General features: G+C 38.3%; 51 protein-coding genes and 1 pseudogene (1 of these 52 running past the window's edge). 29 read left to right on the top strand and 23 right to left on the bottom strand.

Going from position 1 to position 57,671, the window contains the following annotated elements:
* From FJR05_RS08520 to FJR05_RS08510, 3 genes are all read left to right on the top strand, one after another.
* A protein-coding gene (locus tag FJR05_RS08520) for a CCA tRNA nucleotidyltransferase (protein ID WP_168643705.1) crosses the window boundary here: on the top strand, positions 1-131 show its end. It extends 1,141 nt beyond the left edge of the window; 131 of the gene's 1,272 nt are visible here — the last part of the coding sequence; the start codon falls outside the window, past its left edge; its stop codon occupies positions 129-131.
* 47 nt (positions 132-178) lie between these two features.
* Complete coding sequence (locus FJR05_RS08515) at positions 179-976, top strand: Tab2/Atab2 family RNA-binding protein (RefSeq protein WP_168643697.1); 798 nt, start codon at positions 179-181, stop codon at positions 974-976.
* A 241-nt stretch (positions 977-1,217) separates the two neighbouring features.
* Positions 1,218-1,979 (top strand): metallophosphoesterase family protein, encoded by a 762-nt coding sequence (locus tag FJR05_RS08510; RefSeq protein ID WP_168643696.1) that lies wholly within the window; start codon positions 1,218-1,220, stop codon positions 1,977-1,979.
* On the opposite strand, the gene FJR05_RS08505 is transcribed toward FJR05_RS08510, so the two are convergent.
* Positions 1,980-2,843 carry a M48 family metallopeptidase gene (locus FJR05_RS08505; protein WP_168643694.1) on the bottom strand — a complete coding sequence of 288 codons (864 nt, stop codon included), beginning with the start codon at positions 2,841-2,843 and terminating at the stop codon, positions 1,980-1,982. It lies immediately after the preceding gene.
* 286 nt (positions 2,844-3,129) lie between these two features.
* On the opposite strand from FJR05_RS08505, the gene FJR05_RS08500 reads away from it, so the two are divergent.
* Together FJR05_RS08500 and FJR05_RS08495 are read left to right on the top strand one after the other, a co-directional pair.
* A complete protein-coding gene (locus FJR05_RS08500) occupies positions 3,130-3,663 on the top strand; it encodes a DUF4330 domain-containing protein (RefSeq protein ID WP_168643692.1) in 534 nt (177 codons plus the stop codon).
* A gap of 92 nt (positions 3,664-3,755) precedes the next feature.
* A complete protein-coding gene (locus FJR05_RS08495) occupies positions 3,756-4,511 on the top strand; it encodes an ABC transporter ATP-binding protein (RefSeq protein WP_168643691.1) in 756 nt (251 codons plus the stop codon).
* Between the two features lie 10 nt (positions 4,512-4,521).
* Here FJR05_RS08495 and FJR05_RS08490 read toward each other — a convergent pair whose 3' ends face one another.
* Positions 4,522-5,199 (bottom strand): glycoside hydrolase family protein, encoded by a 678-nt coding sequence (locus tag FJR05_RS08490; protein WP_168643704.1) that lies wholly within the window; start codon positions 5,197-5,199, stop codon positions 4,522-4,524.
* Between the two features lie 329 nt (positions 5,200-5,528).
* Between FJR05_RS08490 and FJR05_RS08485 the strand changes: the two genes are divergently transcribed.
* Together FJR05_RS08485 and FJR05_RS08480 are read left to right on the top strand one after the other, a co-directional pair.
* Positions 5,529-6,146, top strand: a complete 618-nt coding sequence (locus FJR05_RS08485) for a DUF1997 domain-containing protein (protein WP_168643690.1) — start codon at positions 5,529-5,531, stop codon at positions 6,144-6,146.
* Between the two features lie 181 nt (positions 6,147-6,327).
* Positions 6,328-7,185, top strand: coding sequence for a Uma2 family endonuclease (locus FJR05_RS08480; RefSeq protein ID WP_168643689.1), 858 nt, complete (start codon positions 6,328-6,330; stop codon positions 7,183-7,185).
* A 185-nt stretch (positions 7,186-7,370) separates the two neighbouring features.
* Here the strand turns inward: FJR05_RS08480 and FJR05_RS08475 are convergent, their stop codons facing one another.
* Entirely contained in the window at positions 7,371-7,841 is a 471-nt protein-coding gene (locus tag FJR05_RS08475) for a DUF4079 domain-containing protein (protein ID WP_168643688.1), read from the bottom strand.
* 135 nt (positions 7,842-7,976) lie between these two features.
* On the opposite strand from FJR05_RS08475, the gene FJR05_RS08470 reads away from it, so the two are divergent.
* On the top strand, positions 7,977-9,260 hold the full coding sequence (locus FJR05_RS08470; protein WP_168643687.1) for an ankyrin repeat domain-containing protein: 1,284 nt from the start codon (positions 7,977-7,979) through the stop codon (positions 9,258-9,260).
* A 64-nt stretch (positions 9,261-9,324) separates the two neighbouring features.
* On the opposite strand, the gene queD is transcribed toward FJR05_RS08470, so the two are convergent.
* The gene (gene queD, locus FJR05_RS08465) at positions 9,325-9,756 is read right to left on the bottom strand and encodes a 6-carboxytetrahydropterin synthase QueD (protein ID WP_168643686.1); all 432 of its coding nucleotides are present in this window, start codon (positions 9,754-9,756) and stop codon (positions 9,325-9,327) included.
* Positions 9,753-10,379 carry a 7-carboxy-7-deazaguanine synthase QueE gene (locus FJR05_RS08460; protein ID WP_168643685.1) on the bottom strand — a complete coding sequence of 209 codons (627 nt, stop codon included), beginning with the start codon at positions 10,377-10,379 and terminating at the stop codon, positions 9,753-9,755. Before FJR05_RS08460 ends, queD begins: the two co-directional genes overlap by 4 nt.
* A gap of 668 nt (positions 10,380-11,047) precedes the next feature.
* On the opposite strand from FJR05_RS08460, the gene FJR05_RS08455 reads away from it, so the two are divergent.
* The 3 genes from FJR05_RS08455 to FJR05_RS08445 all read left to right on the top strand — a co-directional run bounded on the left by FJR05_RS08455 (position 11,048) and on the right by FJR05_RS08445 (position 14,411).
* On the top strand, positions 11,048-11,407 hold the full coding sequence (locus FJR05_RS08455) for a VOC family protein (RefSeq protein WP_168643684.1): 360 nt from the start codon (positions 11,048-11,050) through the stop codon (positions 11,405-11,407).
* A gap of 60 nt (positions 11,408-11,467) precedes the next feature.
* Positions 11,468-13,054, top strand: coding sequence for a lysine--tRNA ligase (gene lysS, locus FJR05_RS08450; protein ID WP_168643683.1), 1,587 nt, complete (start codon positions 11,468-11,470; stop codon positions 13,052-13,054).
* 394 nt (positions 13,055-13,448) lie between these two features.
* A complete protein-coding gene (locus FJR05_RS08445; RefSeq protein ID WP_174783630.1) occupies positions 13,449-14,411 on the top strand; it encodes an amino acid ABC transporter substrate-binding protein in 963 nt (320 codons plus the stop codon).
* A gap of 126 nt (positions 14,412-14,537) precedes the next feature.
* Here FJR05_RS08445 and FJR05_RS08440 read toward each other — a convergent pair whose 3' ends face one another.
* Together FJR05_RS08440 and xseB are read right to left on the bottom strand one after the other, a co-directional pair.
* Complete coding sequence (locus FJR05_RS08440) at positions 14,538-14,684, bottom strand: hypothetical protein (protein WP_168643682.1); 147 nt, start codon at positions 14,682-14,684, stop codon at positions 14,538-14,540.
* Between the two features lie 18 nt (positions 14,685-14,702).
* Entirely contained in the window at positions 14,703-14,948 is a 246-nt protein-coding gene (gene xseB / locus FJR05_RS08435; protein ID WP_168643681.1) for an exodeoxyribonuclease VII small subunit, read from the bottom strand.
* Between the two features lie 22 nt (positions 14,949-14,970).
* On the opposite strand from xseB, the gene FJR05_RS08430 reads away from it, so the two are divergent.
* Positions 14,971-15,990, top strand: a complete 1,020-nt coding sequence (locus FJR05_RS08430) for a VOC family protein (protein ID WP_168643680.1) — start codon at positions 14,971-14,973, stop codon at positions 15,988-15,990.
* A 123-nt stretch (positions 15,991-16,113) separates the two neighbouring features.
* Here FJR05_RS08430 and FJR05_RS08425 read toward each other — a convergent pair whose 3' ends face one another.
* A complete protein-coding gene (locus FJR05_RS08425) occupies positions 16,114-17,073 on the bottom strand; it encodes a M48 family metallopeptidase (protein WP_168643679.1) in 960 nt (319 codons plus the stop codon).
* 102 nt (positions 17,074-17,175) lie between these two features.
* Here FJR05_RS08425 and FJR05_RS08420 point away from each other — a divergent pair, with 102 nt between their 5' ends.
* The 8 genes from FJR05_RS08420 (at position 17,176) to FJR05_RS27610 (ending at position 34,180) form a co-directional block, all read left to right on the top strand.
* On the top strand, positions 17,176-18,720 hold the full coding sequence (locus FJR05_RS08420) for an ATP-dependent DNA helicase (RefSeq protein WP_168643678.1): 1,545 nt from the start codon (positions 17,176-17,178) through the stop codon (positions 18,718-18,720).
* 67 nt (positions 18,721-18,787) lie between these two features.
* A complete protein-coding gene (locus tag FJR05_RS08415; protein WP_053540404.1) occupies positions 18,788-19,006 on the top strand; it encodes a DUF2839 domain-containing protein in 219 nt (72 codons plus the stop codon).
* Between the two features lie 138 nt (positions 19,007-19,144).
* A complete protein-coding gene (locus FJR05_RS08410) occupies positions 19,145-19,891 on the top strand; it encodes a creatininase family protein (protein ID WP_168643677.1) in 747 nt (248 codons plus the stop codon).
* Positions 19,892-20,005: 114 nt separating this feature from the next.
* The gene (locus FJR05_RS08405) at positions 20,006-21,121 is read left to right on the top strand and encodes a DUF262 domain-containing protein (RefSeq protein ID WP_168643676.1); all 1,116 of its coding nucleotides are present in this window, start codon (positions 20,006-20,008) and stop codon (positions 21,119-21,121) included.
* A gap of 2 nt (positions 21,122-21,123) precedes the next feature.
* The gene (locus FJR05_RS08400) at positions 21,124-22,464 is read left to right on the top strand and encodes a DUF3696 domain-containing protein (protein WP_168643675.1); all 1,341 of its coding nucleotides are present in this window, start codon (positions 21,124-21,126) and stop codon (positions 22,462-22,464) included.
* Between the two features lie 3 nt (positions 22,465-22,467).
* A complete protein-coding gene (locus tag FJR05_RS26890) occupies positions 22,468-23,322 on the top strand; it encodes a hypothetical protein (RefSeq protein WP_217385553.1) in 855 nt (284 codons plus the stop codon).
* A gap of 459 nt (positions 23,323-23,781) precedes the next feature.
* Complete coding sequence (locus FJR05_RS27225; RefSeq protein WP_254446858.1) at positions 23,782-33,879, top strand: phytase; 10,098 nt, start codon at positions 23,782-23,784, stop codon at positions 33,877-33,879.
* 166 nt (positions 33,880-34,045) lie between these two features.
* Complete coding sequence (locus FJR05_RS27610; RefSeq protein WP_256376182.1) at positions 34,046-34,180, top strand: hypothetical protein; 135 nt, start codon at positions 34,046-34,048, stop codon at positions 34,178-34,180.
* Between the two features lie 2 nt (positions 34,181-34,182).
* On the opposite strand, the pseudogene FJR05_RS08370 reads toward FJR05_RS27610, so the two are convergent.
* Positions 34,183-34,281, bottom strand: a pseudogene (locus tag FJR05_RS08370) (DUF4351 domain-containing protein); the annotation flags it as partial.
* A gap of 38 nt (positions 34,282-34,319) precedes the next feature.
* Here FJR05_RS08370 and FJR05_RS08365 point away from each other — a divergent pair.
* Positions 34,320-34,553, top strand: coding sequence for a hypothetical protein (locus tag FJR05_RS08365; protein WP_168643674.1), 234 nt, complete (start codon positions 34,320-34,322; stop codon positions 34,551-34,553).
* Here FJR05_RS08365 and FJR05_RS08360 read toward each other — a convergent pair.
* Positions 34,541-34,804, bottom strand: a complete 264-nt coding sequence (locus FJR05_RS08360; protein ID WP_168643673.1) for a Txe/YoeB family addiction module toxin — start codon at positions 34,802-34,804, stop codon at positions 34,541-34,543. The two genes, FJR05_RS08365 and FJR05_RS08360, sit on opposite strands and share 13 nt — an antisense overlap.
* On the bottom strand, positions 34,797-35,051 hold the full coding sequence (locus FJR05_RS08355; RefSeq protein ID WP_039201895.1) for a type II toxin-antitoxin system Phd/YefM family antitoxin: 255 nt from the start codon (positions 35,049-35,051) through the stop codon (positions 34,797-34,799). The genes FJR05_RS08360 and FJR05_RS08355 overlap by 8 nt, the downstream gene beginning before the upstream one ends.
* A gap of 163 nt (positions 35,052-35,214) precedes the next feature.
* Between FJR05_RS08355 and FJR05_RS08350 the strand changes: the two genes are divergently transcribed.
* Both FJR05_RS08350 and FJR05_RS08345 read left to right on the top strand, forming a co-directional pair.
* Positions 35,215-35,454 carry a DUF433 domain-containing protein gene (locus FJR05_RS08350; protein WP_168643672.1) on the top strand — a complete coding sequence of 80 codons (240 nt, stop codon included), beginning with the start codon at positions 35,215-35,217 and terminating at the stop codon, positions 35,452-35,454.
* Entirely contained in the window at positions 35,438-35,623 is a 186-nt protein-coding gene (locus FJR05_RS08345) for a DUF5615 family PIN-like protein (protein WP_168643671.1), read from the top strand. The genes FJR05_RS08350 and FJR05_RS08345 overlap by 17 nt, the downstream gene beginning before the upstream one ends.
* Here the strand turns inward: FJR05_RS08345 and FJR05_RS08340 are convergent.
* The 4 genes from FJR05_RS08340 to FJR05_RS08325 all read right to left on the bottom strand — a co-directional run bounded on the left by FJR05_RS08340 (position 35,595) and on the right by FJR05_RS08325 (position 36,623).
* Entirely contained in the window at positions 35,595-35,810 is a 216-nt protein-coding gene (locus FJR05_RS08340) for a hypothetical protein (protein ID WP_168643670.1), read from the bottom strand. The two genes, FJR05_RS08345 and FJR05_RS08340, sit on opposite strands and share 29 nt — an antisense overlap.
* 88 nt (positions 35,811-35,898) lie before the next feature.
* Positions 35,899-36,066, bottom strand: a complete 168-nt coding sequence (locus tag FJR05_RS08335) for a hypothetical protein (RefSeq protein ID WP_168643669.1) — start codon at positions 36,064-36,066, stop codon at positions 35,899-35,901.
* Positions 36,067-36,216: 150 nt separating this feature from the next.
* Positions 36,217-36,423 (bottom strand): type II toxin-antitoxin system HicA family toxin, encoded by a 207-nt coding sequence (locus FJR05_RS08330; protein ID WP_168643668.1) that lies wholly within the window; start codon positions 36,421-36,423, stop codon positions 36,217-36,219.
* On the bottom strand, positions 36,420-36,623 hold the full coding sequence (locus FJR05_RS08325) for a type II toxin-antitoxin system HicB family antitoxin (RefSeq protein WP_039201898.1): 204 nt from the start codon (positions 36,621-36,623) through the stop codon (positions 36,420-36,422). The genes FJR05_RS08330 and FJR05_RS08325 overlap by 4 nt, the downstream gene beginning before the upstream one ends.
* Before the next feature lie 246 nt (positions 36,624-36,869).
* On the opposite strand from FJR05_RS08325, the gene FJR05_RS27920 reads away from it, so the two are divergent.
* From FJR05_RS27920 to FJR05_RS08320, 3 genes are all read left to right on the top strand, one after another.
* Positions 36,870-36,968, top strand: coding sequence for a hypothetical protein (locus FJR05_RS27920; RefSeq protein WP_371416863.1), 99 nt, complete (start codon positions 36,870-36,872; stop codon positions 36,966-36,968).
* A 103-nt stretch (positions 36,969-37,071) separates the two neighbouring features.
* Positions 37,072-37,173, top strand: a complete 102-nt coding sequence (locus FJR05_RS27915) for a hypothetical protein (protein ID WP_371416861.1) — start codon at positions 37,072-37,074, stop codon at positions 37,171-37,173.
* Positions 37,170-37,370 (top strand): hypothetical protein, encoded by a 201-nt coding sequence (locus tag FJR05_RS08320; RefSeq protein WP_254446835.1) that lies wholly within the window; start codon positions 37,170-37,172, stop codon positions 37,368-37,370. Before FJR05_RS27915 ends, FJR05_RS08320 begins: the two co-directional genes overlap by 4 nt.
* A 106-nt stretch (positions 37,371-37,476) precedes the next feature.
* On the opposite strand, the gene FJR05_RS26880 is transcribed toward FJR05_RS08320, so the two are convergent.
* From FJR05_RS26880 to FJR05_RS08275, 3 genes are all read right to left on the bottom strand, one after another.
* On the bottom strand, positions 37,477-47,373 hold the full coding sequence (locus tag FJR05_RS26880; RefSeq protein WP_217385551.1) for an Ig-like domain-containing protein: 9,897 nt from the start codon (positions 47,371-47,373) through the stop codon (positions 37,477-37,479).
* 363 nt (positions 47,374-47,736) lie between these two features.
* Positions 47,737-48,921, bottom strand: coding sequence for a murein transglycosylase A (locus FJR05_RS08280; RefSeq protein ID WP_254446833.1), 1,185 nt, complete (start codon positions 48,919-48,921; stop codon positions 47,737-47,739).
* 40 nt (positions 48,922-48,961) lie between these two features.
* Positions 48,962-50,275: a proton extrusion protein PcxA gene (locus FJR05_RS08275; protein WP_168643666.1), complete on the bottom strand. Its 1,314-nt coding sequence runs from the start codon at positions 50,273-50,275 to the stop codon at positions 48,962-48,964.
* A gap of 58 nt (positions 50,276-50,333) precedes the next feature.
* Here FJR05_RS08275 and FJR05_RS08270 point away from each other — a divergent pair, with 58 nt between their 5' ends.
* On the top strand, positions 50,334-52,502 hold the full coding sequence (locus FJR05_RS08270) for a recombinase family protein (RefSeq protein ID WP_168643665.1): 2,169 nt from the start codon (positions 50,334-50,336) through the stop codon (positions 52,500-52,502).
* Positions 52,503-52,895: 393 nt separating this feature from the next.
* On the opposite strand, the gene FJR05_RS08265 is transcribed toward FJR05_RS08270, so the two are convergent.
* Positions 52,896-53,291: a hypothetical protein gene (locus tag FJR05_RS08265; RefSeq protein ID WP_168643664.1), complete on the bottom strand. Its 396-nt coding sequence runs from the start codon at positions 53,289-53,291 to the stop codon at positions 52,896-52,898.
* A 382-nt stretch (positions 53,292-53,673) separates the two neighbouring features.
* Between FJR05_RS08265 and FJR05_RS08260 the strand changes: the two genes are divergently transcribed.
* Complete coding sequence (locus FJR05_RS08260; protein ID WP_168643663.1) at positions 53,674-53,994, top strand: hypothetical protein; 321 nt, start codon at positions 53,674-53,676, stop codon at positions 53,992-53,994.
* A 59-nt stretch (positions 53,995-54,053) separates the two neighbouring features.
* Here the strand turns inward: FJR05_RS08260 and FJR05_RS08255 are convergent, their stop codons facing one another.
* Complete coding sequence (locus tag FJR05_RS08255; protein ID WP_027401012.1) at positions 54,054-54,350, bottom strand: DUF2103 domain-containing protein; 297 nt, start codon at positions 54,348-54,350, stop codon at positions 54,054-54,056.
* 5 nt (positions 54,351-54,355) lie between these two features.
* Entirely contained in the window at positions 54,356-54,679 is a 324-nt protein-coding gene (clpS, locus tag FJR05_RS08250; RefSeq protein ID WP_027401013.1) for an ATP-dependent Clp protease adapter ClpS, read from the bottom strand.
* A gap of 218 nt (positions 54,680-54,897) precedes the next feature.
* On the opposite strand from clpS, the gene FJR05_RS08245 reads away from it, so the two are divergent.
* Positions 54,898-55,335 (top strand): DUF29 domain-containing protein, encoded by a 438-nt coding sequence (locus tag FJR05_RS08245; protein ID WP_168643662.1) that lies wholly within the window; start codon positions 54,898-54,900, stop codon positions 55,333-55,335.
* A gap of 95 nt (positions 55,336-55,430) precedes the next feature.
* On the opposite strand, the gene FJR05_RS08240 is transcribed toward FJR05_RS08245, so the two are convergent.
* Together FJR05_RS08240 and FJR05_RS08235 are read right to left on the bottom strand one after the other, a co-directional pair.
* On the bottom strand, positions 55,431-57,455 hold the full coding sequence (locus tag FJR05_RS08240; protein WP_168643661.1) for an FAD-dependent oxidoreductase: 2,025 nt from the start codon (positions 57,453-57,455) through the stop codon (positions 55,431-55,433).
* Positions 57,456-57,547: 92 nt separating this feature from the next.
* Positions 57,548-57,671: transposase (locus FJR05_RS08235; RefSeq protein WP_168642427.1), on the bottom strand; the 124-nt coding region annotated here is incomplete at its 5' end.

Below are 57,671 nucleotides of genomic sequence, written 5' to 3'. Positions count from 1 at the left end.
GGGCGTTAAACATTCCAGCTTCACCATTTGTAGGTGAGTTATTAATGGAGGTTGGTGTTGCTCAAGCTGAGGGGAAAATTTCTACAGTAGAAGCAGCGATAGAATTTGCCAGAAATCTAGTCAAACACTAAATTGGGTATATTCATTTTTAAGTTGTTTAATTTTTATGGAGTCGGAAATGAGTCTGATTTGGCAGGCTGATTTTTATCGTAGTCCGCTACAAAATGTTGAAGGGCAGGTCTTATGGGAGTTATTAGTTTGTGACGAAACTCGCAGTTTTGAGTTTACAGCAAGTTGTCTCCAATCCCAGGCTAATTCTACTTGGCTTGTCCAACAATTACAATTAGCGGGTAAGGACAAGTTACCAGATTTAATTCAAGTATTTCGTCCTCAGTCTTTAAGTTTAATGACAATTGCGGCAAATAATTTAGGGATTCGGGTTGAAGCTACTCGGAGAACTTTGGCTCTAAAACAGTGGTTAGCAGCTAAGAAATATTCTATAACTGTGGATAAACTACCTCCATTACCATTACCGGAAAATCTATGGGGGGAAGAATGGCGGTTTGCGACGATTCCATCGGGTGATATTGTGGATGAGTTTATAGAAAGGCCAATCCCTTTTTTGCAAATACCAGAATTTCTCAAACCGATTAATCTGGGTTTGGCTTCAACAGTACCTATACCTGGGGTGGTGATTTACGGTGGAAGAAAATCTATGCGGTTGGCCCAATGGTTAAAGGAAAGTCAGCCTGTTTCATTAAACTACATCGCTGGTGCGCCTGATGGGTTAGTATTAGAAGCTGGTTTAGTGGATAGGTGGGTGTTGGTGACTTTTACTGATGAGGAGGTTACTGCTGCGGGTAAATTGTATCAAAAGAGAAAACAACTAAGTAGGGGATTGCATTTTTTGTTGGTGCAACCAGATGATTCGGGAATGACTTATAGTGGTTTATGGTTATTGCAAGATGAAGATTAAAAACTGATGCTTGTTATATTTTGTTACCGAGGACAAGCCTACTTAAACATGAAAATTCATGTATGATCAGAGTCTTGGGTGTTAGTAATTATTTATATGGGAACTTGGCAAGTTAACCAAATGTCTACATAATTATTAAAGAAATCATAACTTAGTCAAGTTTTCTTGACCTTTTAAACGAAAATTAGATCAATCAAAGTTTAGTCGAGATATTCAGCTAATTCATGTAAGCTAGAAGCAAATGAGCGAAATTAGTCAGCGCAGGGTTGTTATTGGTGATGTGCATGGACATTATGAATGTTTGATGTTGCTGTTGGAGAAAATAGCCCCTACATCAGAGGATCAAGTATATTTTTTGGGAGATTTAATTGATCGTGGTCCCAAAAGTGCCGAAGTTGTGGAATTTGTTAAAGAAAATGATTACCCTTGTTTGCTAGGTAATCATGAGCAGATGTTATTAAATATCATGACTGGTAAGAATGGTGCGTCCACAAATATGCAAACGTGGTTATATAGTGGAGGACAGGCTACTATTGCTAGTTACCAGTCTGCAACAATTCCTAAACAACATCTAGATTGGTTTGAGAGTTTGCCCACATATTTAGATTTGGGAGATTTTTGGTTAACTCATGCAGGTGTTGATCCAAAAAAGACTGTGCAAGAACAGACGGCGGAAGAACTATGCTGGATTAGGGATGAGTTCCATCGGATAGAGCAACCCTATTTTGCCGATAAGTTGATTATAGTTGGTCATACTATAACTTTTACTTTACCTGGGGTAGCTCCTGGTAATTTGGCGCAGGGGCAGGGATGGTTAGATATTGATACTGGTGCTTATCATCCCCGTAGTGGTTGGTTAACGGGGCTGGATATTACGAATAAGTTGGTTTATCAGGCTAATGTGTTCAGTAGGTCGGTGCGGACTGTGGCTTGGGAAGAGGTGATTACAGTTGTTCAGCCACAAGAGTTCGCAGGTAGCCGCCGTTATAGAAAACGAGAGTAATTATGGCAAAAATGCTCTCATTTTGCTTTGATACAAGGGATTATCTAAGCCATAATTTTGACGGCTTGGTTGATTTTTAATCTGATTTTGAAGAGAGATTACGCGATCGCTTGCCCCTGGATGTGTACTTAAAAATGTAGGTACAGAGCTACTTCTTTGTAGTTTTTTCATGAAAGAAACCATTGCTGACTGAGCATAACCAGTGCGAGTGATGTTTGCTAATCCTCTTTTATCAGCATCAAATTCGTCTTGGCGACTGCGGGGAAGATTTAGGGCGAGTTGCACACCAATTCCTACGGCTTTACTTCTATCTAAACCTGATACTGAAGCTACACCACTGGCTATAGCTTGTTGTCGCATTTGTTTAATTAAATGTTTGCCTTCGATATGTCCCATTTCATGAGCTAATACACTGGCAAATTCGGCTTCATTGTCTGCTGTTTTTAACAAGCCTGTATTTACATAAATAAAACCACCGGCGGTTGCAAAAGCATTAACGGCAGGATCTTCGACTACTTGAAAAGTATAAGGAATATTTGGACGAGTGCTATTAGCTGCTAAACGTCTACCGATTTGTTCAACATAACTGTTTAGTTGTGAATTACGAGAAATTCTGACTTCTTGCTGTATTTCTTGATTTATTTGCTGACCCAGATCAACTTCCTGGCGATCGGATATATTAGATAGGTTTAATATTTGGGTCACTTGTGGGACTATACGGATCAGATCTCTAAAACCTATAGCTTTACTTAATAATGGTGTACCTAAGCAAATCATTACAGCAACGCTTACAGAAATGAACGGATACAAACAGCGACGCTGCCACAAACGATAATTTGTCCAAATTCCATGCGAGTTAATCATAATTCAGTTATGTGAGATTGGTGTAAGAACTTAAAATCAGAGGACGAATTTTCAGTTTACTAAGTTGCATTTTCAACTCCAGATAGTGCAAATAGTCATATTCAAATAACTTGCTGCTACTATGACCCTGAAACTCCTGCAATCATGATAAACTGTCGCATAACCACAATGTCTAGTTTCTGTCAATTCTGATTCAGTGATCAAGATTGTGGATCACTTGAAAAAACTTGTCGGTACAATCAATTACTTAGCTAAAAACTTAACTGCAACTTATCCAAACCTGATTATGGCTATTTTAGATTCTAAAGGTCGCTTGTTCGGTAAAATCAACCTATTAGATTTAGGGGCTGCATTAGTAATTTTGCTAGTGATAGTGGGTATCTTTATTTTCCCTGGTACTTCTGGTTCTGTGGCTCAAGTGGGTGCAAAAACAGTACCTATTGAGGTAGACTTATTAGTACGTGGACTCAATGTTCGTAATCCTCAACAGTTAGTTAAAGAAGGATTCACAAAAGGTGGTAAAACTAATGTGATTATCCGTAATCAACCCTATGGTCAAATTGGGATTAAATCGGTTGAGCAGTTAGAGAGAACAGTGACAATTGGTCAACCAGATGGTTCTGTGAAAGAATTACCAGATCCTAGAAAAATTAACTTTAGTACGGATTTTCTTTTAACTTTAGAAGGACAAGCTACAGTCACTAAGGATGGGCCTGTTCTTGGTAATAGCAAAGTGAAAATTGGAATGCCTTTTGAATTAGAAGGTTTTAACTATAATTTCAATGCGTCTGTAATTGATATTCGATTACAGGATAAATAGTATTTTGTTTAAGGGTGAAATTATCCTGATTTCATCCTCAAAATTAGTAAAAACTATCTATTTATAATTTTGTAATCAAGTAGGTAAATACTGTGGGACAGGCTTCGTCTTCTTGGCGACAATTGATTAATCAAGTTTCAGAAATTCAGATCAAGATTCCCAAACATCAAGTTTTCAAACATTTTGCTGAACCTGGGGTTTTGCTGGGATTATTGACAATTATTGTGGCTATGCTGCTTTGGAGTTGGCAATTACTGTTAGCTCTGGTTGTGGGTATTGGGATGATGGTATTTACTTACTCAGTGCAAAAATGGAATTGGCAATTGCGCTGGTTAGAAATACGTAAGTTGATGAGTAGCACTAATAGTAGGTTAGCTTATGCGATCGCTTGTGGTGGTATTGCGACTGTGATAACTTACATGGCTTCGGCAATTTGGGTTGATGCTCCTAGTCATTGGTTGGCTGCTGGTGCTATTGTTCAAGGCATGGGAACGCTATTAACTTTAATTTTGCTGGTGTGGCAAATATTCAGTTTTCAAGGAAATCGAGAGGAAGATTATCTTGATAAATTATTGAACAATTTAACGGCAAAGGATTCTTTAAAACGGTTGCTTTCCATCCGTCAACTCAATAAACTGATTACCCGTCAGCGAGTTGATACAGCAATGCAGGAAGATATTGGGGAATGTTTACAACTATTACTGAGTCAGGAACAAGAAGTAATGATTCGGGAAGCTGCTTTGGATTGTTTGCAAAATTTAAATGGGTTGCAAGTGCTAAAGCCTATTCAGACCAAGGTATTTATGCCTGTATCAGCTAAAGTGAAGAGCAAAGTTCTTGTAGATTGAGCTAATTGTTCTATTTTGTACTTTTAGTTTGGTTATTTTGCTTTAATTCTTCTTTGAGGACTTGCTGGTAAATTTTGGGTAAGGAACTACTAACAGAATTATTTTCTATCCCGTACCCTAAACTTGTCCATGTAGGGGAGAGTTTTCGGAGAACGTCATTTAATTTTTGTTGCTGTAATAGCTTAGGGATATCTACACCCCAAACTTTTGAATCATTTAACCAACGGTAAACTACGACATCTTGATACTCTGCTTCAAAACTATAATTAGTCCAAAGCATAATTTTTGTGGGGTTTGGATGATAACGAGGAGCAATGTGATCCCACGTGGTATTAATAATTTGATATCTACCTGCGGCTGTGGAACAGTTGCCTATATTCGGTCCTGTGATGATGGTGACACATTTTTGAGGATGATGACTGAGATCATTAACTTGTTCACCACCATATAAGAGAGAGTAGGGACGATTACCACTGGCTTCACTGGCGGATATGGTTCGCATTAATGCCCGAACATAAGGATCTCCACCTTTCATGACTAGGGGAGGCTGTTTTCTGGTAAATATAGGTTCGGGGGATAATTGTATATCCCCAAAAATATACCACTGAAACAGGTACACAAAGCCCAAAAGTGAGGCTAGGGGAGCGATAAGTTTTTCTACCCCTTTAAGTTCAAAGTTTTTCAGAATTTAACTCCTTTTAGTTATTTTTTGGGACTAATAAGAAAAAATTAACTTTTTATTTCGGAAGATTGATAAGCTCAGTAATATTGCTATGATGACGGTATTTCAGTATTTAGCTACAATATCAATTATTGGATGACTGTGAATTGGTTACACCTAAATTTACCATTTTTCTCGTTGTTGACTGACTCTACATAATTAGTTCATGCTGTTTATGTAAAGTTAATGACAATTTGTTGAAATTTTCGTGAAAATCAGATTTTGATGCGAAAATACTTCCCTGAAGCGGGAATGATAAATATAGACACACTTTAAAATATAGAAAAAACAAATTTATGGTTACAAACAATAGTAAATATCAATCATGGGAAGTAGCGGATGAGACTGTGTTACAGGAGGCTCATCTAAGTACAACTAAATTTTATGGTAATTATCAAGATGGGATGGAAATGTATGCTCCTGTGGCGCAGGTGGAGGAGTATTTTAATGCTCACTCTTCCTGGTTTGGTCGTTGTGCAGAACCGATGAAGGTGAGCCGACTAGGGGAAAATAGTTATGCTTTGGCGGTTGGTAAATTTGGTGCTTTTGGTTACGATGTAGAACCGAAGATTGGCTTGGAGTTGTTAAAACCTCAAGATAATCAATTCCAAATCCGAACTATTCCTGTACCTGATTATGAGTCACCTGGTTATGAGGTAGATTATAAATCATCAACACGATTGATAGGTAATTTAGATGGGGTGACGCGGGTGGAATGGGAGTTGGATTTGGTTGTCGAGTTGCAGTTTCCTAGATTTATTCAGCGATTACCTTATTCGTTAGTTCAGTCTACAGGCGATCGCATCCTGAATCAAATTGTCCGTCAAGTTTCCCATCGTCTCACACACAAGGTACAAAAAGATTTTCATCAATCTCTGAATATACCTTTTCCGCAAAAGAAACAGAAGAAATAGGGAATAGGTAATAGGTAATAGAAAAATCAATTGTGTAATTAATTAATTTTGTCCTATTACTTAATAACGGTCTCAGGTATTGTTAGCCTTGTTTAGTATACTTCCTGACTTGATGATTGGCGATACCTGCGCTTAGGACTATGTTAAACTAGGAAAAATAAATTAAGGCGATGAAGTTGCTATGGTATTAACAAAACCAATCATTGCACCACCAACTACATCTGAAAACGATCAAATCACACTCCCCGACCATACACAACTGCCAGATTCAGATGGAACTTTTGTGTTAGCGAAGCGTACCGTAGGTCAAAACTTTCAGGAATTACCACAAAGTATAATTCTCACAACTTCTATAGAACCAATTTTACAAAAAATACACCCTGACGGACGATATTGTATTGGACAGGATAGCGGTATTTATTGGCGAATTACAGAACCACCAGTTAGAGGAGCAGAAGCACCGGATTGGTTTTATGTTCCCCATGTTGCCCCTTTATTAGCAGGAGTATATCGCCGTTCTTATGTAATGTGGAAGGAAATTGTTGCTCCATTAATTGCCATTGAATTTGTCTCTGGTGATGGTTCAGAAGAAAGAGACAGAACATCATTATATGATATTGATGAACAAACTGGAGAACCAAAGAAAGCTGGTAAATTCTGGGTATATGAACAGGCAATTAGGATTCCTTTTTATGCTATCTACGAGGTAGAAAAATCATCGGTTGAGGTCTATCATCTTGTAGATGGCAAGTATGAGAAAATGCCAGCTAATGAACGAGGGCATTTTCCAATTTCACCTATGGGAGTGGAGTTGGGGATTCAACAAGATACGGAAATACCCTGGTTACGTTGGTGGACTGGAGATGGTGAGATGTTGTTGACTGGCAATGAACGAGCGGATGAGCAACAGCAAAGAGCAGATGAGCAACAGCGAAGGGCAGATGAGGAACAACAAAGAGCAGACCAGGAGCGCCAGCAAAAAGAAAAATTAGCGGCTTATCTAAAATCTATCGGTGTTAATCCTGATGAAATTCCGTAGAGGATGTTTTAGAAGTCGCTACTACACAAACAAAGTCCACCTACGTGGACTAATGAGAAATAAAAGGTTTCCAACCCACGCAGGTGGGTTTCGTCTGTATAGCCGCGACTTCTAGTCGCCAGGGTTGGTTATATAACAACTAACAACTGGGCGCAGGCCCTGCGCCCCTACTGATAATTGACAATCTAAGCTTTCGTGAGGATTCTTTGGATAATTTCGACACCAGAGAGGGCTTGCCAGATGAAAAGCCCCAAAATAGCAAAATTTAACAATATATGAGTTATCCGCGCCCAATTTGCGCCTTTTTGCATGAAAGGAGACAGAGAAGCGGAAAAAGCTATTAAACCTGTCATCCCTAATCCGGCTAATAGATGGGGTCCGACAAACAACTTACCATTATTAATGTAGGTGACAGCCATACCACCGATTGAACCTGCCACCATTAAAGCTAACATAATAGAACCAATTTGGTGATGTTTGACGGTATAACGCCCTTTAATTAGTTCTTTCTTTTCTTCTCCCTGAGCATTTCTGGTACGCTGTACTTGTAATCCTAAATACGCGGCATACAAGGAAAGTGCTAATAGTACCCACATAGTAACTGGGTGAGCGAAGTTCAACCAGAATCTGATTGTTGGAGTTAGTTCAAAAACCATATTTTTTACTTCCGATTATTAAATCTTCATAAAACTTAGCATACATTGATTTTTCTTACGGAGAAATTTTTCCATCTTGCCAAAGTGTAATCTGGAGTTGGAATCAGTCACATCTACTCAAACAGGATCTAACCAATGATAGAAAATCAAGATACTTCGTTGTTGAAGGCTGTGAAAACTGGGGATATACAGGGAGTATTTACGCTGCTGTCCAATGGTGCTAGGGTGGATGTCAGCGATATGAATGGGACTACAGCATTGATGTTTGCGGCGAATTTAGGTTATACAGAAATTGTGCGATCGCTCTTGGATGCTGGTGCTAACATTAACTTAACCAGAAAAACCTATAATTTAACAGCCTTAATGCTGGCTGCTAGTGCTAATCAAATAGATGTTGTCAAATTGCTAGTCTCTCAAGGAGCAAATGTCAATGCTACCAACGATGATGGTAGTACCGCATTAATGATAGCAGCACTGAAAGGTCATCTTAAGGTTGTGCAAATTTTACTAGCTGCTGGTGCTGACATCAACATTACCGACAAAGATAATGATAGCGCGTTTAAACTAGCCATAAAACACAAACATCCAACAGTTGTTAAAGCTTTATCACATCATAGCAATATTGTCAATAGCCAAAATCCAGAGGGTGATACAGGATTAATCATTGCCGCAGATTTAGGATATTTAGAAATAGTCCAAGCGTTGTTATCATCTGGTGCTGATGTTAACATCAAAAACGTTGATCATGGAACAGCATTATTAGCAGCCACAGCAACGGGAAATACTGCTATTATCACCGCTTTATTAGATGCCGATGCGGAAATTAATCATCAAGATAAAGAAGGTGAAACAGCCTTACATCTTGCCGTTGTCGAAGAATATATAGATGTAGTCAAAATATTAATCCAACGAGGTGCAGATGTGCAAATTAGAAACCATCTGGGAGATACACCCTTACTAATAGCTGCATTCCAGGGATATAGCCACATAGTAGCAGTTTTACTAGCCGCAGGAGCAGATATGGAAAAGAAAAACTTTGGCGAAGTTGCGCTCACCTTAGCAGTATCCCAAGGACATTTCCCAACTGTCAAACTATTACTTGATTATGGAGCAGATATTAATAAATTAGCGGATGATGGTAAAACCGCTTTAGTCAAAGCCATAGCTGCAAACCATCCCGAAATATGCCAATTATTACTAGAAAAAGGGGCAAATGTGAACTTACAAAACCCTGCTGGTGCAACTGCTTTAATGTTAGCTGTAGCAGAAGGTTATAGTCAAGCAGTGGCAATGCTACTACAAGCTGGGGCAGATGCCAATTTAAAAAATCAAGGGGGTTATACAGCCTTAATGATTGCCGAATTTAATAATTATCGTGGTATTTGTAATATGTTAAAACAAGCTGGAGCGCAGGAGTGATAGACGTTGAATTATTTAAATATGAATTATTTTCACGCACAGGTAAGAGTTTTCAAAATTAAATTCAGTGAAGTAAATTTATACTTTCACCAGAATTTAACCAGCCAGATATACGATTTTTAGAATACAAACAAATAGAAGTACAAGTTTCATCAATTCTGACTGCTGTTAACCCTGCTAATCCTGCTTGTTCTAATTTATCATAAATCCAAGCAGCGATCGCCTCACTCGTTGGTGACTCTAAACCCAGAGATTCATTCAAATAATAGTGATCTAAATAATTCTCCAGCAAGGGTTGGAGATATTTTTTAATTTCTGAATAATCCATAACCATACCCTGTTTAGCACCTTCTGTTACTAATCTATCACCAGCTACATAAACAACTCCACGCCAACTATGTCCATGCAGCCGGGAACATTTACCATCATGGTAAGGCAATTTATGTGCTGCTTCAAAGCGGAATTCCTTAGCTAGTAGCCACTGCTGATTAGTCATTGTACCCCGATATACTTGTGTGTTTGTAAAGATAGTCTATAGTCAGGTTTTTGTTGTAATATCTGCAAAATCAGCGGTAGTGATTTCGACGAACTATTCCACTCAGGTTGTAAGTAGACAAGCAAATTAGGGTGAGTAGATAGATATTTTTCATAAAAATCAATTTCTCTCCCAGTTTCTATGATTATTTTAACTTCATTAGCCCGACTCCAAAACTGACTTTGCACTGGGTATTTAGCGTTAAGATGTTCCTTAGGAGATAGAGTAATCCAAGCTGCGGGAGAAACTTCTTGCCAAAAAGAGCCTGATGTTTCAATGCTAACCCACTTACCTGCGACTAACAAAGCTTGTACTAATTCCGGTAAATGCTTATGAATAAATGGTTCTCCACCAGTTATTACCACTCTGGGAGACTTTATTTCCGCTAAAAGTTCAGCAATAGGACGTTCTGTTCGGGGTAAATTTGCTTTTGGGTCAGCATAACCCGTATCACACCAAGGACAAGCAACAGGACAACCAGATAAGCGAATAAAGTCTACTAAGCAACCAGTCCAGTATCCTTCTCCCTGAACTGTACTTTGAAAAGTTTCATGAATTGGTAGCTTGATATCTAAAAACGACATTTTTTAAATCCATAACCTCTCTGACTACCAGCTTGCCATAGAAAAAGTAAAAATCTGTAGGACTTACGTAAGAGTTGTAGGGTGCGTCAGACTGCGTAAATCCTGCAAATAAACAGATTTTTGATATCTGACGTGGTTGGTGAGCTTGTCGAACCACACCTTACCAATGTGCCAATTGCGTAAGTCCTGCTCTTTTTATTGTATGGGAGTTTTATGTAAAATTGATGCTTGATTTAACTATAAATTACTGGATTTAAGAATAATTAAGCAGATAATTTTTTATAAAAATCAACGATTTACAAATTATTAAAAAAGAGAAACATCAAGATGAAATTCTTACACGACAAGGGTAGAAAGAAGTAAATTTATCTTTCACCGTTACCTTGTTTCTGCCTTGATGTTTCCTACTGTGCTAGATTTGAACAATATACATTTTTTTATTTGAAAGGGAAGTATTAGAATTATCAATTTTTATGTAATAAAAACTACGGGGATGATACATGAATCTATCTGAGGTGTGGTTTTCTGAGCATTTGTGGTACTTTGGAGTAATCATGAAGAAAAAATTAATTTTTTTACTTAAATGATTTTAATCAGGATACCAGCCTTCTAAATTAAGTCATATTTTTACAAATAAAACTGTGCTATATTTCTAACAAAACAAAAAAATGCAAATTATACAGAGTCTTCATACTGCTGTTCTAGTGACTGATTTAGAACGGGCTGAATATTTTTATAGTCAGGTATTAGGACTAAAAAAAGTAGAACGCCCTCTCAAATATCCCGGTATCTGGTATCAAATCGGTAATTATCAACTTCATCTGATAGTTGCGCCCACTGTACCAACCGATAAGCAACAGGAAAAATGGGGGCAAAATCCTCACATTGCTTTTGCTGTGGTTGATTTACAGGTAGCGAAAGATGAGTTAATCGCTAAAAATTATCCTTTTCAGGCTAGTGCTTCTGGTCGCGCGGCGATTTTTATTAAAGATCCAGATCGCAATATTATTGAACTTAGTCAACAATGAGAATATTCTCCATGACAAAAGCTAAAATGGATAGATTGTGAAAAAATAAATAGATAGCAAATGTTTTGGGCTGATAAAATTGCTGCTGATGCAGTAGGCTACCAGGTAGTTAATGATTCTAAGACTCCATCAGGACGGGTCCACGTTGGGTCTTTGCGGGGTGTGGTTATCCATGATGTGATTTACCGGGCATTGAAACACGCAGGTAAGCCTGTCAAGTTCTTGTATGGTGTGGATGACTATGACGCACTGGATACAGTTCCAAAATACTTAGATCAGGAAAAATTTTCTCCTTATTTGGGTTTTCCTCTGTGTAATGTACCTTCCCCTGGTGATGAGGCTAGTGATTATGCTAAATATTTCATTGGGGAATTTTTTGAAGTTTTTGAGTATTTAGGAATTAAACCAGAAACTTATTTTCTCCGCGATTTATATCGTTCTGGAAAACTTAATTCCTATATTGACACTTTCTTAAAAAATGCCCATTTGGTGAGAGAAGCTTATAAGGAAGTAAGCAAAGCTGACCGTCCAAGTAATTGGTATCCTTTTCAAGTTATTTGTGAAAATTGCGGTAAGATTGCCACAACTGTCACGACAGATTATAACGGTTCAGAAGTATTTTACACCTGCAAACCTGATGCAACTGACTATACAAAAGGTTGTGGACATTCTGGTTGGGTTTCTCCTTTTAATGGTAATGGTAAATTACCTTGGAAAGTTGAATGGGTAGCTAAGTGGGATGTGTTGGGTGTAACTATTGAAATGGCTGGGAAAGATCACTCTCAAAAAGGTGGTTCTCGTGATGTTGCTAATGCTATTAGTCGCAAGGTTTTACAAAAGCAACCTCCTTTCCATTCTCCCTATGAATTTATTCTGGTGAATGGAACAAAAATGAGTTCTTCTAAGGGTGTGGGTTCGAGTGCTGAAGAAATTGCGGCTTTACTTCCACCGGAATTATTGCGCTTTTTAATGTTGCGGACTCAGCCAAGAACTGTAATTAATTTTGCGCCAAATTATGAAACTACTACTCGTTTATTTAGAGATTACGATACTTTAATTAACAAGTATTCTAAATCTCCTGAATTAACGGAGGAATTAATGCCGTTATTGTACGCGCAGCTAGGGGATGAAGTTAAAACTTTCCAACCTTTTGATTTTAGTACGTTGATTTCTCTGTTGCAAGTTCCGCGTTTAAATATTCAGGATGAGGTTGCCCAACGTAGTCCACAGCCTTTAACTGAGTATGATCAAGAAATTATTAATCAAAGAATCGCTGCTGCACAATTGTGGTTACAAGATTATGCAGATGAGGAAGAAAAGTTAGTTTTGTATTTGGAACAAGTTCCTGATAAAGCTAATGATTTGAACGCTGAACAGGTTGCTTATTTGCAAAAGTTGATGGAGAATTTGCAAGATATTCCTAATTGGGAAGCTGAGGAATTACAAACTATCATTTTCTCGACTACTAAGGAGTTAGGGATTCAACAACCAATTGCTTTTAAGGCTTTGTATCTATCTTTCTTGAATAAAGAAAAGGGTCCAAAAGCCGGCGGTTTGTTGTCTTATTTGGAGAAGTCTTTTGTGCTTTCGAGGTTGCAGGATGTTGTAGCTTTGAATGCGGGTAAGGAAAAGATCGAAGTTTCTTAATTCCTTGTTCCCTGTCTCTGACAGGGAAAACTCATCTAATTTGGTTATATACTTGACATCTGCAACAAAATAAGCATAAGAGATTGCGTAGAAACAACCCACTTTCCGCCTGACTTGTCAGTTCCCATGAGATAAACTAGAGGAATGTAAAGGAGTGCGATCGCTCAACTCTAAATAAATACTAAAATGTTAAGAACTATACAATCCCAAATTAATGTGAATCTGTATAAAATAAGATTTCAATAATAAGTGACCGCAGATAAATACGGATAAATTAATTGGTTTCATGATTTTGTACAGGGTCTAATGTGAAGAATCATTTCTAGAACTGTTAACTTGATCATTAATAGAGATAATTTATTCATTTTGATTCTATGGATTCCCAAAGATTAATATGTTTGTAAGTACCAAAATAAATCTCTCCCATTTACCTGCTTTCACTAAGTCGAAGATATATAAAAATATTGCCCCTGTGATCTTCGGTTTGATATTATCAGGATTAATGCCCGGTGTTGCTGGAGCAGAAACAGTGATGGAAAAGGTAGCACGGACAGGAGTATTAACTGCTGGTACGAGTAGGGATGCTTTACCATTTGCCTACGCTGACAGTCAAGGAAAGTTGACTGGTTATTCTGTGGATATGCTAACTTTAATCCGACAGCAATTAGAAAAAGAATTAGGCAAAAAAATTACACTTAAATTAGTTGCAGTTAACCCAGCAGAAAGGATTCCCAAAATTATTAACCGCCAAGTTGATATTGTCTGTGATGCCAGTAGTTTTACTTGGGAACGAGATAAAAAAGTTGATTTTTCCATTAGTTATGGTGTCACAGGGACACAAATCTTAATTAAAAAGGCAACTGATTTAGGTTCACCAGAATCCCTCATTAATAAGCGTGTGGGTGTATTAGCTGGAACTACAAACGAACAAGCAATCAAGCGAATACAACCTCAAGCAAAGCTTGTATATTTGAAGACTAGACCAGAAGGATTTGCGGCTTTGGAACAGGGTAAAATAGACGCTTTTGCATCCGACAGCATTCTTTTAGAGGGATGGTTACAAACAGCAAAAAATAAAGATAGTTTTGCGATTGTACCTCCTCGTCCCTATTCACGAGAAGGAATTGCTTGCATGGTTCCTGAGAATAACTCTAAATTCCTCAATTCAGTGAATTATTCCCTCGTCAAGTTTATGCAAGGATTTGTCAACAATAACCCCAAATACGTGGCAATTTTTGACCGTTGGTTTGGTTCTCAAGGTGCTATATATCTAAATCAGGATTTACGTGATTTAGAAGTGGAAACTATGCAATTGATGATCGAGTTTCACGAACCGATTCCCCAAAAAGATTTGTAGGATGTAGTTATTAATTAACAAATAGTCTCACGAATTATATTAATTTTACGTGAGACTGCACAAAATTATAAAATCCATTAATTCATCCCTTTTTATCTGTGTTTATCCGCGTTTATCTGCGTTCAATTATTCTATGATAGGATATTGACTAGATTCTAATCTGCCTTTAATTCGTAAATAGGGAACTTTGCCAATAGATAAATGAAGATCAGAACATTCCTGGGTTTGTGATTGAGTCAGTAAATCCTCTAAACTGAAAACTTTTAATTCCATGATTAATATTATCCCCAACTAAGAACCACTATCATCATCTTGCAAAGTTTCAATCAACAAATTTACCTGCTGTTGTCGCTGCTGTAAAAAACGGTCACATTCTTGTAAATGCTCAACCGCAGTTGCAAATTCCGTAAAGACATCGGCTAATTCTAATTCACCACTCTCAATGCGAGTAATAATAGTTTCAATTTCTGCTATCTTAGCTTCATAACTTCCTCCATTTGCGGACATGGATTTAACCGAATTATTCCTTTTTACCATAAATTTTCCACCTAAATAAATTATGAATTCAACAATTAGCAGTATCTATGAAATCTGTATTGGTGTCACAGATGCTATTTCTGCAATTCAATATTGGCAACAATTTGGTTATCGGATTGGAGAAATAGGAGAATTAACCCCAACTATAGCTTATCAACTATATCGGGTAAATTCACCTTTACAGACTATTCGACTTTATCATCAAAATGCAGATCATGGATTAATTCGGTTAATGATTTGGCAAAATCCTACATCTACAGGGTTAGGTGTAAGTTCCATGAAAAGCAAAGGTAATCGTTGGGCTACTACCTTAACTGCTGATATATTAGGTATTTTAAATCATGCGGAAGCAGCAAAATCAATTGGTGAAAACATTCTTTACACTCAAACTCACTGGGAAGTAATTTATAACAAAGATCAAAAAAATCTTCCTTTTGTAGAACCGTTGGTGGGGGTAAGAGAAATGCTATTACTTCAACCATTCAGCCGACAAGTTTTATTTCAACGTTTTGGTTATGATGTTCCTAATTATGGACAGATTAATGATTATGCACCTTTAAAAACTAGTCAGTTTACTCATGTGGGTATAGTTGTCCAAGATGATAGTAAAGAAATTCTCAAATTCTATGAAGAAGTTTTAGGTTTATTGCGTGTTCGTGATGATGTAGAAACAAGTTATGAATCATCTTTAGCAGGAAGAGAATTTTTTGATCTGAACCCAGGAGAAAAATTTATCGTTACAGCTTTTGATGATCCTTGTTCGTCTGCAACTGATTTTATGGCAGCGCGAAGTGGGAGACTTTATATTATTCGTTTTCCAGAAAATATGAATTTGCCATCATGTTTTACAGATTCCCAACCAGGATGTTTAGGAATGTGTCTTTATACTTACAGAGTCCGGGAAATAGAGATTTATTGGCAACGAGTTCGAGAAAGTGCCGCTCAACAAATTACGGAAATTATGATTAATGAGTTTGCAGAAAAGAGTTTTTCTTTTGTTGCTCCTGATGGTTATTTTTGGAATATAGTGGAAAGTAAATAAATAGGGTTTGGTATGTATTTTTCACTTTAAGATCAGGGTGCGTTACGCTGTCGCTATAGCAATACAATTGAGGGCGGGGAAACCCCGCCCCTACAGGTTTTACAATTTGCTGATTGTATTTCACTAATCAGATTTTCTCATTTTGTTAATTTCTGTTTGTAATTTTTCAATTTCTTTTCTGAGTTTTTCGGCTTCATGATCTGGTGTTTCTGGTGTAACATTTACTGAACCGTCAGCAGTACGTTGATAATTACCTTTTTTGATTTGTTGATATTCTTCTGATACTGCCCAACTGCGTAAATAATGCAATCTTTCTACGGGGAAAGGATGACTCAGCATCATTCCTTGTGCGCCATTGTATAAGAGAAATTTATATACTTGATTTAACCCATCATCATCTAGTGCTTGATATTTTTCTGACTGCTGAATAAATTCTTGTAAACTACATTCATGGGCATATTTATGACTACCTCCAGAGAGTTTCATCATAGATGACATGACTGGGTTTAAATCATCCATGACTAATAAAGCCGCTCTATCTGCGGATAGTTCAGCTTTGCGTCGCCACTCAAAAAAGGCATAAATCAAGCCTTGACTGACAATATTACCTAAACCGAAGGTTAATTCGCCAATGGCTTCAGCGGCATTCATCGCCCATATCGCCATTTGAATTAAAATAGTATGACCACATTTAATATGTCCCAGTTCATGAGCTAAGACTGTCCGTAGTTCGGTTTCATTGAGTAAATCTAGTAACCCAGTGTTGACGACGATATAAGGATGTTCTTGTCCTAAAGCATAACTATTAACTTGGGCGTTTTGAGCGATAAACAAGCCCGGTTCGCCGCTGATGTCCAAATCTCGGACACATTCCCGGAATATCTGGTAAATAGTAGAATATTGGCGGGGTCCGACTTGAATGGAGTTACCCATTAAGTAGACAAGCTGGGGTCGTTCATAAACAAATTCTACGAATTTACGGGCGATTAAATCAAAGCCGGGTAAACTGCGTAAAGCTTGTTCTGCTTGACTATCTAATGGATGTCTGAAGGCTTCGCTGGAAATTCCTGGATAAGTTGGCATAATTTAGGAGTATGGGTGATTGGTCATTGGTGATTGGTAAAGATAAAACAACGAACAACTGACAACTGACAACAAAAAAACTTGTTATGGAATTAAAAGCGCGTGATTGAGGCTGAAGTTCATTTATCATTACATAACTTCTTGCGATCGCAAGCAGGTTTCCCTTCCTGGCCGCATCATTTGACTATGGCTAGGTTGGTGGCACGTGCTTTGCGATTAGGACGTAGTGCTTTAATCCAAGTAGGTGCAGTTTGTGGACATCAAGGACGATATCGCACCAGTTTTATCGCTTCTGCTTTAATGTGGCACGGTTCTGTAATTATTGTCGCTTCGGAAACTGTCCAGCAACGGTTGTTAAAGGTAGAAATTCCCCGACTCCAACAATGGCTACCAGCGAATAAACCCATTAGAACCGGCGACTTTTGGCCAAGTCCTGATTTTCAGGGTTTACTGTTGACTTCTCCTGAAGCTTGGTTAAGGGGACAATTTGCTGATAATAATCCATTTCCGGCGAATATTCCCACAATTATTGATGGCGTTGACGATTTAGAAGATTGGGTACGTTCTCAGCTTACTCAAAGCATTGAAACCCATGATTGGGATCAATTAATGCTGGCTTATCCTTATGAAGCGGATTTAATTCGGGAAGTGAGGGTAGAACTAACATATAAATTATTTCAGCACCCCGAAAATCCCTATCACTGTTATCTGATTTCTCAGCCAGAAATTGATATTTTACAAGATTTATATTTAGCTTTAGATAAAAATCATCTTCCCGATGCTTGGCGAAAATTTTGGCAGCAATTCCCCCATTTTGAAGATTCTTCTGCCCCTACCTTATTTTGGGCGACAATTTCTCGTCGTCAAGGATTATTTTCCCTACATTATGCTCCCCTGGAATTAGATAAAATCCTCGCTCCAATTTGGCAACGTCAACCTGTAGTATTAATTGGTAGCGCTTTAGAACCGGAAACAGAAGCACCTCTTTTCCGTCAACGCTTAGGTTTAGAAGATGTTACTTGCTTGAAATTTGCTGCCGATAGTCAAGGAGAAGCAATTCAACTTTATGTTCCCTATAAGTTACCTTTACCAAATACACCGGAATTTCAACCAGCTTTAATTCATCAAGTTCGCACCTTGGTATGTTTGAGTGCAACCGCACCAGGAATGACAGTAATATTAATTGGAGATGTACCCCTAAAAGCCAGAGTGGGAGCGATTTTGGCTTCGGAATTTGGTTCACGGGTACAGGTGGAAAAAACTTGTTTAGATGAAAATGGGATTTTGATTACTGGTTGGGAATTTTGGCGAGAAAATCAAAGTGTTTTACCATCACCCCGATTGTTAATTATTGCAACTTTACCTTTACCATCCTTGGAAAATCCCTTGGTAGCTGGTAGAGTAGCTCATTATAAGCGATCGCACCAGGACTGGTTTCGGCTATACTTACTGCCCACAGCCATGAATGAATTACAAAGAGCGATCGCACCCGTCCGCGAAAATCAAGGTATAGTAGCATTACTCGACAGTCGTGTCGTTAACCGCAGCTACGGTGTACAAATCCTTTCCTCCCTTAGTCCCCTAGCCCGTTTGAACTATCTTGATCCTAGTCTGTTTTCTGCTAATAATGAAGATGATTCTGGTTAATTAATTTCCCTGCCGAATTTCTATTAGAATTTAAAATAAACTCAAAAACAAACTAAATTATCGAATTATGGGTGAAGCAAAACGCCGTAAAAACTCACTCGGAGAAGACTACGGACAAGACACTACAAAAATATTACCTTGGGTTCCCATCACAAAAACCCAAGCCTCACAATTTGTCGCTATCACCACTCGTGGTGCATGGATTGGTATTGGATCTATGGTAGTTGCCTGGATAATCATCCGCTTTATCGGTCCCGCTTTCGGTTGGTGGGAAATTGTTGGGTAATTGGTAATTGGTAATTGGTAATTGGTGATTGGTGATTGGTTGATTTTCTTTCTCTTCCTTCCTTCTTTTGTTCTCCTCCTTCTTTCTTTCTCCTGACTCCTGACTCCTGACTCCTGACTCCTGACTCCTCTAAAAAAAATGCTCTTACATTTAAGCACTTGGCCGGAAGTTGAAACTTATCTACAAAAATCTCAAGGAATTATTTTACCCATTGGTTCAACAGAACAACATGGACCAACAGGATTAATTGGGACTGATGCGATTTGTGCAGAATCCATATCCAAAGGTGTTGGTGAAGCAACCCAAGCAATGGTAGCGCCAACAATTAATGTCGGTATGGCATTACATCATACAGCCTTTCCCGGCACAATTAGTTTACGTCCCAGCACCTTAATTTTAGTAGTAAAAGATTATTTAACCTGTTTAGTCAAAGCTGGGTTTACCAAATTCTATTTTATTAATGGACATGGGGGAAATATCGCTACCCTCAAAGCAGCTTTTTCCGAAACTTACGCTCATTTAGAAGATTTACAAATTCCCAATTCCGCCAAAGTGCAATGTCAAATTGGTAATTGGTTTATGGGTAGTTCAGTGTACAAACTTGCCAAAGAATTGTATGGTGATCAAGAAGGTTCTCATGCTACGCCTAGCGAAGTAGCTGTTACTCAATATATTTATCCAGAAGCAATTAAAAAAGCATATCTTTCTCCAGAAGTTGCTGGTGGACATAAAATTTATAGTTCCGTTGATTTTCGTTCTCGTTATCCAGATGGTCGCATGGGTTCAAATCCAGATTTAGCGACTCCAGAACACGGTAAACAGTTTTATGATTTGTCTGTGGAAGAATTGAGTAAAGGGTATTTGGAGTTTTTGAAGGGGGAATAAATGAAAGTCGCTATCTAATAACTTCGTCATAAGTAGCTATAACCAATTCTATTCTTCTCGAAGATGTCATAATTAAACTGTTAGGCACTTTAGAAAAGAAAAGGAGTAAAAAATATGGATGATCAATTACAAGATAGCGATGTCATTGAGAAAGATGAAGATACTGCTGAAGAGGATAGAGGTGATAGTGGAGGTTTATATCCTTATGATCCAACTAAAGCAGATATTGATATTAGAGAAGAACCGCAAACAGTTTTCGAGTTAATGAGAAAATATGATAATGGTAAATTGATTATTGATCCTGATTTTCAACGTAATCTAGTTTGGAAAACAAAGCAAAAAAGTCAATTTATTGAATCCGTTATCCTTAACTTTCCCTTACCGCCTTGGTATGTTAATCAGACTGTAGAAGGTAAGTATATTATTGTTGATGGTTTACAAAGAACATCAACTTTACATGAGTTTGTAAATGATGAATTTAAACTAGAAGGCTTGGAAGCTTTAACTAACTTAAATGGATATAATTTTTCAGAACTAAAAAAACTATCAGGTAATTATGAAGCCAGAATAGAAGATAAAAAACTTAATACATACGTGATAAGACCTTCTGTACCAGCCAAGGTTGTTTATGATATTTTTAATAGAATCAATACTGGTGGTACAAAACTTGAACGTCAAGAAGTTAGAAATTGTATATTTTCAGGAAAATCTACTAAACTTATCAAAGAATTATCAGAAACAGATTATTTCCAAAAAGCTATTGATTATGGAATATCTGCTACAAGAATGAAAGATAGAGAAGTTATTTTGCGCTATTTAGCGTTTAGAATTTTTGATTATGAACAAGATTATCAGAATGATTTAAGTGATTTCGTAGAAAATGCCATGAAAAAGATTAATTTGATGCCAAATGAAGAAATAGATGCTTTAAAAAATGATTTCAAGAGAGTTATGAATTTGACTTTTGAGTTTTTTGGTAATAAAAATTTCCGTTTACCCGCAGGAAAAAGCAGAGGAAGAATAAATATTGCTATTTTTGAATCTGTTTCCCATTTTTTCTCTGTAAATAACAATAAGTTTTTGGAAGATAATAAAAAATCTATTCAAGATAATTTTGACAAATTGCTAGAAAATCCAGAATATATTGATGCAGTAAAATATGCGACAAACAGCAAGAAGAAAGTTATTATCAGATTTAAACTCGCACAAGAAATTTTAGGGAATGTATAGATATGCTAACTCAAATTGAATTAGAAAACTTTAAATGTTTTAAGGAAAGAACAACTTTTCCATTAGGACAATTAACACTACTTACAGGAATAAATGGATGTGGTAAATCAACCTTGCTTCAGTCTTTGCTATTAATGCGACAATCTATTGATCATAATGAAAATACTGATCAAATTTTGTTGAATGGTAGTTGTGTAAGTTTAAATAGTTTTAATGATGTTAGAAATAGAAATAACTCAAGAAATGATAATATAAAATTCAAATATTATATTAATGCTAATTATGCCAATCTTTTGAACTTACGGGGAAATATTGAATACTCTTTAAATGAAAATTTAGATGATGATATGGTAGCGAAAATAGTGGAAATTATTTTTCTTGGTAGAATAAAATTAGATGACGAGTATAAATATCTAGATTATAGTTCATATTATGATGTTGATGCCTCTTTTATATCTAGATATGATGAGTCTTTAAAAGAAAACGTATTTGATTATAATATCTCAAGTTTTGATGAAAATAACTCAGAAGAGAAACTAAAGAGTGATATTTCTATTCTAAATGACTTAACACCTATTAGTCCATTTCCTATTTGGAAAAAACTTCAAGATATAAGTCGAATGTTATTACGTAAATCTTTAAACTTCCATCACATTCATTATATCTCCGCAGACCGTTTAGGACCTCAAGAATATTATTTAAAATCTACCATCAACAAATTTCCTAACGTTGGTGCAAAAGGTGAATTTACAGTTAACTTACTCTATAAAAAAAGAGATGATTTAGTAAATGATAAACTATGTTTAGGTGAAGATGCAAAAACACTAGCTACCCAAACAGAAGAATGGCTGAACGAAATATTTAATGGTGCAAAAGTTGAAGTTCCCAGTTCTGAAAGTAATATACTCGAACTTTTATTTAATACTAGCACATCAAAAGATCGATTTAAACCAGCTAATGTCGGATTTGGATATAGTTACATTTTACCTATTGTTGTTTCAGGTTTGATTGCAAAAGAAGGAGAACTATTAATAGTTGAAAACCCAGAAGCACATTTACACCCAAAAGCACAATCACGACTAGCTAAATTTTTAGCGAAAGTGAGTAGTTGTGGTGTACAAGTTTTTATTGAATCCCATAGTGATCATATTTTAAATGCCTTGCGAATCGCTGTTCTTGATGATATTATTACTCATGAAGAATTAAGTATATTATATTTTCAACAAAATCCAGAACAGCCAGTTGTGCAAATTCCCGTACAACCTAATGGGGGAATTGAAGAATGGCCAGAAGGATTTTTTGACCAAATGGATAAAGATTTTGAAAGACTTTTTGGGATGTAAGAAATGGAAATATTTATTAATGAGGTGTCTCTAGAGGGTCAGTATCTTAACGAAGTAGAATTTCGAGATGCAGTGAAAATGTTCACTGATATTCTTGGGTTAATTAAGGAAAAAATTCAAAAAAAGAAGCTTTACAAAGAAGAAAGTGATAGAATTAAAATTTATGAAGCAATTAGAGATTCTAATTTTCCTGCCAGTCTTAATCAACTTAAAGACATATCTTTGAAAAGAGAGTTTATAAACATAGTTTTTAATAAATCAAGTCCTCAAGAATGGCGCACTGAAAAACTACATTCTTCAGAAGATTTATTTGATTGTTTAATTAGTGATGATAATTATAAAAATGTTAGTGATACTTCATTAGCTGAAGTTACAGAAAGAAAATTACAAAATCCTGACAGTGAATATTTACTAATTAATTTTCCAAATTCTAGTTTTAGAATGGCGCATCCTGATATCAAAAATATTTGTTTAATTACCATTATTAAAAACAATGATGAAATAAATTTAATATGTTTAGATGCTATAGATAGTAAATTAGCATTGGAATGTTGGTTAGAAGAGAAACTTAATATAAGCAAATTAGAATATTCTTTAGATAGTGGAGAAAAAATAAGAGATGAACAAACAATTTTACGAGATATAACAAGATTTAGAAAAACAGGACTTATATGTCAGGGAAGATCCATTTATATTGAATTTACTACAGGTAGATATTGGTATGTAGATAATTTACATAAGAGTACCCCGCATTTAGAAGTTTTTGATAAAACAGGTAAAAATCATCTTGGAGAAGCTGACTTAAACGGGAATATTAATTATTCTAAAAGCGATTCAGATAAAACTATAGATGTTTGAATGTTAGCAGTTGCGAAAACAGAAACCAAAATCCTCTACATCCTTTAATCCTGTAAATCCTGATTCAGACAATTAATTTGAAAATTATAATCTTGATAAATGAAAACCCTATATATATGGGCGCACACTTTTCCACTAATACCAATAGCATACCCAAAACTCGGAACACTGTCAAGCCCCCTAGCTGAAATCACCAAAACTCGTTGAATTATTGATAAAATTCTCAATAATAATGAGAATAGACACCCTGTAATTGAGAAAGGCCTTTTTTACTCAAGACTAAAATATCCCCGACTTCTCTAAGAAGTCGGGGATATAAACCGTAAGCTTAATCAGCACTTAAATAAATCTGAACTATAGACAATAGTATCTTAACTTTTGACTGATATTCTGGATGCCATTATCTGCAATTTTCTGTAACCAGATTATCTTTGTTTAAGCTAAATCTGTATAAAAAATATGGTACTTACTACAGTCCGCTTTTCCCAATTTAATGCGTCCCTCAATCGCAACGCTGACGGTCAGTTAGTAACTGATTTATCTACCCCTAACAACGCTCAAGCAAAAACAGTTGCGGAAATTATTCAACGCAACAACCCAGATGTATTACTAATTAACGAATTTGACTATTCCCCCGCAGCAGTAAATCTTTTTCGAGAAAAATATCTGCAAATCAGTCAAAATGGTGCGACACCAATTAATTATCCCTACTTTTATATTGCTCCTAGTAATACTGGAATTGCTTCCGGTTTTGACTTAAATAATAATGGTACAACAGTTACAACTCCAGGCACAACCGGATACGGTGATGATGCTTTTGGCTTTGGGAACTTCCCTGGTCAGTTTGGAATGTTGTTGCTTTCTAAATATCCTATTGATACAGCTAACGTCCGCACCTTCCAAAATTTTCTGTGGAAGGATATGCCAGGAAATTTGTTAACAAATGACCCAACTGTAGACAATGCAGGAACTCCAGTCAATGAGAACTTAAACGGTTTTTATTCACCTGAAGAAATTAACGTTCTCCGCTTATCTTCTAAAAGTCATTGGGATGTACCAATTACAGTAAATGGGGAAACAGTTCATGTTCTTGTGAATCACCCCACACCACCTACCTTTGACGGAACTGAAGACCGCAACGGTAAGCGCAATAGTGATGAAATCCGCTTTTGGGCAGATTATATTACCCCAGGTAAAGGCGATTACATCTACGATGATGGCGGTAAAAAGGGTAATCTTGCTGCTGGTTCAAGCTTTGTCATCATGGGTGATCAAAATGCTGATCCTTTAGATGGTGATAGTTATAACAATGCCATTCGTCAACTGTTACTAAATCCCAGTATTAATACAAATGTTATTCCCACCAGTTTAGGCGCTCCTCAACAGGCAACTTCACAAGGTCAGGCAAATAACAATCATAACGGTAATCCAGCTTTCGACACCGCAGACTTTAATGATGCCGCACCAGGAAATCTGAGAACAGACTATGTACTTCCCTCCTCTGACTTACAAATTAGTAAATCAGAAGTGTATTGGCCTAGCAATACAGATGCAAATTTCCCATTAGTAGGAACTTTTAACTCTAGTCTTCCTGGTGGTTTCCCTAGTTCTGACCATCGGTTAGTATTTGCAGATGTGCAAGTTGGTGTAACAGAAGCAGGAAAAACGGCTGTTAGTGCGGGATTTAAAGGACAAACTATTTTCAATACCGGTTTTGTTCCCTCTGGTGCTGCGGGAACAGTAAATGGTCAACAAGTTGCCTTGGGTGGATTGTCCAGTGTAACTTATGATGCGGTGAATAATCTCTATTATGCCATTTCTGACGATCGCTCATCTAATGCCCGTTTTTATACCTTCACTCTTGACCCTGTTACTAATGCGGTAACTTTTACCAACGTTGTCCAACTCAAGGATATTAATGGTAATCCTTTTGCAACTAATAGCTTAGATCCAGAAGGTATTGCTTTAACCAGCAATGGTACAGTTTTAATCTCCTCAGAAGGGGAAGTGAGACCAGATTTAGGTGCAAGTCGCGTCACCAATCCCTTCATTAAAGAGTTTAATCTGACTACAGGACAGGAAATTCGTTCTTTAGCAGTACCTAAGAAATTTAATCCAGTAGTTCAAGATACTAACAACAATAATGTTGTTGATACAGGTGATACCCAAACTTCAGGGGTGCGTAATAACTTAGCATTTGAAAGCTTAACCATTACACCTGACCAAAAAACCCTATTCACTGCGACAGAAAGCGCCCTATTTCAAGATGGTGCAATTTCTACAACTACCACCAGCAGCCGTTCTCGGATTATTCAATACAATTTGGTGACAGGACAACCAGAGAAAGAATATCTGTACATTACTGACCCTATTGCTAAAGCTCCTACAGGTGGAACTGCAGCTGATAATGGTTTGGTAGATTTATTAGCAATTGATAATCGTGGCACTTTATTGGCTCTAGAACGCTCCTTTGCTGTTGGACAAGGAAACACGATCAAAATCTATGAAATCACCCTCCAAGGGGCAACAGATATCAATACAGTTGATTCTTTGAGTAGTCTCTCTGCTGACCAACTAGCGGCAATTCAACCTACTCAAAAACGTCTGTTATTAAATCTTGATTCTCTGAATTTGCCCAATAGTGACGGCAATCATCCCACAGGTACAGATAATATTGAAGGTCTGACTTTTGGTCCCAAATTGGCAGATGGTACACAATCCATTGTTTTGGTGAGTGATAACAACTTCAGCACCACCCAATTTACCCAAATCCTCACCTTGAGTGCAGATTTAGTTCCCACTGCTACTCCCATTCTAGAAACCCGTCCCGCGCTTTTAGATGATGACAGTTTACCATTTAGTCAAAGAGCCGATGCTGATGATCCAGCAATTTATGTTAATGCCACAGATTCTAGCAAGAGTCTAGTTGTAACCAGCGTCAAAAATGGCGGTTTGCGGATTTATGATTTAGCTGGAAACTTGTTGCAGACCATTAATCCTAGTAATCCAGATATTCGTTACAACAACGTTGATTTGCAATATGGATTTACATTAAGTGGACAAAAGATTGATATTGCCGTAGCGAGCGATCGCAATAATGATAAACTAGCAATCTTCAAAATTAACCCCAGCAGTGCTAATGGTAATTATTTAGAAAATATTACCGATAGTAGTAGTGCCGCAATTTTCCAAGGTTTACCCTTTGCACCCAGTTATTCTGCATCTAGCAAAAGTGCCTATGGCTTAGGACTATACCGCAGCCCTGTTACCAACGATTACTATGCCTTTGCCAGCCGTCGTCAAACTGGAGATATAGCTCAACTCAAATTAGTAGACAAAGGCAATGGCACAATAGGTTATGAGCGTGTACGGGAGTTCACCATTCCTTCGTCAACCATAGCAGACGCTACACCGCAAACAGAAGGTATGGTAGCAGACCAAGAAACAGGATTTCTGTACATTGGTCAAGAAGATGTAGGGATTTGGAAATTCAACGCTGAACCCAATGGTGGTTCAACGGGAACATTAATCGAGAAAGTCAAAGCTGAGGGAGGCAAAAACCTCACCAATGATGTTGAAGGCTTAACCATTTATTACGGTAAAAACGGCACAGGCTACCTGTTAGCATCCAGTCAAGGCGATAACACCTTTGCAGTATATACCCGTGAAGGCAACAACGACTTTTTAGGTAGATTTGGAGTTGGGAACAATGGCGGAATTGACAGCGTTCAAGAATCCGACGGTGCGGATGTTATTAATCTGCCCTTGGGTCCCAATTTCCCTTATGGTGTATTTATCACCCAAGACGGTGCAAATGACCCCGCCACCATTGTTGATGATGAGAACATCAGCAGCAACTTTAAATTAGTACCTTGGGAAAATATCGCCAATGCTTTCCCCACACCCCTGCAAATAGACACCACCACCTATAATCCCCGCACTCCTCAACCTAATTCTTTATTGAATGGAGTTGCCAGTGGAGACACTACTCAAACATCCACAGTATTATGGACTCGTAGCCAATTTACTGGTGAAGTTAAATTTGAATATTCCACTAAAGCTGATTTTAGTGTAATTGCTGGTTCAAAAACTGCCACAGTTAGTAATCCTCTCCAACCTGTAAAAGTTGATGTCACAGGACTAACCCCAAATACAGATTACTTCTATCGTGTTATTGATGCCGCAGGGGCAACCAGCATTGGTAAATTTAGCACAGCAGCTACATTAGGTAATAAAACTGGCTTGAAATTCGGTGTTTCTGGAGATTGGCGCGGCGAACTTGCCCCCTATCCAGCCGTTAGCAATGCTGATGATGCTAACCTGAAATTCTTTGTGGAATTGGGTGATACTATCTATGCAGATGCAGCTTCACCCGCAGTCAAAAACCCTGATGGCACAGAGAAAGAACAAGCTATTACTGTAGATGAATATCGTGCCAAACAAGCAGAAGTTTACGGTCAAAGATACGGTAAAAATACCCTGGGTGATTTACGGGCTACTACCTCCATTTTCGCCACCATTGATGACCATGAAGTATATAACGACTTTGGCGGTAAAGTTCCCACAAATTACAATGCTACCCTCACAGGTGATCAAGAACTGCAAAACGTCACCACCGAAGCCACAGGAACAGCTAGTCTAGAAGTATCTCATGCCAACGAATATATAGATTATAGCTTGACGGTTAAGGGCTTAGACTTTGGCACATTCTTAGAAATTGCCCCCCAAACAGCCACAACTGCCGATGATGTCACAGGAATGCACATTCACCGCGCAGCCAGAGGTGCTAATGGTAGCATTGTCTTTGATCCGAAAAAGAATGATCAGGAGTTCAAATCCACTATCAATCAAGATGGTTCTGTCACCTTCACTGGTCGCTGGGATAGTGTTGATGGCTTGACCTCTACCTTACTCAATAGCTTTGAAACCGTTAAATCTGGGGCAGATACTAACCTCTACTTCAACATTCATACCACTACTAATCCAGGTGGTGAAATTCGCGGTCAAATTGTTGCCGATGCAAATCTCACCAATGATAGTGCGGTTTATGAAAACGGTCTGCAAGCCTTCCAAGAATACAACCCCATTAGTGACCAATTCTATGGGGCAACAGGAGACAGCAGCACCGCAGAGGAACGCAAACTCTACCGTTACAACACCTTTGGTAGTGATGCAGCCACCTTCGTTCTTGATGCCCGTTCCTTCCGTGACCCAGGCTTAACAGATGTTGCTAATATTAGTGATGCCACTCAGGTGACAAAATTCCTGACTGATTCCTTTAATCCTAACCGGACAATGTTAGGAAAAGTGCAGTTGGATGACCTCAAACGCGACTTAATCCAAGCGCAAAAAGATGGCATCACCTGGAAGTTTATCATGTTGTCACAGCCTATTCAGAATTTGGGAGTGGCGATCGCTGCCGATAGATATGAAGGCTATGCGGCAGAAAGAACAGAAATTCTCAAATTCATCAACGACAGCAACATCAGTAACGCTGTCTTTGTCACCGCAGACTTTCACGGCACATTAGTCAACAACCTCACCTATCAATTAGCCCCAGGACAAGCACAAATCCCCACCAGGGCTTTTGAAATTATTACCGGTTCTGTGGCTTATGATGCACCTTTTGGACCAACACTAGGTAATCTCTTCCTCACCCCGGAACAGAAGGCAATTTACAATTCTCTGCCTGTGGCTAATGACGGTGACAGCACAGTTAATGATAGAGACGATTTTATCAAACAAGTTGTTAACGGTGGCATCAATGCTTTAGGTTATGACCCCGTTGGCTTGAATAACAATCTAGCTGTAGCTAACGGTTTGATTGATGCCAACTTGTTGCAAGGTGACTATGTTGCTACTCATACCTATGGCTGGACAGAGTTTAACATTGACCAAGCCACGCAAAAGTTGACTGTCACCACCTACGGCATTGACCCTTACACTCGTGAGGAACTAGAAGCAAATCCAGCCGCTATATCTAGTCGTCAGCCGAAAATTGTCAGCCAGTTTGAAGTCAAACCTAATAACTTTGTAGATTTAGAGTTGATTCAAACTGCAAATGTCACAAACGCAGTTATCGGAGACCAAGTCACATTCACCTTAACCCTTTCTAATAAAGGTTCTTTACTGGCTAATGGCATTAAAGTCACAGATTTGTTACCACAACCATTTACTCTCATCTCTGCAACACCGGAACAGGGAACTTACAACAGTCAAACCGGTGTGTGGGATGTGGGAGAAATTGCTGGTAATGTTACCCGCACCCTGAAACTCACAGCCAAAGTGACTCAAAGTGGGGCATTAACCAGTAAAGCCGAAATTACCGCCCAAAATCAACCTGACTTTGATTCTGGTGCTGGTAACAACAACGCCCAAGAAGATGATCAAAGTTCAACTACCCTAAATATTACTTCTCCTATGGTGACACTCAAAGGTTTTGCTTCCTTACCTGCCGATACCTTCGCTGCTGGCCCTGCTTCAGGTGCAGCCGTAACCAACCCCACAAATGGTCGTTCTACACCATTTCCTGGTCAACCAGTGCAAGGTTTCAGTGGTGTCCAATTTGCCCCTAATGGTAATGGTTCTGTATTTTGGTTCTTAGCAGATAACGGTTTTGGTGCAAAAAATAACAGCGCTGATTTCCTCCTCCGGCTTTACCAAGTTGACCCCAATTTTGCTGGCACAGAAAACGGTAATGGTTCTGTAGCAGTTCAAAACTTCATTCAACTCTCTGACCCCAATAAGTTAATCCCCTTTGATATTGTCAATAAAAACACGGTAAACCGCGAACTCACCGGGGCTGACTTTGACGTAGAATCCTTTGTGATTGATGCCAAGGGTGATATTTGGGTCGGTGATGAATTTGGAACTTATCTACTACATTTCAATAGCAAGGGTGTTTTATTAGATGCACCCTTCCCTACCCCTAACCCTGTTAAACTAAATACCCTCAACGGTCAAGCCCCCATCGTCATTGGCCATCGTGGCGCTAGTGGTGAACTGCCAGAACATACAATTGAAGCCTACCGCTTGGCGATTTTACGCGGTGCAGACTTCATCGAACCAGATTTGGTATCTACCAGCGATGGTATCTTAATTGCCCGTCATGAACCTAACCTGATTAATACTACTGATGTTAGTAGTCGTCCCGAATTTGCTAGTCGCAAAACTACAAAAATGGTAGATGGGGTTGCAGAAGAAGGTTTCTTTGCTTCCGACTTTACCTTGGCAGAAATTAAAACTCTGCGGGCTATCATGCCTCAATCTTTCCGAGATCAAGTTTACAATGGTCTTCTGGAAATCCCCACTCTGAGCGAAATCATTGATTTACTCAAAGAAGTGGAAGCACAAACAGGCAAGAAAATCGGTATTTACCCAGAAACCAAGCACCCCACTTTCCACGATAATTTGGGCTTGTCACTGGAAGAAAAACTGATTGACACCCTCAAAACCAAAGGATTTACCGATCCCAAACGGATTTTTATTCAGTCCTTTGAAGTCAGTAATCTCAAGGATTTAAACAATACCATCATGCCGGCTGCTGGTGTGAATCTTCCTTTGGTGCAATTGTTTGATGCCTATGATGTGGCCAATGACGGCACACTGATATACCAAGATGTTTACGCTCGTCCTTATGATTTCACTGTTAAGGGAGATACTCGCACCTATGGAGATCTACAAACGACCGCAGGTTTGAAAGAAATTGCTGCCTATGCTGATGGTATTGGGCCTTGGAAACGGCAGATTATTTCCGTGAAGACGGTAGACAATAACAATGATGGTCAACCTGATGATCTCAATAATGATGGCACAATCAATGATGCGGATAAAGTTACCTTAGCACCCAGCAGCTTAGTTAGTGATGCTCATAAAGAGGGTTTGCTTGTCCATCCTTACACTTTCCGCAACGAAAGCCGTTCTCTGGCTTCAGATTACAATAACAACCCTGAATTAGAGTATCGTCAATTCATTAATTTGGGTGTAGATGGCTACTTTACTGATTTCCCAGGTACAGGAGATTTGGTGCGTGATCAAATTACTGGTAATGAAGTCCGATCGCCCCAAAATCCCACTGTTCTCTCTACTCCTAAATTTGATACACTCACAGGCAAAGCCCCCATCGTCATTGGCCACCGAGGTGCAAGTGGTGAACGTCCAGAACATACCATAGAAGCCTACAAATTAGCGATCGCTCAAGGTGCAGATTTCGTTGAACCCGATTTAGTGGTAACAAAAGATGGTGTCTTAATTGCCCGTCACGAACCCATGTTAGCAGTCGGTGTTCTCAATCCTGACGGCACAATTCAACGGGATGCTAATGGTAAGCCAGTTATCAACACCACCGACACTAGCACCGATGTTTACTTACGTGATAAGTTTGCCGATCGCCTAAAAATCAAAAATTTAGATGGTCGCAATGTCGCCGGTTGGTTTGCTGAAGACTTTACCCTGGCAGAAGTTAAGGAACTGAATGCGATCGAACGTATCCCAGCTTTACGTGGTACTGCTTTTGACAAGGATGGCTTGAAAGTACCCACCCTGAAAGAAGTCATTGATTTGGTGAAACAAGTCGAACTAGAAACAGGACGCAAAATCGGTATTTATCCTGAAACCAAACATCCTACTTTCTTCCAACAGCAAGGTATCAACACTAGCCAAATCTTAGCAGACACCCTCAAAGCTGAGAACTTTACCGACCCATCTCGCATCTTCATTCAATCCTTTGAAGTTGCTAACCTCAAAGCACTAAAAAATACCATCATGCCCACCGCAGGAATTGATATTCCTCTGGTGCAATTGTTTGGTGGTTCAGGTCAACCCTATGACTTTGTAGTTGCTGGTGATACCCGCACCTATACCAATCTTTCCACCCCCGCAGGTTTAGCCGAAATTGCTACCTACGCTAAAGGAATTGGACCAAATAAACAGCGCATCGTTCCCCAGTTGACGGTAGATGCCAATGGTGATGGACAGGCTGATGATTTGAATGGTGATGGACAAATTAGTGATGGAGACCGTGTTTTAGGCACACCCACAACCCTAATCCAAGATGCCCACAAAGCTGGTTTAATCGTCCATCTCTACACTTTAAGAAATGACGAGTTCTTCCTTCCCGATACTTACAAAAACGACCCCGGTGCAGAGTTCCGTAGGTTCATTGATTTGGGTGTAGATGGTTTCTTTACCGACTTCCCCAAAACAGGGCGACAAGTTCTAGTTAATGATTACCTAGCTGGTACAGGCTATGCCAATCCTAACGGGAATTTAAATACTCCTTACTTCAATAATTCCCCGGAATACCTTGCCCCCAATCAACCCTACTACGGCGACCTCGTAACAGCAAACCTCAACCGCTCCCAAGGCTTTGAAGGCATGGCATTTAGCCCTGACCGTCAAACCATCTATCCGATGCTGGAAGGAACTGTTGTCGGCGATCCTGCTGGTTCTGTACGGATTTATAAATTCGATGTAGCCAGCGAAAGCTACCAAGGATTAGTAGGACGTTATCAATTAGCTAGTACCAGCAATGCGATCGGTGATTTCACCCCCATCAATAACAACGAGTTCCTAGTCATTGAACGGGATAATGGTCAAGGTAGTACCGCCCTTTTCAAGAAAATATTCAAAGTTGATTTCAGCAAGATTGATGCTAATGGCTTTGTCTCCAAAGAGGAAGTTGCTAACCTTCTCAATATCCAAGACACCAATGATCTCAATGGTGACGGCAAAACTACCTATGATATGCCCTTCCAAACCATTGAAGATGTGTTGGTATTCGACAGCAAAACCATTTTAGTTGCCAACGATAACAACTATCCCTTCTCTATCGGTCGTCCTCCCGCGATTGACAACAATGAGATGGTGGTATTGGAATTAGACAAACCTCTTGCCCTTGATTCCCGTTTAGGTTTATCTGCGTCTATAGCAGAAGCTACCCAATACATTGCCGGCACAACTGGTAAAGATGATTTGTTTGTCAGTGGTGGCACTGATGGCATCAACGACACCATTTTCACAGGCGCAGGAAATGACACTGTTGATACTGTCTTGGGAGCAATTTCTCCCTTTGCTGGTAACAATATCATTGATACTGGCAGCGGTGATGATAGAATCTTTGTGAATAAAGGCGATCGCGCTTTTGGTAGTGATGGTAATGATACCTTTGATGCCAGAGATGGCCAAGGTGGCAACCGCATATCTGGTGGCATGGGTAATGATACCTTCTTCCTGGGTAGTGGCGATCGGGCATTAGGTGGCGATGGTGACGACAAATTCTATGTTAGTCTTGGTGGTGGCAACCTCCTATCTGGTGGCGCTGGCGCTGATGAATTCAGGATCTTTAATGTTGAAGCACCAAAAGCTGCTAATACTATCCTTGACTTCCAAATTGGTCTTGATAAGATTTATCTAGGCTCTGCTGCATCCAACTTCAACTTAAATCAAGTGGGTGCTGATACGGCAATTAGTTTCAATAATCAAACTCTAGCGACTCTGACTGGGATTCAAGCCAGTAGTTTGAGTTTGACTAACACTAATCAGTTTGTCTTTGCTTAGAATCTAATTCGCCAGTAGGGGTTTAGCGTAATACGTTAAGCCCCTAATTGTTAGTGTTACGAGGTACAGTTTTTTATCTCAAAATCCTTAAGGGCGCGGGGCTTGCGCCCTCCATTGTATTTGGTTAAAGCGAGAATTGCCGTAACATAAATCTCATTGCCAAACAGTGACAAATAGCGATCGCATTACCCACATCCCCAACAGCGATCGCTCTCCTACATCCGCGTTAATCTGCGTCCATCTGCGTTTAATTCTTGGTTTAAGGTTTCAGCGATCGCTCTATTTAATTCAGTATGATTAATCTCAAGACTCTGGGTTATTTTGTAACCATTGTTCTAAATCAGTGACAGAAGAAAAATCTAACAGAGCCTCACCCAATAATTCTAATTTATCAACTGTTAATGTAACTGTTCACACTCCCCCACTAAAGTGGGGGGAGAGTGAAAAACTACGTAGGGATGCTATCGCTATCGCCCTCCCACATCCCCAAAAGCGATTCCTACGGAGCGCTTCGCTATCGCATCCCACATCCCCAAACAAGAGATCGCACCCCCCACATCCCAAACAGCGATCACACTTCCCCAAATTCCCAAAGGGCGATCGCTCTTCCACATCCCAAACCGCGATCGCCCTCTCACACCCTAAAAAGCGATTACACTGGTTATTCTTGGTAATGATAGCGACATGAAATAATTGTCAGATAATCATCATCGATAGCATAAATAAGACGATTTGTTTCATCAATACGGCGAGACCAAAAACCTGACAAATTCTCTTTCAATGGTTCGGGTTTACCAATTCCTTCAAAGGGATCTGATAAAGTATCTTCGATAAGTCGATTGATTCTTTTTAAAGTTTTCTTATCTTGAGATTGCCAATAAAGATAATCTTTCCATGCTTTACTACCCCAAGCTAATTTACGCATCGATTAAATCGTGTTCTTGTGTTTTCCCTGCTTTGTATTCGGCGATCGCTTCTTCTAAATGTTGAGCATTAGCAGGAGATTTTAACAGATAAACTGTTTCCATCAGACTGTCATAATAACTTTTAGACATGACTACAGCATCTTCCGCATCTCTTCTAACAATGACGGTACAGTTTTTGTCATTAGCTACTGTGTCTAATACGGATTTAAAATTGTTTCTTGCTTCGCTAAAGTTGACGATGTTCATGGCTAGAGTTGTACATAGTTAGGTACAACTATGATTATAGCCTTTTTTGACTCTTATCCCCAAAAAGCGATTCCTACGGAGCGATCGCCCTATCGCACCTCAAACTATAAATTCTTGTAAGAGTGCTGTTATGATGAAAGTAAGTTATGTGCAAATCTTGATCATGAAAAACTATCACCATCGCATACGCATCAGCCCAAATATTCGTAGTGGTAAGCCATGTATAGTTAACACACGCATTGCTGTATCAGATGTGTTTGACTATCTCGGTGGTGGCATGAGTGTTGAAGAAGTATTAGATGATTTCCCTGATTTAACACTTGCAGATATACAGGCTTGTTTTGAGTTTGCAGCCGATCGAGATCGCCGTTTAACAGTGGTTCCCTATGAAGTTGCTGTTTGATGAAAATTTGTCTCCAAAATTACCTCGCATATTATCTGTAGATTTCCCAGAGAGTATGCACGTTCGTGATTGTGGGTTGAAGGGATTTTCTGATGAGGATATTTGGAAATATGCTCAAGATAATGGATTTACAATAGTTTCTAAGAATTTGGATTTTTATCAACGGTAATAGGTTTCCCTCTCAGTGGGTAATTCTTTGTAGTTTTTGTTTCTTGGGAAATAAGATTAATGTTTCCTGCCTTAAATTCTAAAAACTCGATAAATTTAATTACTTCATTGCGCTGTTCAAGAGGTAATTGTTTAATTTTAGCGATGCCTGCGGCGAGCGAAGCGATCGCCATTTCTAATGTGATCATTTATTTGTTTCTTCTGTAACTTTAAGTTACTTCTATTTTAGCAAGCGATCGCACCTCCACACCCCAAACAGCGATTCCTGCGGAGCGCTTACGCTATCGCCCTCCCACATCCCCAAAAAGCGATCACACCTCCACATCCTAAAAGCGATCGCACTCCCACACCCCAAAAAGCGATCGCACCTCTCACATCCCCAAAAGCGATCACTCTCCCCACATCGCCCAAAACAGCGATCGCCCTCCCACATCTCAAAAGCAATCGCCCCCAACATCCCAAAAACGATTCCTACGGAGCGCTTCGCTATCGCACCTCTCACATTCCCAAAAAGCGATTCCTACGGAGTGCTTTGCTATCGCACGCCATATTCCCAAAAGCGATCGCCTGCTTAACACAAAAAATAAGTGCTAATTATAAATCATCTTCTACTAATTGAGCTACCTTCATGATTGATTTTAAAGTCCCAAGTTTTAAATCTTGATTTCTATGTACAGGAATAGAGATAATTTTACTTTCATCAGATTTTTCATAAATATGGTGACTGCCTGTAATTTTTTTGAGAATCCAGCCTTTTTTCTCGACAATTTTACATAGTTTTTTCCCAGAAATTGATTTCATACTGCAATTTCAATCACTTGTGAGATTGGATCTAGTTTTTGAATTTCATTTGCTACTTCTAGCCAACCTTGTATAGCATCTTGAAGGTTATTAATTAATTCTTCCATTGTATCCCCTTCTGTTATACAACCAGGAAGTGCAGGTACTTCAGCCCAATAACCCCCTTCTTCGGCAGGATGAATAATGGCTTTAATTTTCATGGATTTTACATTTTCAGTTGTTTACCTGAACAAATTTTAACAGATTAACTTCCAAAACTTTCCCTATTCAGTGCATAGCCGTAGTCTGTCGTAGCGATCGCACCTCCCATATCCCAAAAAGCGATCGCACTCCCACATCCCAAAAGCGATCGCCGGAGCGCTTTGCTATCACCTTATCAAAATAGGTTAGACAAGGGTTATTATTGATGATGTTAGTTTATCAAGTGCTAAAGAGAGGTATCCCTTATTTTTCCAACAATAAATCAGTGTATTAGTTGTGTTCAATTATGTCTTGACCTTACAGAATTATATATTCCTATTTATTTGGTAAGATTAAGTAGGTAAACCGAAAAATTTAAAGGTATGTGACGAAATGTAAATTCAATGAATGCCTTACAAATAGGTTGTTTTACGGGTTTCACAAAACTAAACATATATCGGTTTTATTATGTTTACCTACTTAGATGAAAGAGACCAAAGACTAATTGTTTTAGCTGGTGAAGAAATTGAAATTGTCATTGAACTAAATGGAAATTGGAGGTTTTTATGATGAAATCTGACTTAACTAATATGACTATAGCTCAGTTGCGTCATTATGTTTTGGAACATAATGATGATCAACAAGCCTTTTATATTTTGATAGATCGCTTGAAAAATAATACTTCTGCTCAAAATTTCCCCTGCCCTAACACTCCAGAAAATATTAAAATTATGAAACAGGCAATTCAAGAGAAATTCAGTAAATAGTTTCCCACATCCCCAAACAGCGATCGCCCCCCAAATCCCCAAAAAGCGATCGCTCTCCCATCATCCCACACAACAGCGATCGCCCCCCACATCCCAAAAGCGATTACTATTTTCGGCTGGCTAAACTTGCAATGCAATACGCAGTAGCATCAGTGCCATATTTTGCCGCTATTTGTAGTAATTGATTATTGGCCAAATCATAAGCTTGTTTAGCATAATATCCAGCCTTTGCCCAAAAATAAATCGAAGCTAAAAATGGACCCGCAACTGGAATTGCAGCAAGTCCTGCTGAAACAGGATCAAATTGTATAGGTATTGTAACAGGAATAGGAGGGGTTGTAATGGAAGGACTCAAAGTCCAAGTTTCTGTTTCAGTCCCACATTCAGAATCCCTTGTTTCGGTACATTGAATAATAAAGTCAATTGTTCCACTTACTGTGTATTTGGCATCAAAAGCTATAACTTTAGGAGGCCAAGCTTTCGCCTCTCCTGTTCTACTAAACGAAAGTTCCTGAAAATTAACTTTAATATTGCTGGGGGTAGGAAATTTTATCCAAGTACCTTCTACTTTTAAACCGCTAGGATCAACAAAGATAGTAGGAGCATTACTTAACGCAGCGTAGATATTTGTATCTCCGCTTCTTGAACCAAGTGGATCTTCGCTCAAAAATCTTCCCGTAGTTTGGTCATAATACCTTGCTCTGTAATAATACAATCCAGTCTCACTATCAAATTCTCTTCCCGTAAACAGATAACGAGTATCAACAGCAGGATTACTTTCAGAAATCACCTGACCAAAGGAATCATAAACAAAATGATTCACCACCGCACCGCTATTATTCACCAAATCTCGAACTGTTCCCAAATGATCTGTTAAATGCCAGACAACATTACCAGCACTTTCCTGTGCCAAAACCTGATCAACACCAGCACCATGCAGATAGCGTATATCTAAAACAGGCTGATTTGCACCCGCACCATCACTATCTACAAACTCTAACAGTACATTCTGTCCATCATAAATAAACTGTGTCACCACTGCGGGAGTCGTATCTTGAGGGTTGGTATCTACAGCTTTAGCAATGCGGCGATTGAAAGCATCATAGGTGAACTCAACCCGTTGTGTCTCGTTACCAGCAGCATCCTTATCAACAAAAGCCACCAAGCGGTTACGATAATCCCAAGTCAACTCTTGCACCTTACCAGTAGCAATTTCCGTTTGCTGGGTTAAATTCCCTCCATTGTCGTACTCATAATTATATTTACCATCAGACAGTAAGCGGTTGCCTCCACCTGTTACATAGCCATTACCGTGAATACTGGAAGTGATACGGTTGCCATTTGCATCGTAGGTGTAAGATTCATCAGGATTGTTAACATTGCTGTGGTTAGCACCCGTTAACTGAGCGCGGTTATCGTAGGTATAATCTGTTGTTCCATCAATATCGCTAATCTGAGTAATGCGACTCGCTGCATCATAAGCATAGTTGTAAAAAGCGACATTATTTGTACCGTTACTGTGGTTTAAATTGGTGAGACGGTTGAGAGAATCATAGGTGTAGGTTGTGCCATTTACTAACTGAGTTCCCGTGAGATTGGCATAGCGATTAATTGAGGTATATTGTCCCAGGGAATTGTAAGCAAAATCAACTCTCTTATCACTGACATTATTACCCGATTGAGTTAATTTAGTCAGGCGATTTAAAGCATCATAACTGTAGGAATTATTGCCACCTGCTACACCGTTAATTGTGTCCACAACTGAGAGAAAATTTCCTACTTTATCGTAGGTGTAGTTAAGGACAACATTCGAGAAACCAGGAGTACCAGCATTATTTACAGACAATAAACTATCTCTATTATCATAACTAAACGCCAGAGAACTAAACTTGTCATTAACCGCAGTTTGGTTACTAGCTTTGTCGTAGCTGTAATTAATTACCTGATCAGTTCCTACCCATATTTCCTGAGTTAGACGATCAATGTCATCATAATTAAACTCAGTCCGGCGATTATTGCGGTCTGTTTTCGCAATCAAATTATTAACCGTATCATACTGGTATTGAGTATTTTTTCCTAATGGGTCGGTTTCACTAATTAAGCGATTTCGGGCATCATAGGCGAAGGTTGTGATGTTAGTCAGACCAGACGTAGAACTACTTAAAGTCTGGCTCAATTTGACATTATCTAGTAGAAGTCCCCGATTATCACCACCAGCGTGGTCGAGAATCAAATTACCAGTCGTAGAATTAGCTACCGAAATAGTGCGTGTGTAGGTTGTAAATGGAGCATTACTGTCTAAGGTGAATGTTTCGCTGAAGATGTCTGCGAAGGAAACTGTAACTGAATTGCGATCACCTCGTTGAGAACCAGCTAAACTAAATTGCAGTGTATAAATACCTGGGTTTAATGTGAAAGTCTTTTGAGATACTAAGTTCCCTGCATTTCTATTAGTTCCATCCAAGTCAAGATAAAGTCCATTTCCTGGTAATAAATCATTAGAACCGTTGCCAATCAAGTCAATAGTTCCATCTGCTATATTCCAATTTATCAAATTGGAATAGTTAAGTTGACCCCGACCATTATTTTCTGAGTCGAAATTATCTTGGAACAGAACTAAACCATTCTTATCATTTTCGGTGACAGAAATCAGATTATTATTCAGGTCATAGTTAAACCCTGTGACTACTCCTTTTGGATCAATTGTTGAAATTAAGCGGTTGCGTTCATCATATAAATTTTCTGTTTTGTTCCCTAAAGGATCAACCACTGAAAGTAAATTACCCAAAGAATCATAACTATAGCTACTCTCCTGATTCAGTTCGTCAATATTTTCAACTAACCGATTTAACTTATCGTAGGTATTCTGATTCACATTACCTACAGCATCAGTAATTGAGATTAAATTACCATCAGCATCATAGTCATAGGTAGTAATGGGAGAAGTTAAAAGACCAGCACCATCGGGGTCAGCTTCAATTATTTTAACTAACCGATTCAGAGCATCATATTCAAATTGGGTAAGATTACCATTTTCATCAATAACTGCGGTTTGATTTCCTGCTAAATCATATTCAAATTGGCGTTTTGCTTCATCTGTTGTTCCCTTCGCGTAGATGATGGAAATTAAACGACCATTGGCATCATAATCACTATCTGTAATCCGTCCTAGAGGGTCAGTAATGAGGTCAACTAATCCATTATTTGTGTAGGTAAATTGGGTAATAATATCATCATTGCCACCAACTTCACCAACTACTTGATTGATAGATAAAAGATTGCCATTATTGGGGTCAATTTGATAAAGGGTTTGATGACCAAGTTCATCAGTCATGCTGGTGAGTTGGTTAAAAGTTGGATCATAGGTGAAACGAGTATCTACTCGTTCAAAACCAATTATGTTGTTAATTAAGTTTTGGTTGTCTATAATATCATTTGTAGTTAGGAAAAAGTTAGTGTCAAACATGACAGTTAATTTTCCACCAAGGGCATTCGGAAGATCATTTTCATCAAAGTAGATGGTACTACCCCGATTTGCATTATCTACTGTGACAAATTGCCCTGTTCCTGGACTTGTTACACCCCCAGTTGCTACCCCACCATAGGTTACATTTCCATCAGAAATAGGATTAGGGCTGTTAAATGGTGCTAAGACTTCTTGAACAAAAGCAGGTTCAACAAAATCCAGTGAACCACCACCTGCTGCTGCGATCAAGTCTAAAATTGAATTATTACGAGTAGCAAAGTTGTTATTTTCACCTACTAACAATAAATTACCACCCGACTGTAAAAACTCCAGATAGAGTGTTTTATCTAAGTCTGTCAGTGCAAATGCGTTTTCAACCCGGATATCTATAACTTGAGTGAATCCAGTTAAGGTATTTGGTACTGTATTAACAATCGTGGTTGCAATGCCGGCATTTTGAACTAATCCATCAATAAAAGCTGTGGATTGAGCATTTATATTATTACCTTCACTGATAATTAAGGCACTTCCTCTAGGAGAAATAAATGAGAGAGAATTCTGAATACTCAAGACATTGCCATTATCATCATAGGTAAACGAAGTAATATTCCCTCTCGCATCTGTTTGTTGAGTAACCAGATTATCCTCATTCCGTTCCACAGATGGTAATAAACCAACCTCATCAGAAGAAGAAACTATCTGTCCAGCTTGATCAAGAATATTAACAATCTGCTTACCATTAGCATCTGTATAGGTAGATGTAACTTCCCCTAATTGGAAAGCAACAGGCGCATTTACAGGATCAATAGTTTGATTTGGTAAATATAAACCTTGGACTTGTACAGGATCAAAATCTAATTCAGAGCCATCTTTACGAATTGCTCGATCTGCTCTTCCAGCAAAATCATAGAAAGTCTGTTCTCGATTTCCTCGTTTATCAACTTCAGCAATCATCCGATGGTCAGCGTCATATTCCCAAGTGCGACTTGTACCATCAGGGTCAGTGATTTTGGTTAAATTCCCATTAGCATCATAGGTTAATTGAGTGCTACGACCAGATGGATCTGTTATTGCAGTAATTCTATTATTTGTGTAGGTAAAGCTAGTTTCTAAACCTACCGGATCAACCATCTTTGTTAAGCGACGATTTTCATAGATATATTCGGTTTCATTACCAATGCGATCGCGCATTTTTGTTAACAGATTTTCCCCATTGAAGGTATAGACGGTTTGATCTGTCATCCTGCGGCGGAAAGTACCATCATCTAAACGTTCTAAGGTTGAAAAATCGCCAACTGGTGAATCATAGCTATTATCATCATTCTTTTCAAACAATAACTCGCTACCATTACCATCAATAATAATTACCGACTCATCAGGATTAACAACAATTTCCTGTAAACCAGCTAATCCCCAACCACTACCAAAGGCACTATTGGCAGTATTAATATGCAGGAATTGACCCTCAGTCGTAGAAGTTGAACCATTTAACTGATTATTATTTAAACGCAACAAACCAGTGGTCAAATCATAATCATAACGACCAGAATCTAAAGTCCGTAAATCCGCTTGCAGTGTTGCATCAATCTTGCCACCACCATTAGGAATTGACCAGAAATGTTCACCACCATCTAATCCAAATTCACCACCCGCAAAACCCGGTACTTCTAACTCAAAATTACCACGCTTAATCGTCAACTCAGCCATCAATCTAAGGGCAGAATCATTCGGTACATCGTTATAACCAAAATGCAAAATCGGTCTAGCATCTGCCCGTTCTGAATCGTAACGTAAACTGATACCACGACTAATTCCTAAAGATTGATAAGGTACTAAATCATGGGTTTCTATCACCGCCCCTGAGTGTAATTCTACTTCAGAAGTTCCTGGTGCTGTAGCCTTACATTCATCACAGCCATCATCAGGGTTGCGGTCATCATCATCAGGATTATTTGGAGTTGGTGTTGGTGGTGCGAAGAAGTGCCAACTACTATTACGAATACCACCATCTATAGTTTCAATTACAGTTCCATCAGCATTAACTCGACCTGTACCCACATCATCAAAATCTCCCGTTAGAGGATTAATAGACCATAAATCCATTTCTGTACCAGGGGCATATCCAGCGAGATTTGGTAAACTCAAAGGCGCAGGATTTGTAAATACCATTTCCCCTGGTTGAATTGTCACCACCAAATCAGGACGCAGATTTTCTGGTAATGCGGCCGGAGTAAGTTCTGTGGGAACTGTGGTAATGCTTAATTGCCCTGTATAAGGTTGGTTTTCTTGATTAAATAAACTATTAGCAAAAACAGTTACAGCAGAACCTGGTATAGCTGCACTGGTAACAACTTGGTCAATATTAGGATCAATTGTTTGGGCATTACTAATATCAATTGGTGGTAAATAAATGGGACGGTCAATAACATTTTTCACATTTGCATAAACATCATGTCCTAACAATAAATGCAATGGTTCTGCAATAGATGGATAAACAAGATTATCAACTTGTTGACCTGGCTCAATCATTAATGGGTTCGATGATGGTTCAGTTAAAGTCAAGGTAAATGAACCATCTGCTGCTGTGGTAGTAGATATATCACCGATTTTAACTTTCACCCCAGCCAAAGGTTGTTGGTCAGTATTTTGAATTACACCGCTAATTCTAGTTGTTGTTTCACTATCAGCAACGACAGCTAAATTAAACTTCTTGGTTGTAATTTCCTCTCCATCTCTAGCAACCAAATTAAAATCATAATTGCCTATTTGTGAGGGGGATGGTTCAAAAATTAATGTTCCATCGCTGTCTAAACTGCCTATAGGTAGGGTTTCTTCACTTTCAAGGGCAAAACTGGCATTTTTACCAAATATTTCCTGAGATTCCAGTTTTAACTGTTCTCCCGGCATTACAGTTAATTGTTGTACTGTTTCGGTAATTGGTGCTAACAAGTTTTGCAGAACATAATTACCCACACTTCTACCAGTTGCTAACCCTTCCACATTAGCAGAATTAAAATGAATACCTCCATAAATGCGACTAATTCCCGCCTCATTTGCTGCATCTGTAAAGTTATCGAATTGGCGATCAACTCCAGGAATACCTAAAGAATTAGTAGTAAAACTGACATTATTACCCAACAATCCTGTTAAGATAGTTTCCGCTGCACCGCTAAAGGTACTATGTCCAGAAACATACTCTGGGAATGGTGGAGTTGTTAATAAAGGTGTCCAATTTGCATCAGCAATAGTATTAGGATTTCCATCACTATCTGCATTTTGAATCGCCGTAATTGGTCGCCAGAAATCATAATGGTATTTGGCATCCCAAGCCGCAATACCCGCATCAGCTAAAGAAATATCTAACAAGGCAAATAAACGAGCATTATCTACTAAAGAATTACTCTTTTCTGCGGCGACATTTTGGGCGATTTGATTCCAATGTCCAGGAGGTGTAAATGTACCTGATCCATCAGCCCAGAATTGGGCAATTTCCGTTTGTTCAGTGGTACGAGTTGTACTATTAATACTTCCTAAATCTTTGACTTGATTAAATTCTATTGTGTAATCAGCACTGTTTAAAGCTGGTACACCATCAGGACGGAATTGATTACCACTTGTTAATCCAAAGGGTGTAACTTGTCCCCATTGAGGTAATAAACCAGGGGCAAATTCTGGGGCGGTTGGTTGCCATTGTCCGGGATGTGTTCCTGGTGTATAGGTAACAGTATTAGTTGCCCCATCTGCACTTCTTAAAGATAAAATATTATCGGCTACGGTGCGTCCAAATGTTACTCCATTATCTTCTGCTGTACCGTCGGTAATTTCTGCCAAAGACGCTGTTAAAGCATTATCAAAATAATCTTTTTGTTGGGGATAAAGATTAACTAAAACTTGATGGGCTGCTGATGCTGCTGCGGCTTCTGGAGATGCACCGGTGGGGGCTGTACCTGTGAAGTGATAATTTTCGTAAGTCCCAGTAATACTATTTATAGCATCAAACACGGCAGTTTGGGTTATGGCCATATTCCGAGAAGCAATCGGTGGCGCTGTCTTGTCTTCATAAATAGCATTTAACAGGGTAGCGTTCCAATCTAAAACTACATCGCTATTATCTTGATCAACTCGTTTGATAATAGTAGTAAATTGGCCTTTGTTTCCGGCTGTGTTTGTAGAATTGACAGTAAAGGAATTATCACCTAATGTCAGTGATACACCAGTAAACTTAAATTTACCCGCAGTGTCAGCAGTCGTTGATGCTCCTGTTTGTTGTAATGTGACAGTAGCATTTGCATCCGTTTGTCCCAACAGATTGACGGTATCATAAGTTGTTCGAGAATCACCAATAGGAGCAGAATCAAACAGGGTATCAAGCATGAATCCTACACCTACTGCTTGACCTACAACCACAGATTGAGTTGTTTCTGTGCTATTTCCGGCTAAATCTATGGCTTTAATAATCAGGTTTTGTTGTCCAGATACACCTGTTAAATTCAATTCAATATCAAATGCACCTTGATTATTTACAGGAACATTTATTTCACTAGCATTATCGAAACGATAACTTAATTTATCTATTGTTGAACCTGTACCATTTACAGTCCCTTGTAATCTTGCACCTGGATTCAATATTGCATTAGCTGGAGGATTGGTAATATTGATTTGTGGTAAAGCTGAATCAATGGTAAATTCTGTATTACTAGCATCACTCTTATTACCACTAATATCGGTGGCTGTGATAGTTAAATTTTTCAATCCATCGGTAATTTGAGATGTGGTAATTTCCCAAAAACCATTAACAACTGTTGTTTGTCCTAATTTATTTTGTCCATCAAATATTTCGATTAATGCACCATTTTCACCTTTACCTGTAATAGTTGGTGTAGTTTGATTAGTGACTGTATCACCATCATTTTTTAACCCTATTTCTGTGGGTATTCCTGGTTGGGTGGTATCTAAGGTAAATTTAACTAAAGATTCGGAAATATTACCAGATTTATCTTCACTGCGTAAGGTTAATTGATATTCTCCATCTGCTAATTGATTACCTTTAATTGCTGCTAATTTATCTTTATTTAAGATAAAGTTTCCGTTGGCTTTTAGTTCTGATAAAATATCAACAAAATTACTACCATCACTGAATTTAGCCTGTAATTTACTCAGATTATCAGCATTATTGATAGAACCAGCAATTTCTGGATTATTGGTAATTCCATCTAAATTAATAATTCCTGTATCTTGAGATAACTTAGCTGTTAAAGTTGTATTATTTTGTTGGGACGCAAAAGCAATAATTTCTTGAGCTAAGGGAAGATTCCGCCAATCTTTACCACTAGCAAATAATCCTCCTATATCTGTTAATGTGACCGTCGCACCTTTAACTTGAAAGATAATATCATTGTAATCTGCATCTGTATTTTGGTCATTTCTAATATCTTCCCAACCATAAGTTCCTGGTAGTAACTGTCCTATTTGTGTTGCACTATTAGGATTAGCAGCCGCGATAGAAAATAGGGGACGTTGACTACTACCTGCATTGGGATTATCAAATACTTTTTGGACAGTTCCTTCAGGAACTAACATAAATGCAATTTTATCTCCAGGGGTAAAACTGAAGGCTTTTAAACCAGAATAATTTCCATCATTTCTATTACTTTCTCCTAGTTCTCCAACAAATTTTGCGCCTTCATTAATATCAATAATTACTGTATATCCTAAAGCAGAATTACTTAAAGCCCGACGAGCAGCTTCTTTGATATAATCCGCTGAACCAGGTGTTAAATTATCCATATTTTGCAGGCTAAAAATAGCCATTTCGTTATGGTAACTACCGGAGTCAGCTAAAAAGTCAATAGAGATTTTTCCTGTATTATCAACTAAAAATACTCCTGGAGTATCCGCGTGTTCTACAGCGATATTTTGCCCGTTAATGTTTAAAATACCATGATCATTTTCTGCCTTTAATGCTATTAGTTCTCCTGGTGCTAAAGGTTGATTTTGGACTATTTTGGCAAAAATTGCGCCTTCATCTCCGGGAGCATCTTGAATATTTATTTGCGAATCTATATAATGTCCTATTTCTTCTAATAAAACGTTGACTGCTTGAGTAGAATTAGTTTGTTGTGGATTAAATAAGTCTTGAGAAATATAAATTGTATTATTGCCAAAAGCTCCATCAGCTTTTAACTGAGATTGGGGGATAATTTGAATATTGGGAATTCCTTGACCATTGGCTAAATTGTCAACTATTGTATGTGCCAGTTCAACATTGCAACCATAGCCAAAAGCTAATTCTATATTATTTGAGAAATCAGAAGAAGTTGAAAATTTTTGGAGTTCTGTTTGTGTGATTGGAAGAATTTCCTGATTGAGATATTGCGTTGGTGTAATGTTGGGAGATAAATCAGGAATTTGGTCAGTATGGAGAGTATTATTATTATCTAGTTTTTTTAATGAATCTGCCAGTAAGGGGTCATTACCAAATATGCCAGAAGTGACAAGTGGTGAATCAGACTCATTAGGAACATTCAATATATTCATAGATGCTCAACTTTTGATTGTATATTTGCCCTGAGTGTGTAAATCTGCTACTAAACCGCAACGGCTCTATTGGAATATACCCTGAACAGTATGGTATAAACAAGATGCTTTTTACAAAGAATTATGTATTTGTGTATTAAAAAATTTATTTATCTTATGATAAGTTAGGACTTACGCAAGTGTCACACTAAAAATCTGTTGTAGGGTGTGTCAGACTGCATAAATCCTGCAAATAAACAGATTATTGATATTTGGCGCACCCTACCAATGTGCCAGTGCCTAAAATCACAACCTAAAACTTTTCAAACAACCTCTTAGAACATGGTTTTTTTGACGCTAACGGTCAAAAAATTGCCCTGAAGATTACGGTTTTAGTAACAGATAAAATAATTGTCCATTACTGACTGTTAATCCAGCCCTTTCTCCGGCTGATTCACCTGTTCCTAAAAAGTAATCTACCCTACCTGCACCTTTAATTGCGCCACCTGTATCTTGATCTAAAACGTAACGACTCACTAGCCGATGTTCGATTTTATTACTCTGATTAATATAGGGAAAAGGAGCGCGAATTAAGGCTAAAGCCCCCGGAGGCATGAGGGATTTATCCGTAGCAATAGAACGTTCTGGAGTGACTGGTACACCAATAGAACCTTGGGCTGGTTTTCCGTAGGTTTCTTGAAAAAATACAAAACTCTTATCGCGCGGAATATAAATATTTAAATCCTGGGGATATTTGCGGAAATAATCGAGGATAATTGGCATATTTAACCCTTCTAAGGGAAATTTACCATCATCAACTAATGACCTACCTAAACTTCGATAATTATAAGCTGTGTTACCTGCATAACCGATAGTTGTTTGAGTTCCATCTGTTAATTTGAGTTTTGCTGAACCTTGAATTTGAATTATATAAGGTTCAAGACGATCTCTAAACCAAAATAACTCCAATCCTTTTAATTTTCCTTTACTACCTTGTAACCCATCTGCACCTTCTAATTCTGATCTGGTAGGATGAGGTTTAGTCCAAGATGCTAAATCAGCAGGATAGCGATAAGCCGGATAGCGAAACTCTTTTGTTGGTTGACGACTGGCTAAATATAAAGGTTCATAATAAGCGGTAAATAAAACTGTTCCTTTGCTATCTCTGCCTATAGATTGATAAAAAACAAATTCTTTTTCTATAGCTGTTTGTAGTTGCTGAGGTGATTTTGTGGAAATCAATAGTTGGCGAAATCTTTGCAAACTATTGTAAACTCTTTCTCTGGTAATTGCTGATTTTTGATAAGCTCTAATTGCTCTTTCTGTTTGTAAATATTTGAGACTGTAATCTATAGATTTTAACAGGGATTTTTTATCATGATCAATTGCCTGATCTACACAAGAAATATCTTCTTGACAACAACTAACTGGAATTCGAGGAACAAGTACAGGTAACTTCTTTTTAGTTGAATTTACTAAAGCTGGTAAATTCCATTTTCCTAACCGACATTCTGGGGAAGCAAGTTCTTGATTGGGGAGTGGTTGTATGCCCACAATCAAACTAGTCATAAATATGGGTAAGCTAATCGTAATGTTAGCAAAATGCTGGCTATTCATTCATGTTATGGTAGGTAGCAACGGCAGAAGGTGAAATCCGATTTAAGTAACGGAAAATCCAATATTTAAATATCGTATCTAAAATCACGGGAAATGTGGCAATAAATAAGAAAATAAAATCCCGATTGGCTGGTAATCCCCAGTGTCGTGATATTCCTTCCAAGAGAACTTCCCAACCGTGAGGAGAATGGAAACCGACAAAAACATCGGTAAATAAAATAATAATAAATGCTTTAGCACTATCACTTAAACCATAAACTACATTATCAAAAAATTCTTTGAGGACGGCGATAGAACGCTTACTAACAAGTAATAAAATGGTAAAGGTAATTACTGCGAAAATATCAGCAAAGACATTTTTAATGGCATTATCACTTTCTTTGCGAAATTTCTCCTTAACTTCCTCTGCTTTCTTCTTAATTTTGAATTCTAATTCTTGGGCAGGAAGGGGAGGTGCATTACTAATCAAGGCTTCAAATTTAATTCTTTCTTCAAATCTTTGTAATGCTAATAATCCTTCTTCTTCCATTTCTGCATTTAAGAAAACTGCTACTGTTTTATCATGGCGGAAATGTTCTACCAATGGACCAACAATTAAAGTCTTGGATAATTGATGACTTAGAAGAGGAACGATAATCAGTAAAAGTATAAACCGAATTGAGATAATACTTCTTTGTTGGGCTTTCCGAAAATTTTGAACTACATTTTGTTCAGATTCTGGATCTAATTCTACCTGTAGGCGGGTAATGGTGCTTAAAATTGAACGTGGTAGGATACCTGTTGTATTAATTTTTCCTTTTGATGGGTTTTTGTTGGCTTGATTTGATGTTTTAGGGATGAATTGTTGGGAATTAACTAAATCTGTGGATGGTGCAACAGGTGAAGAATTGGAGTTGTTATAATTCGGATCTATATCATTATTAGTATATTTGGAGGTAACTTGATCAATGAATTCTAATTTCTCTAAAATTAATGCGGGACTAGAATATTCTATACCGAATTTTAGGGCAGCTTTTTGTTTAGATTCATTCGCAAACCACCGACTGGCTTTAAATTCTGTCAGCCGCATTTGCACAATTTTTAATAACTTTTGCAAATCTCCTTGAAAATAATCCATGACACTGGCGCTGTGTATGGTAAATTCAGAGTCTATTTTGTTACCATTAAAGTGTTGATCTTCAATTTCCTTAATTTTTATCGCCGCTTGATAAGCTGTATCTAAAGAACGTTCTGGTGTCAGTAGATACCATCTGTAAGCAGCCAGTAAAAAGGGGTATATTTTTTGGCTAAACACGGTATTTTTCATCGAGACGATTATTTGGCATTATCTACTAAATTCTTAAACTTAAGTTAACGCAAAAACCATGACTTCTGATTCTCTTTGGATTTTTGGTACTAGTCGTAGTGGTAAAACTACTCGCTTGGTCAGCTATTTTGATGCTTGGTTGCAAGTTAACAATCAAGTTTCTGGTTTATTTGATAATAAAAATATTAACAATTCTCAACCCCAATTTATAAATCCAAATTTAAATTTACACCAAAAAGAATTAGGTATTTTATTGTTAGCTGCTAATGATGATAATCGCCGGGAATTAGCTGATAGAGTTACTACTTTAACACTGGGAAAATATCCTATTCGTGTCAAAACGGCTTTGGGTTTTTTCCAAGATGAGGTAATTTTGTTTTGGCCTTTGCTAATTGATTCATTGTCAATCAAAGCCCAGTTTCCAGTTAGATTGCGTCCTGAAACGGAGCAAGAATTGGCGACGAAACTCTGGAGTTCTCAGTTAAATTCAGAAGTTTTGCGGCGGGTAGGTATGAATGAGAATCGTTTGGTCAGAAGGATTCTAGATTTATGGCAATTAGCGGCTTATAGTGGTGTATCCTGTGAAGATATTACCCAGATATTACAAAGTGGTTTAGAAGATAGTTCTATCAATTTAGAACCGGAATTTTTGGGTTTTTTACTACTAAATTGGCGGAATTGGTGCTTAGAAAAAGGTTTATTGACTTATGCACTAATTACTGAATTGTACCACCAAAAATTATTACCTGATTGTAGCTATCAACAGCATTTAAAACACCGTTATCAGGGGATCATAGCAGATGATGTGGATGATTATCCGGCGATCGCTGCTAACTTATTTGCATTTTTGTTAGATGCTGGTGCTGTGGGGGCTTTTAGCTATAATCCTCATGGGGCTGTTCGCTGGGGTTTAGGTGCAGATCCTGAGTATTTATACCAATTGTCTGGGCGTTGTCAAGTAGAAACTTTAACTTCACCACCTGTAAATAGTTTGGGATATTCTTTAACTGAGCAAATGGTAGAATTGGTAACACAGCCGATGACGATGTTGAGTTTACCCAGTTGTGTAAAACCTATTCAAACTAATTCCCGCGCCCAATTATTACGCCAAACAGCCGAGATCATTATTGCTGGGGTGCAGTCCGGGGAAGTAGCGGCGGATGAAGTAGTAATTATTGCACCGGGTTTAGATGCGATCGCTCGTTATACTTTAGTAGAAATATTAACTAAACAAAATATCGAGGTAGAATCTCTCAACGAACAACGCCCTTTAATCAGTTCTTCCGTAGTCAGAGCCTTACTTACCCTCATGGCTCTAGTTTACCCTGGTTTGGGGCGGTTAGTAGATAGGGATGCAGTGGCGGAAATGTTGGTAGTGTTGAGTCAATATCAAACCCAAAATGGAGAGGAAAAAGGATTCCATCATTCTAAAATAGATCCAGTGCGGGCTGGGTTAATCGCTGATGCTTGTTTCGTTCCCCACCCTGACACACCCAATTTATTACCAGTTAAAACCTTTGAACGCTGGGATAGAATCGGCTATATTGCTACTCAGGCTTATGAAGACATATTACAATGGATTGAGAAACAAAGAGAGGAATATCACCAGCGACTTCTCCTCACCCCCATTTTTCTCCTCTACAAAGCCATTCAAGAGTTTCTATGTAAGGATAAAAACCCTTCATATCAAGAATTAGCAGCCTTAAGAGAATTACTAGAAACCGCCCAACATTATTGGGAAGTAGATACCCGATTAAAACAAACTAATGCTCTATTACTTTCACTGCATACACCAGAAACTCTGACTATCACCATTACTGAATTTATTCAACTGCTGCGACGGGGAACAATTTCTGCAAATCCTTATCCTATCCGTCCTATCGGTAGTAGTAGAAAAGCCGTAACTTTAGCAACTATCTTTCAGTATCGTGCAAGTCGTAAACATCACCGTTGGCATTTTTGGTTAGATATTGGTTCACCTTTGTGGGCAAAAGGAGGTGCAGCCACTTTATTTGGCGCTCCTTTATTTTTACGGGATAGGTTAGGACAACCTTGGACAGCAGCAGATGAACAATTAGCCGAAGAACAAAGACTACAAAAAATTGTCGCCGATTTACTGGCACGTGTGTCTGATAAATTGTATTTATGTCATAGTGATTTAGCTATCAATGGACAAGAACAAATAGGCCCATTATTACCTTTAGTTCATTCTTGTGAAGTAGTGTAGCAGGAGTCAGGAGTCAGGAGTCAGGAGTCAGGAGGAAAGAAGAAGAAGAAGAAGGAGACAAGAATATCAGCAAGCCCTAAATAGGGCTTGCTTAATAAAGCTAAAACTTAGATATATCAAGAGTTTGAAGGTGAAAAAGATGAATCAGGTGCAAGGAATAAGGGTTGAAATTAGCAAAAACCTATCACTTGACCAGATTCAAGACTATTCTTCTCTTCTTCTCTTCTTCTCTTCTTCTCTTCTTCTAATTCTTCCTCCTGACTCCTGACTCCTGACTCCTGACTCCTGACTCCTAGCCCTCACAGATAACTTTTTCAGCAAGCCCTACTTATAAATAAAACCTCCAGATTAAGTTCTAGAGGCTGTTTATTCAAAATTTATTGACAGGCTTTTTTAGCAATCTGCACTTCCATTTCCACTTCCACTAGCAGAATTAAGATCAGTCGGAATTATCTTAGTTCCTGATTGATTTAAACTAAATGAACCGGAAGGGTCTGCTCTGAATACGGCTGGACTAATTCCGGGCTTTGATGCTGAAGAATTATACAAAAGAAACTCTCCCTGATAAGTACCGCTTTCTCCTGGTTGTAAAGTTTGCTGTTTTAGGGGTAAATTCTCCCCAAAATTATAAAAAATCCTTGGTGCTTCTGTATTATTTTTAAGTGTAAATCCTCCAACAATATTAGAAGCTTGTTCCGAACTTAATTCCGATAAACAATTTTCCTCAAAACTGATTAAAGTAGCATCTTTTTCTGTCTGAGAAGTCGTGAAATTTGCTTGCAACATCATCTTAATATCTCCAAAATAACATAGTTGGAATTAACCTGCTATAAACAGCTTATGCTTTAATTAAAGTAATTTAATTAATCCTAAGTTAGATATTTTAAATTAACCTTAAGTTAGATGACTAACATCAATATGATGATATTTTTGTTAGAAAAAGCCGCAATAACAATGTATAACTTATAAAGGTTTAGTTACGTTTAGCGCCATTCGCTTTATCGCCAAAGAGAACATCGGCAAGATAGTTATATTGATTAGGTATTAGGATTTGTAAAGAAACTTGTTGAGGGATTGCAGTTTGTAACTATTTTGCACAACTCTCCAGCATATTCCTTTAGACTAAGTTTCCATAGGAATATAAAAATATTGAAAATGGAGACAAAGACCAATGCCTACGGTAAATTTATGTTGCCATGAATTTGTGGTGGCTATTTCCTCAATCGCTTGTATTGTCGGTCTATGGTTACTAAAGGATGAGGATCAAGCCATAGATGATTTTCAAGCAACAGAAGAAAGTCTCTTAAGAATGAGCTTTGCGTACTGGTTAGTTTATTGCGTCGCTTTTGGGATAGAAAAAGTATTTTTATTTGACGGGGAAGCTGTAATGATAACTTTGAGAATTACTACAGCTTTGTCATATTTCTTAACATTTTCTTGTATTTTGAGTTTACCGTTACATAAGTTTGCAGTTCATAAAATTGAAGAATAATCAAAAGTCAAGGTTAGAACTGAATTCAGATCCAACCTTGCTATTGGTAAATTCATAATTTAGGCAATTCTCATAGCAATAGCGATCGCACCTTCGAGTTCATCCTGTAGTAAAGTTGTCAGGATAAACACCTCCTGTACCGTCTTACCTTGACGAGCAATAATTTTATAGCCACCACGAATAGGTACAGACACCCGCAACTGCATTTTTGGTGCATGACCCTTAGCTCTACCAATCACCGCCGGTGTAACAGTCCCAATCCCATGCTGTTGACACAAACGTTCTAAAATAGGAATTAGACCAGGAATATGGGTAGAGTGATTCCAAACAAGTCTACCATCAGTGGGTTTTGACATAATAATTAGGCTGCTTCCAGAGGAGCCATTGTCAACCCAGCCCGACGGAGTTGTTGGTGATATAATTCTGCTGGTTCTTGGGGACCAGTCCAGACAATCGCTTGTCCTTCATAGTGTACCTGATTAGTGAGATCCCAAGCGCGATCGCCCGACATCCCCGGAATATACTTCATCAAACACTCCGCCACGTGCTGAAAAGTATTGAAATCATCATTCAACACAATCACCTTATAATTAGGATAGGTTTTCCGAGTCACCTGATTAACCCGGTCAGGTGTCACAGTCGGCGCTGAAGCCATACTGTACACATCTGCAATTCTTGTCACCATAGAAAAATGAGCCAAAAACGACATTGTAAAAACTAACATTACAAATAACCAGTTTAATCCATTGCTGGCTGAGTTAGTAGTCAGACACAAGCCGATAATATGTAAAAATATTAATTTATATCTATGAAGTAATTGACATTTCACCTTTTAATAACTTCAGATATGAGATATAGAATACAATTTAACTAAGAATAGATCAACCTATAATAGGTGCGAAAATGAACACCTTTTTCCTTTATACAAGCGACTTTCATGCTTGGACTCAAGAACAGGTTAATTTACTCAAAACTCAACAATGGGATACATTAGATACTGTTAACCTAATTGAAGAATTAGAAACCTTGGGAAGAAAAGAAAGACAAGAATTTAGAAATAGATTAGCCGTATTGCTAGGACATTTATTAAAGTGGCAATTTCAAGCAGAAAAACGCAGTAGTAGTTGGTTGAGTACAATTCGAGAACAACGGATTCAAATCAAACTACTTTTACAAGATAGTCCCAGTTTAAAACCTTATTTAGAAGAAGTTTTTCTCACAGCTTATGAATTAGGTTTAGCATTAGCAATGCGAGAAACTCAATTAGGTCAACAGATATTTCCCGAAATATGTCCTTACACCTGTGAACAAACCCTCAATCCTGAATTTCTCCCAGATTAATTTATAATCAGGGTTTACACCATAAATAACAAAACTTGTAGGGGCGCAGGGCCTGCGCCCTAGATTTTATAGCATACAACCGACAACCGCTGTACCTACCGCCAATCATCCCAACTCTCATTAAAAATAGAAGTATCAGGAAAAGCCGTAGGATTCCCATTCGCCTCCAACAACTTCCTTAACATTTGTAATTGCGGTTCTTGTTGAGGTAAATCATCAACCAATTGATAGGGTGCAATTCCTTCTTTTAGCGCAAAACTAGCCACAGTTCCCGCAGCCGCACCAGAAGACCATTCAAAAGAATGAACCCGATAAGCAGCCGCCGCAATATGACTAGTAGCAATACTTTTTCCCCCTACCAATAAATTATCAATTTTTTGGGGAATCATTGCCCGCAAAGCAATTTGAAAAGGATAAGCAAGTCCAGCACCCCGCCTTTCTCCCGCACGTTCAGTATTACCAGGTGCTTCCACTGGACTTTTGGTCATGCAAGGATGAAAATCTATCGCATAATGACCAATACCCACAGCATCAGGGTAAATTGTCGAACGACTTCGGCGAATAACTTTTTCTGGAGGAATTTCCCCCCTAATTACAGATGTCGCCTCCAAACCAGCCACCGTTGCTTTAAGACTGCGATACATATTTGCCGGCAAAGTTTTCCGATAATATTCATCATTATAATTACGCCGAGAAATATCAACTTCCCAAATGCTAAAACCTTCCGGTTGTCCCCAACTTGGACGACCAATAATCCGTCTTCCTTCCCGCATATAGGGGTATTTAGATAAACCATGAACTGTCCCCATTGGCGAATCTAAACCTGTTAAGAAACGAATATTTGTTTGCGGTTTTTTCACACCTTCTCCTAATTGAGAATCTGTAGTTCCCCCATACAACCAATAAAAATAAGAAAATGCCTTTTCCTCAGCTTTACGGAGAGTTTCTGTGCGTAGTCCACCTTGCCAACCTCCTGGTTTTAACTGTCCAGAATTTTCTAATTGTTGCCGGCTATAAATAAGATTATCTGCCGCCGTTCCTGGACGGTAATCATTTCCCCAAGTCCAGTTTTGCATAGAAATATCCCCTGGTGTAGGCGCAGTAAATTTCACACCATTAAATATAGTTGCTTGTCCTTTTTGTGGACTCCAAATTCGGCGATAGGTAAAGACTAAATCAAAGTTTGCTAATCTCTTTAATTCATAACTAAAATATGGTGAATATTGTAAATAAAATGGTGGCATTGTTTGGCTTTGGTGTTCTTTTGTTGCCTCCATTGCAAAAGTATAAGTGAAACCTTGAGGACAATAAGGATCATTTGTCGTGCTAGAAGATGAAGGTTCAAGATGGGAAAGAGCGTCAATTCCTAGCCGATAAGGAACATCAGCTAAAGCAATAATTTCCCCAGTTTCACTTGTGTCTATAACGTACCATTTGTCAAGATTATTTGGAGATTGTTGAGGCAAGAAACGAATAATAGTTTTACTCAAACTAGATGAGTTTTCATAACTATAAGCATCTTCAATAGTTTGAGATAAAGTATAAGTATTTAAAGGGGGTTGATTTTTCGCTGGTTGATGTTGAATAGCTATAGCATTATTAATAGTTTTGCCATCTTTGCTAATTTCTAAATCTTTAATTACTGTATTCGGAAACCATTGTAATTTTCCTCTACCTTTTTTTTCAGCATCTTTGAGCATTTGTGTCATGATATTGTGAGCATCACGAGGTAGAAAACAGGAATCACTTACCCAACAATCGCCAGGATTAAGTTTGCCATATTTCCGTTCAATACGGTTTCTTAATTCTGAATATCCGCGAGAATAGAATTGTTTCGCGCGTTGAGTTGGCCTTTCATCTAATGCAGATGTCCCTTGGGAGGAGATTTGTCCCCCCAACCAGTCAGTTATTTCTGTTAAACAAACTGTGCGTCCTGCAAGTAAACCTTCATAAGCTGTGGCTGCTCCTGAGAGTCCACCACCCACAACGAGAAGCTCACAGTTAACAGTTTGATCTGGGGTACGTGGAGGGGTAGCGGTCAAGGGATATGGGCTGAGGAATGTGGTAAATAAGCTAAGGCTGATGAATAATTGACAGCCTTTTTTGTATCTCTGTTTCATGGTTTTTTGCACTCTGTAACTACTACGTCAAATTGTAGACGGTAGCCCTGGGAAAAGGTTCTCTACAAGGTTATTTGGCTCTTGCGTCCCTTTTATGGAGAATTAATACTAAAGTGCCAGTTTAATAAACTACGTAATCTAAAATTACTAAAGTTACGAAATCCATATCCAAGTCTTTTGATTAATTTGAGTTTATTATTAATTCCTTCTACAGTA

This window comes from Dolichospermum sp. UHCC 0259, assembly GCF_009711935.1.
Lineage (GTDB): Bacteria > Cyanobacteriota > Cyanobacteriia > Cyanobacteriales > Nostocaceae > Dolichospermum.
Note: the sequence above shows the minus strand (reverse complement) of the source record. Positions and strands in the feature narration are given on the sequence as shown.

What these genes read in the sequence shown, in the direction of transcription:
- FJR05_RS08515 (WP_168643697.1), top strand. Translation starts at nt 179, where the DNA reads ATGAGTCTGATTTGGCAGGCTGATTTTTATCGTAGTCCGCTACAAAAT.
- FJR05_RS08510 (WP_168643696.1), top strand. Translation starts at nt 1,218, where the DNA reads ATGAGCGAAATTAGTCAGCGCAGGGTTGTTATTGGTGATGTGCATGGA.
- FJR05_RS08505 (WP_168643694.1), bottom strand. Translation starts at nt 2,843, where the DNA reads ATGATTAACTCGCATGGAATTTGGACAAATTATCGTTTGTGGCAGCGT.
- FJR05_RS08500 (WP_168643692.1), top strand. Translation starts at nt 3,130, where the DNA reads ATGGCTATTTTAGATTCTAAAGGTCGCTTGTTCGGTAAAATCAACCTA.
- FJR05_RS08485 (WP_168643690.1), top strand. Translation starts at nt 5,529, where the DNA reads ATGGTTACAAACAATAGTAAATATCAATCATGGGAAGTAGCGGATGAG.
- FJR05_RS08480 (WP_168643689.1), top strand. Translation starts at nt 6,328, where the DNA reads ATGGTATTAACAAAACCAATCATTGCACCACCAACTACATCTGAAAAC.
- FJR05_RS08475 (WP_168643688.1), bottom strand. Translation starts at nt 7,841, where the DNA reads ATGGTTTTTGAACTAACTCCAACAATCAGATTCTGGTTGAACTTCGCT.
- FJR05_RS08470 (WP_168643687.1), top strand. Translation starts at nt 7,977, where the DNA reads ATGATAGAAAATCAAGATACTTCGTTGTTGAAGGCTGTGAAAACTGGG.
- queD (WP_168643686.1), bottom strand. Translation starts at nt 9,756, where the DNA reads ATGACTAATCAGCAGTGGCTACTAGCTAAGGAATTCCGCTTTGAAGCA.
- FJR05_RS08460 (WP_168643685.1), bottom strand. Translation starts at nt 10,379, where the DNA reads ATGTCGTTTTTAGATATCAAGCTACCAATTCATGAAACTTTTCAAAGT.
- FJR05_RS08455 (WP_168643684.1), top strand. Translation starts at nt 11,048, where the DNA reads ATGCAAATTATACAGAGTCTTCATACTGCTGTTCTAGTGACTGATTTA.
- lysS (WP_168643683.1), top strand. Translation starts at nt 11,468, where the DNA reads ATGTTTTGGGCTGATAAAATTGCTGCTGATGCAGTAGGCTACCAGGTA.
- FJR05_RS08445 (WP_174783630.1), top strand. Translation starts at nt 13,449, where the DNA reads ATGTTTGTAAGTACCAAAATAAATCTCTCCCATTTACCTGCTTTCACT.
- FJR05_RS08440 (WP_168643682.1), bottom strand. Translation starts at nt 14,684, where the DNA reads ATGGAATTAAAAGTTTTCAGTTTAGAGGATTTACTGACTCAATCACAA.
- xseB (WP_168643681.1), bottom strand. Translation starts at nt 14,948, where the DNA reads ATGGTAAAAAGGAATAATTCGGTTAAATCCATGTCCGCAAATGGAGGA.
- FJR05_RS08430 (WP_168643680.1), top strand. Translation starts at nt 14,971, where the DNA reads ATGAATTCAACAATTAGCAGTATCTATGAAATCTGTATTGGTGTCACA.
- FJR05_RS08425 (WP_168643679.1), bottom strand. Translation starts at nt 17,073, where the DNA reads ATGCCAACTTATCCAGGAATTTCCAGCGAAGCCTTCAGACATCCATTA.
- FJR05_RS08415 (WP_053540404.1), top strand. Translation starts at nt 18,788, where the DNA reads ATGGGTGAAGCAAAACGCCGTAAAAACTCACTCGGAGAAGACTACGGA.
- FJR05_RS08410 (WP_168643677.1), top strand. Translation starts at nt 19,145, where the DNA reads ATGCTCTTACATTTAAGCACTTGGCCGGAAGTTGAAACTTATCTACAA.
- FJR05_RS08405 (WP_168643676.1), top strand. Translation starts at nt 20,006, where the DNA reads ATGGATGATCAATTACAAGATAGCGATGTCATTGAGAAAGATGAAGAT.
- FJR05_RS08400 (WP_168643675.1), top strand. Translation starts at nt 21,124, where the DNA reads ATGCTAACTCAAATTGAATTAGAAAACTTTAAATGTTTTAAGGAAAGA.
- FJR05_RS26890 (WP_217385553.1), top strand. Translation starts at nt 22,468, where the DNA reads ATGGAAATATTTATTAATGAGGTGTCTCTAGAGGGTCAGTATCTTAAC.
- FJR05_RS27225 (WP_254446858.1), top strand. Translation starts at nt 23,782, where the DNA reads ATGGTACTTACTACAGTCCGCTTTTCCCAATTTAATGCGTCCCTCAAT.
- FJR05_RS08360 (WP_168643673.1), bottom strand. Translation starts at nt 34,804, where the DNA reads ATGCGTAAATTAGCTTGGGGTAGTAAAGCATGGAAAGATTATCTTTAT.
- FJR05_RS08355 (WP_039201895.1), bottom strand. Translation starts at nt 35,051, where the DNA reads ATGAACATCGTCAACTTTAGCGAAGCAAGAAACAATTTTAAATCCGTA.
- FJR05_RS08350 (WP_168643672.1), top strand. Translation starts at nt 35,215, where the DNA reads ATGAAAAACTATCACCATCGCATACGCATCAGCCCAAATATTCGTAGT.
- FJR05_RS08345 (WP_168643671.1), top strand. Translation starts at nt 35,438, where the DNA reads ATGAAGTTGCTGTTTGATGAAAATTTGTCTCCAAAATTACCTCGCATA.
- FJR05_RS08340 (WP_168643670.1), bottom strand. Translation starts at nt 35,810, where the DNA reads ATGATCACATTAGAAATGGCGATCGCTTCGCTCGCCGCAGGCATCGCT.
- FJR05_RS08330 (WP_168643668.1), bottom strand. Translation starts at nt 36,423, where the DNA reads ATGAAATCAATTTCTGGGAAAAAACTATGTAAAATTGTCGAGAAAAAA.
- FJR05_RS08325 (WP_039201898.1), bottom strand. Translation starts at nt 36,623, where the DNA reads ATGAAAATTAAAGCCATTATTCATCCTGCCGAAGAAGGGGGTTATTGG.
- FJR05_RS27915 (WP_371416861.1), top strand. Translation starts at nt 37,072, where the DNA reads ATGTTTACCTACTTAGATGAAAGAGACCAAAGACTAATTGTTTTAGCT.
- FJR05_RS08320 (WP_254446835.1), top strand. Translation starts at nt 37,170, where the DNA reads ATGATGAAATCTGACTTAACTAATATGACTATAGCTCAGTTGCGTCAT.
- FJR05_RS26880 (WP_217385551.1), bottom strand. Translation starts at nt 47,373, where the DNA reads ATGAATATATTGAATGTTCCTAATGAGTCTGATTCACCACTTGTCACT.
- FJR05_RS08280 (WP_254446833.1), bottom strand. Translation starts at nt 48,921, where the DNA reads ATGACTAGTTTGATTGTGGGCATACAACCACTCCCCAATCAAGAACTT.
- FJR05_RS08275 (WP_168643666.1), bottom strand. Translation starts at nt 50,275, where the DNA reads ATGAAAAATACCGTGTTTAGCCAAAAAATATACCCCTTTTTACTGGCT.
- FJR05_RS08270 (WP_168643665.1), top strand. Translation starts at nt 50,334, where the DNA reads ATGACTTCTGATTCTCTTTGGATTTTTGGTACTAGTCGTAGTGGTAAA.
- FJR05_RS08265 (WP_168643664.1), bottom strand. Translation starts at nt 53,291, where the DNA reads ATGATGTTGCAAGCAAATTTCACGACTTCTCAGACAGAAAAAGATGCT.
- FJR05_RS08260 (WP_168643663.1), top strand. Translation starts at nt 53,674, where the DNA reads ATGCCTACGGTAAATTTATGTTGCCATGAATTTGTGGTGGCTATTTCC.
- FJR05_RS08255 (WP_027401012.1), bottom strand. Translation starts at nt 54,350, where the DNA reads ATGTCAAAACCCACTGATGGTAGACTTGTTTGGAATCACTCTACCCAT.
- clpS (WP_027401013.1), bottom strand. Translation starts at nt 54,679, where the DNA reads ATGGTGACAAGAATTGCAGATGTGTACAGTATGGCTTCAGCGCCGACT.
- FJR05_RS08245 (WP_168643662.1), top strand. Translation starts at nt 54,898, where the DNA reads ATGAACACCTTTTTCCTTTATACAAGCGACTTTCATGCTTGGACTCAA.
- FJR05_RS08240 (WP_168643661.1), bottom strand. Translation starts at nt 57,455, where the DNA reads ATGAAACAGAGATACAAAAAAGGCTGTCAATTATTCATCAGCCTTAGC.